The organism is Mucilaginibacter lacusdianchii (genome assembly GCF_009770985.1).
GTDB classification, from domain to species: domain Bacteria; phylum Bacteroidota; class Bacteroidia; order Sphingobacteriales; family Sphingobacteriaceae; genus Mucilaginibacter; species Mucilaginibacter lacusdianchii.
In genome coordinates this window covers 1,325,747-1,383,417 of record NZ_WSRW01000001.1, presented here as the reverse complement: position 1 = coordinate 1,383,417, position 57,671 = coordinate 1,325,747, and the positions used below count along the sequence as shown (strand labels likewise).

At 41.6% G+C, this 57,671-nt stretch carries 52 protein-coding genes, 2 tRNA genes and 1 riboswitch (2 of these 55 running past the window's edge); of the genes, 33 read left to right on the top strand and 21 right to left on the bottom strand.

Translation table 11 applies throughout. The annotated features are described in order from the left end of the window. Together GPM24_RS06240 and GPM24_RS06235 are read right to left on the bottom strand one after the other, a co-directional pair. Positions 1–570: the beginning of a carboxypeptidase-like regulatory domain-containing protein gene (locus GPM24_RS06240; RefSeq protein WP_158825854.1), read on the bottom strand. The gene continues 867 nt to the left of window position 1, outside the view; 570 of the gene's 1,437 nt are visible here — the first part of the coding sequence; its start codon is at positions 568–570; its stop codon lies off the left edge, out of view. 50 nt (positions 571–620) lie between these two features. Then, on the bottom strand, positions 621–1,373 hold the full coding sequence (locus GPM24_RS06235) for a porin family protein (protein WP_233268755.1): 753 nt from the start codon (positions 1,371–1,373) through the stop codon (positions 621–623). A 400-nt stretch (positions 1,374–1,773) separates the two neighbouring features. On the opposite strand from GPM24_RS06235, the gene GPM24_RS06230 reads away from it, so the two are divergent. Next, positions 1,774–4,668, top strand: coding sequence for an AsmA family protein (locus GPM24_RS06230; RefSeq protein ID WP_158825852.1), 2,895 nt, complete (start codon positions 1,774–1,776; stop codon positions 4,666–4,668). A 210-nt stretch (positions 4,669–4,878) separates the two neighbouring features. Here the strand turns inward: GPM24_RS06230 and GPM24_RS06225 are convergent, their stop codons facing one another. The 5 genes from GPM24_RS06225 to GPM24_RS06205 all read right to left on the bottom strand — a co-directional run bounded on the left by GPM24_RS06225 (position 4,879) and on the right by GPM24_RS06205 (position 10,531). Next, positions 4,879–6,042, bottom strand: a complete 1,164-nt coding sequence (locus GPM24_RS06225) for an AAA family ATPase (RefSeq protein WP_233268744.1) — start codon at positions 6,040–6,042, stop codon at positions 4,879–4,881. Then, complete coding sequence (locus GPM24_RS06220; protein WP_158825851.1) at positions 5,972–6,679, bottom strand: RNA ligase family protein; 708 nt, start codon at positions 6,677–6,679, stop codon at positions 5,972–5,974. The genes GPM24_RS06225 and GPM24_RS06220 overlap by 71 nt, the downstream gene beginning before the upstream one ends. 310 nt (positions 6,680–6,989) lie before the next feature. Next, complete coding sequence (gene prfH / locus GPM24_RS06215) at positions 6,990–7,604, bottom strand: peptide chain release factor H (RefSeq protein WP_158825850.1); 615 nt, start codon at positions 7,602–7,604, stop codon at positions 6,990–6,992. 5 nt (positions 7,605–7,609) lie between these two features. Further along, complete coding sequence (locus GPM24_RS06210) at positions 7,610–9,076, bottom strand: RtcB family protein (RefSeq protein ID WP_233268743.1); 1,467 nt, start codon at positions 9,074–9,076, stop codon at positions 7,610–7,612. 633 nt (positions 9,077–9,709) lie between these two features. After that, positions 9,710–10,531, bottom strand: coding sequence for a hypothetical protein (locus tag GPM24_RS06205; RefSeq protein WP_158825849.1), 822 nt, complete (start codon positions 10,529–10,531; stop codon positions 9,710–9,712). A gap of 160 nt (positions 10,532–10,691) precedes the next feature. On the opposite strand from GPM24_RS06205, the gene GPM24_RS06200 reads away from it, so the two are divergent. Then, entirely contained in the window at positions 10,692–11,132 is a 441-nt protein-coding gene (locus tag GPM24_RS06200) for a VOC family protein (protein ID WP_158825848.1), read from the top strand. 227 nt (positions 11,133–11,359) lie between these two features. Here GPM24_RS06200 and GPM24_RS06195 read toward each other — a convergent pair whose 3' ends face one another. Continuing rightward, positions 11,360–14,482, bottom strand: coding sequence for a PAS domain S-box protein (locus GPM24_RS06195; protein ID WP_158825847.1), 3,123 nt, complete (start codon positions 14,480–14,482; stop codon positions 11,360–11,362). A 453-nt stretch (positions 14,483–14,935) separates the two neighbouring features. On the opposite strand from GPM24_RS06195, the gene GPM24_RS06190 reads away from it, so the two are divergent. The 3 genes from GPM24_RS06190 to GPM24_RS06180 all read left to right on the top strand — a co-directional run bounded on the left by GPM24_RS06190 (position 14,936) and on the right by GPM24_RS06180 (position 16,768). After that, positions 14,936–15,667 carry a helix-turn-helix transcriptional regulator gene (locus GPM24_RS06190; protein WP_158825846.1) on the top strand — a complete coding sequence of 244 codons (732 nt, stop codon included), beginning with the start codon at positions 14,936–14,938 and terminating at the stop codon, positions 15,665–15,667. Between the two features lie 60 nt (positions 15,668–15,727). Continuing rightward, on the top strand, positions 15,728–16,147 hold the full coding sequence (locus tag GPM24_RS06185; protein WP_158825845.1) for a VOC family protein: 420 nt from the start codon (positions 15,728–15,730) through the stop codon (positions 16,145–16,147). Positions 16,148–16,615: 468 nt separating this feature from the next. Continuing rightward, a complete protein-coding gene (locus tag GPM24_RS06180) occupies positions 16,616–16,768 on the top strand; it encodes a hypothetical protein (protein WP_158825844.1) in 153 nt (50 codons plus the stop codon). A 153-nt stretch (positions 16,769–16,921) separates the two neighbouring features. Here GPM24_RS06180 and GPM24_RS06175 read toward each other — a convergent pair whose 3' ends face one another. Together GPM24_RS06175 and GPM24_RS06170 are read right to left on the bottom strand one after the other, a co-directional pair. Further along, the gene (locus GPM24_RS06175) at positions 16,922–17,815 is read right to left on the bottom strand and encodes a helix-turn-helix domain-containing protein (RefSeq protein WP_158825843.1); all 894 of its coding nucleotides are present in this window, start codon (positions 17,813–17,815) and stop codon (positions 16,922–16,924) included. Between the two features lie 83 nt (positions 17,816–17,898). Then, positions 17,899–18,666 carry an SDR family NAD(P)-dependent oxidoreductase gene (locus GPM24_RS06170; RefSeq protein WP_158825842.1) on the bottom strand — a complete coding sequence of 256 codons (768 nt, stop codon included), beginning with the start codon at positions 18,664–18,666 and terminating at the stop codon, positions 17,899–17,901. A gap of 283 nt (positions 18,667–18,949) precedes the next feature. Further along, a riboswitch (SAM riboswitch) is annotated at positions 18,950–19,065 on the top strand. A 103-nt stretch (positions 19,066–19,168) separates the two neighbouring features. On the opposite strand from GPM24_RS06170, the gene GPM24_RS06165 reads away from it, so the two are divergent. From GPM24_RS06165 to GPM24_RS06145, 5 genes are all read left to right on the top strand, one after another. Next, a complete protein-coding gene (locus tag GPM24_RS06165; protein WP_158825841.1) occupies positions 19,169–20,305 on the top strand; it encodes a cysteine desulfurase family protein in 1,137 nt (378 codons plus the stop codon). Between the two features lie 6 nt (positions 20,306–20,311). Beyond that, entirely contained in the window at positions 20,312–20,911 is a 600-nt protein-coding gene (locus GPM24_RS06160; protein WP_158825840.1) for a peroxiredoxin family protein, read from the top strand. A gap of 11 nt (positions 20,912–20,922) precedes the next feature. Then, positions 20,923–20,994 (top strand) — tRNA-Cys (locus GPM24_RS06155). Between the two features lie 347 nt (positions 20,995–21,341). Beyond that, on the top strand, positions 21,342–24,527 hold the full coding sequence (locus tag GPM24_RS06150) for a SusC/RagA family TonB-linked outer membrane protein (RefSeq protein WP_158825839.1): 3,186 nt from the start codon (positions 21,342–21,344) through the stop codon (positions 24,525–24,527). A 4-nt stretch (positions 24,528–24,531) separates the two neighbouring features. Continuing rightward, a complete protein-coding gene (locus GPM24_RS06145; RefSeq protein WP_158825838.1) occupies positions 24,532–25,971 on the top strand; it encodes a SusD/RagB family nutrient-binding outer membrane lipoprotein in 1,440 nt (479 codons plus the stop codon). A gap of 174 nt (positions 25,972–26,145) precedes the next feature. On the opposite strand, the gene GPM24_RS22120 is transcribed toward GPM24_RS06145, so the two are convergent. The 3 genes from GPM24_RS22120 to GPM24_RS06135 all read right to left on the bottom strand — a co-directional run bounded on the left by GPM24_RS22120 (position 26,146) and on the right by GPM24_RS06135 (position 27,963). Next, the gene (locus GPM24_RS22120) at positions 26,146–26,286 is read right to left on the bottom strand and encodes an SNF2-related protein (protein ID WP_199269690.1); all 141 of its coding nucleotides are present in this window, start codon (positions 26,284–26,286) and stop codon (positions 26,146–26,148) included. Between the two features lie 96 nt (positions 26,287–26,382). After that, positions 26,383–26,664 (bottom strand): DEAD/DEAH box helicase family protein, encoded by a 282-nt coding sequence (locus GPM24_RS22115; RefSeq protein ID WP_199269689.1) that lies wholly within the window; start codon positions 26,662–26,664, stop codon positions 26,383–26,385. 210 nt (positions 26,665–26,874) lie between these two features. Beyond that, entirely contained in the window at positions 26,875–27,963 is a 1,089-nt protein-coding gene (locus tag GPM24_RS06135; protein ID WP_158825837.1) for a TlpA disulfide reductase family protein, read from the bottom strand. A gap of 185 nt (positions 27,964–28,148) precedes the next feature. On the opposite strand from GPM24_RS06135, the gene GPM24_RS06130 reads away from it, so the two are divergent. Further along, positions 28,149–29,216 carry a sensor histidine kinase gene (locus GPM24_RS06130; RefSeq protein ID WP_158825836.1) on the top strand — a complete coding sequence of 356 codons (1,068 nt, stop codon included), beginning with the start codon at positions 28,149–28,151 and terminating at the stop codon, positions 29,214–29,216. Then, positions 29,213–29,893, top strand: a complete 681-nt coding sequence (locus GPM24_RS06125) for a LytR/AlgR family response regulator transcription factor (protein ID WP_158825835.1) — start codon at positions 29,213–29,215, stop codon at positions 29,891–29,893. Before GPM24_RS06130 ends, GPM24_RS06125 begins: the two co-directional genes overlap by 4 nt. A gap of 214 nt (positions 29,894–30,107) precedes the next feature. Here the strand turns inward: GPM24_RS06125 and GPM24_RS06120 are convergent, their stop codons facing one another. Continuing rightward, a complete protein-coding gene (locus GPM24_RS06120; protein ID WP_158825834.1) occupies positions 30,108–31,253 on the bottom strand; it encodes a protein kinase family protein in 1,146 nt (381 codons plus the stop codon). Between the two features lie 20 nt (positions 31,254–31,273). Continuing rightward, positions 31,274–32,167 carry a TssN family type VI secretion system protein gene (locus GPM24_RS06115; RefSeq protein ID WP_158825833.1) on the bottom strand — a complete coding sequence of 298 codons (894 nt, stop codon included), beginning with the start codon at positions 32,165–32,167 and terminating at the stop codon, positions 31,274–31,276. 115 nt (positions 32,168–32,282) lie between these two features. Here GPM24_RS06115 and GPM24_RS06110 point away from each other — a divergent pair, with 115 nt between their 5' ends. After that, positions 32,283–33,245 (top strand): type VI secretion system baseplate subunit TssG, encoded by a 963-nt coding sequence (locus tag GPM24_RS06110; RefSeq protein WP_158825832.1) that lies wholly within the window; start codon positions 32,283–32,285, stop codon positions 33,243–33,245. Here the strand turns inward: GPM24_RS06110 and GPM24_RS06105 are convergent. Continuing rightward, a complete protein-coding gene (locus tag GPM24_RS06105; protein ID WP_158825831.1) occupies positions 33,221–35,068 on the bottom strand; it encodes a type VI secretion system baseplate subunit TssF in 1,848 nt (615 codons plus the stop codon). The genes GPM24_RS06110 and GPM24_RS06105 overlap by 25 nt on opposite strands. 2 nt (positions 35,069–35,070) lie before the next feature. Continuing rightward, entirely contained in the window at positions 35,071–35,505 is a 435-nt protein-coding gene (locus GPM24_RS06100; RefSeq protein WP_158825830.1) for a GPW/gp25 family protein, read from the bottom strand. Between the two features lie 204 nt (positions 35,506–35,709). Between GPM24_RS06100 and GPM24_RS06095 the strand changes: the two genes are divergently transcribed. The 17 genes from GPM24_RS06095 (at position 35,710) to GPM24_RS06015 (ending at position 53,135) form a co-directional block, all read left to right on the top strand. Continuing rightward, positions 35,710–36,225, top strand: a complete 516-nt coding sequence (locus GPM24_RS06095) for a type VI secretion system TssO (RefSeq protein WP_158825829.1) — start codon at positions 35,710–35,712, stop codon at positions 36,223–36,225. Positions 36,226–36,228: 3 nt separating this feature from the next. Further along, complete coding sequence (tssO, locus tag GPM24_RS06090; RefSeq protein ID WP_158825828.1) at positions 36,229–36,714, top strand: type VI secretion system TssO; 486 nt, start codon at positions 36,229–36,231, stop codon at positions 36,712–36,714. A 30-nt stretch (positions 36,715–36,744) separates the two neighbouring features. Further along, positions 36,745–37,710, top strand: coding sequence for a PKD domain-containing protein (locus GPM24_RS06085; protein ID WP_158825827.1), 966 nt, complete (start codon positions 36,745–36,747; stop codon positions 37,708–37,710). Positions 37,711–37,732: 22 nt separating this feature from the next. Further along, positions 37,733–40,102: a type VI secretion system protein TssR domain-containing protein gene (gene tssR / locus GPM24_RS06080; protein WP_158825826.1), complete on the top strand. Its 2,370-nt coding sequence runs from the start codon at positions 37,733–37,735 to the stop codon at positions 40,100–40,102. A 15-nt stretch (positions 40,103–40,117) separates the two neighbouring features. Beyond that, positions 40,118–42,601: an ATP-dependent Clp protease ATP-binding subunit gene (locus GPM24_RS06075; RefSeq protein ID WP_158825825.1), complete on the top strand. Its 2,484-nt coding sequence runs from the start codon at positions 40,118–40,120 to the stop codon at positions 42,599–42,601. Between the two features lie 95 nt (positions 42,602–42,696). Further along, positions 42,697–43,137, top strand: coding sequence for a type VI secretion system contractile sheath small subunit (locus tag GPM24_RS06070; RefSeq protein WP_158825824.1), 441 nt, complete (start codon positions 42,697–42,699; stop codon positions 43,135–43,137). Positions 43,138–43,174: 37 nt separating this feature from the next. Further along, positions 43,175–44,563: a DUF5458 family protein gene (locus tag GPM24_RS06065; protein ID WP_158825823.1), complete on the top strand. Its 1,389-nt coding sequence runs from the start codon at positions 43,175–43,177 to the stop codon at positions 44,561–44,563. Between the two features lie 135 nt (positions 44,564–44,698). Continuing rightward, positions 44,699–45,268, top strand: a complete 570-nt coding sequence (locus tag GPM24_RS06060; protein ID WP_158825822.1) for an NAD(P)H-dependent oxidoreductase — start codon at positions 44,699–44,701, stop codon at positions 45,266–45,268. Positions 45,269–45,389: 121 nt separating this feature from the next. Next, entirely contained in the window at positions 45,390–45,788 is a 399-nt protein-coding gene (tssD, locus tag GPM24_RS06055) for a type VI secretion system tube protein TssD (RefSeq protein WP_158825821.1), read from the top strand. A gap of 99 nt (positions 45,789–45,887) precedes the next feature. Further along, positions 45,888–46,280, top strand: a complete 393-nt coding sequence (gene tssD, locus GPM24_RS06050) for a type VI secretion system tube protein TssD (RefSeq protein WP_158825820.1) — start codon at positions 45,888–45,890, stop codon at positions 46,278–46,280. Between the two features lie 123 nt (positions 46,281–46,403). Next, complete coding sequence (locus GPM24_RS06045; RefSeq protein WP_158825819.1) at positions 46,404–47,303, top strand: hypothetical protein; 900 nt, start codon at positions 46,404–46,406, stop codon at positions 47,301–47,303. Between the two features lie 5 nt (positions 47,304–47,308). Further along, positions 47,309–47,914, top strand: coding sequence for a hypothetical protein (locus GPM24_RS06040; RefSeq protein WP_158825818.1), 606 nt, complete (start codon positions 47,309–47,311; stop codon positions 47,912–47,914). A gap of 14 nt (positions 47,915–47,928) precedes the next feature. Then, complete coding sequence (locus tag GPM24_RS06035; protein WP_158825817.1) at positions 47,929–49,731, top strand: type VI secretion system Vgr family protein; 1,803 nt, start codon at positions 47,929–47,931, stop codon at positions 49,729–49,731. A gap of 24 nt (positions 49,732–49,755) precedes the next feature. After that, positions 49,756–50,655 (top strand): hypothetical protein, encoded by a 900-nt coding sequence (locus GPM24_RS06030; protein WP_158825816.1) that lies wholly within the window; start codon positions 49,756–49,758, stop codon positions 50,653–50,655. Position 50,656: 1 nt separating this feature from the next. Further along, positions 50,657–52,003, top strand: coding sequence for a PAAR-like protein (locus GPM24_RS06025; protein WP_158825815.1), 1,347 nt, complete (start codon positions 50,657–50,659; stop codon positions 52,001–52,003). 1 nt (position 52,004) lies between these two features. Beyond that, positions 52,005–52,610: a hypothetical protein gene (locus GPM24_RS06020; RefSeq protein ID WP_158825814.1), complete on the top strand. Its 606-nt coding sequence runs from the start codon at positions 52,005–52,007 to the stop codon at positions 52,608–52,610. A 12-nt stretch (positions 52,611–52,622) separates the two neighbouring features. Continuing rightward, complete coding sequence (locus GPM24_RS06015) at positions 52,623–53,135, top strand: hypothetical protein (protein ID WP_158825813.1); 513 nt, start codon at positions 52,623–52,625, stop codon at positions 53,133–53,135. Between the two features lie 365 nt (positions 53,136–53,500). On the opposite strand, the gene GPM24_RS06010 is transcribed toward GPM24_RS06015, so the two are convergent. Further along, positions 53,501–53,573: transfer RNA gene (locus GPM24_RS06010), tRNA-Met, on the bottom strand. A gap of 78 nt (positions 53,574–53,651) precedes the next feature. Between GPM24_RS06010 and era the strand changes: the two genes are divergently transcribed. Together era and der are read left to right on the top strand one after the other, a co-directional pair. Next, the gene (gene era, locus GPM24_RS06005; protein ID WP_158825812.1) at positions 53,652–54,530 is read left to right on the top strand and encodes a GTPase Era; all 879 of its coding nucleotides are present in this window, start codon (positions 53,652–53,654) and stop codon (positions 54,528–54,530) included. Positions 54,531–54,612: 82 nt separating this feature from the next. Continuing rightward, a complete protein-coding gene (gene der / locus GPM24_RS06000) occupies positions 54,613–55,914 on the top strand; it encodes a ribosome biogenesis GTPase Der (protein ID WP_158825811.1) in 1,302 nt (433 codons plus the stop codon). Positions 55,915–56,009: 95 nt separating this feature from the next. On the opposite strand, the gene GPM24_RS05995 is transcribed toward der, so the two are convergent. The 3 genes from GPM24_RS05995 to GPM24_RS22280 are packed head-to-tail and all read right to left on the bottom strand — an operon-like array spanning position 56,010 to position 56,815. Continuing rightward, the gene (locus GPM24_RS05995) at positions 56,010–56,372 is read right to left on the bottom strand and encodes a hypothetical protein (RefSeq protein WP_158825810.1); all 363 of its coding nucleotides are present in this window, start codon (positions 56,370–56,372) and stop codon (positions 56,010–56,012) included. 16 nt (positions 56,373–56,388) lie between these two features. After that, the gene (locus GPM24_RS05990) at positions 56,389–56,625 is read right to left on the bottom strand and encodes a hypothetical protein (RefSeq protein WP_158825809.1); all 237 of its coding nucleotides are present in this window, start codon (positions 56,623–56,625) and stop codon (positions 56,389–56,391) included. A gap of 58 nt (positions 56,626–56,683) precedes the next feature. Then, the gene (locus tag GPM24_RS22280) at positions 56,684–56,815 is read right to left on the bottom strand and encodes a hypothetical protein (RefSeq protein ID WP_255459107.1); all 132 of its coding nucleotides are present in this window, start codon (positions 56,813–56,815) and stop codon (positions 56,684–56,686) included. A 546-nt stretch (positions 56,816–57,361) separates the two neighbouring features. On the opposite strand from GPM24_RS22280, the gene GPM24_RS05985 reads away from it, so the two are divergent. After that, a protein-coding gene (locus tag GPM24_RS05985; RefSeq protein WP_158825808.1) for a S9 family peptidase crosses the window boundary here: on the top strand, positions 57,362–57,671 show its beginning. 1,838 nt of this gene lie beyond the right edge of the window; 310 of the gene's 2,148 nt are visible here — the first part of the coding sequence; its start codon is at positions 57,362–57,364; its stop codon lies off the right edge, out of view.

Genomic DNA, 57,671 nt, shown 5'->3' with positions numbered 1-57,671 from the left:
TTTTTCAGGAGTAGCATTGGTTAAATCTGTCTCAATGTATAAAGTGCCGGTAATTTCATTTGACAGGTCAGATGTATTCCAAAGTTTGGCAGTTCCGGCAGTAATGTTTTGCTGTAGTATTTGAGTTGCCGCATAGCCTGTTTTTGAAACCATAAAAGCTGATGTAGGATATAAGTTTAAGGCAGAAAAGCTTGCTACTCCCTGAGCATTTGTTTTAGCAGAAACTATTTTGCCTAATGAAGATACAGTAACGTCAGCATCAGCTACCGGCGCGTTTGTATAAGCATCAACAACAGTTACACTATAATCTTTTTGATTGGCCAAAATAGCGTTTCGCCTTTGTAAACTGTCTGTCAATTTAAGCTGGTTAAGTGTAGCTGTGTTAATTAATTCTTGTAGTGCAGTAGTGCCTTTTTGCTTAAGTGCTTCCAGATCAAGCTCGTGCTGATACTGCATATTAAGTAATTCTTTTTGTGCCTCTATTGCATCACGTTCATTAAATTCATCTTTAGAACATCCTGCAAGAAGCATGGCAAGCGCCATACCGATAAAGGTAAACTTAAGTTTCATAATAAGTTTTTTGTTTGTGGGTTTTAAGGTATAACAGAGGGTATATATGCTTATTTAATAGACATAACAACACCAACTCTTGAAATAAAAGAGTTAGTTCTGATATTGTTGCCAAATCCTGTTTTTTCCATGTAAGAGTAGTTTTCTCTAACAGGGCTCAGGCCATTTAAATACCTGAAGTCTATTAGCAGTTTTAATTTTGAAGATAGTGGCAGCTTTACATTTGCACCTGCTATAAGGTTAAATCTGTTGCTTGTAAAAAGACTGGTAGCACCTTGGTTACCAGTAACTGTAGCAATAATATCTTCTTCCGGAAGCAAATTGCCAGTCTTTTGGTAATGCTCCGTTACATTTAGAGTATAAGCATAACTACCGCCTGCGTAAATAGAAGGTTGCCAGCCTTGCTTTAACTTTATTCTGTAATTAAGTAAAAGCGGTACTTCAATACTATTTAACTGATAAGAGCTATTTTTAACATTCTTTGTGGTAAAACTTTCAGGTAAACCAAGTCTGGTATCATCTTTAAAAGTAATCATTTGGCCGCCTTGCTGCATATAATTTACCTCTAATTGTAAGGCAAAGTTTTTGTAAACATAGTAGTTTGCTAATATGCCGCCATTAAACCCGGTATTGTAGCCTGTATGCGGCTGACCTTTGGTAAATCGATTCAAATTTAAACCTCCGGCTACTCCCAGTTCAAACTTGTTATCTGACAAATTAGATGCGGTAGCGGGTTTATTTATTTTTGTGCTTTTCTTTTGTGCTATTGAAACGTCTGTTAAGGAAACCAACGCGGAAACCATTAAAAAGAAAATAACATGACGTTTAATATTGTGAGCCGAACACAAAGGGGCTCTGCGAGAGGTAAGCATTATCGTAATAAGGTTGGCTTTTTAATTTTTTGCAAATATATAAAACCAATCATATTTATCGTTACATAAGGAATTATAAAATAATATAGCACTAATACAATATTCTATCGATTAAAAAACAAATGCCTTTATCGGTATTTATAAAAAAAATATTTTGAGTAATTAGAAACTAAAAGCTCATTCGTTCATAAGTTACATATCTAATCTCTTGGTGCTTGGCAAAAGAAGTTTTCCCTTCATTATCATAAATGGCTTGGTTTTAGATAGCTAAAGTCTATCCATAACTTATAGGTGACGCCTACTGTTAAGATTAAATGTAAGATATCGATTTATGGAGAAGCTTAAAAAACCAATTTTGAAGACCTTGAAATGGCTGGGAATTTTCGTAGCATCAATTCTGTTCCTGATGTTTATTATTCCAATCTTATTTCCTGGAACTATATCTGAGCAGGTTAAAATATTTGCAAATAAGCGCCTGGCCGGAAAACTGGATTATAAAAAAGTGCACCTTACCTTTTTCCGGCACTTTCCTTCGCTTACCGTTTCTGTAGATGATTTGTTGCTTAAAGGGTCTAAGCCTTTTCAGCAGGATACGTTACTGGCCGCGAAAGAAGTGGCGGCGGGTATCAACCTTAAAAATTTGATTTTTGACGGCGAGGTTAAGATCGATGAAATTTATGTCAACGATGCTTATGCCAATGTTTATGTGAATAGTAAAGGGCAGGCCAACTATAACGTGTATGTATCTGAGCCGTCTAAAACGCCACAGGATACCACCGGAAAAGGTACATCCATAAAACTCGATCTCATCAAATTTAAAAACTGGCATATTAAATATACCGATCGTACGGCTCAAGTATTAGTGGATGCAAAAGGACTGAATTATACAGGGCAAGGTGGATTGAGTAAAGATATCTTTGATTTGAAAACTGATCTTAAAATAAATCAGTTAGATTTTAGCCTGAACAGAATATACTATGCCAAGCAAAAGGCCCTGCATGCCGACCTGATTACGAGAATTAATACCAATGCATTAACTTTTGTACTCAGAAAAAACGAATTGAAGATCAATGATCTCCCTTTAAAATTTACCGGTTTTGTAGCCATCCTCAAGGATGGATATGATTTGGATATCAAAGCTGCCTCAGAAAAAACTACCATTCGTGATATGATTTCTGTGCTGCCGCCACAATACCTGGATTGGGCAAAAGACACCAAAATAGAAGGTAAAAGCAATTTGTTTTTTGGCCTGAAAGGCAGGTTTAGCGAACCCAAGAACTTGAAGCCACATTTTACAGCACGTTTGCTGGTTAATGATGGTGTTATTTCCAATGCAAAGGCGCCTGTGCCGATGAACAATCTTAATGTTGACTTGAATATTGATTTGCCCTCTTTAGACGTGGAGCAGTTAGGATTGGATCTGAAAAAACTAAGCTTTGATCTTGGTCAGAAAAACAACTTCAGGGCGGTGGTTAAAACTAAGGGGCTAAGCAATATGAACGTAAATGCCAATATAAAAGGTGCGGTCAATTTACAAACGCTAGACGCGGCCTTAGGTTTAAAAGACTTTGATATCAGGGGTATGATGAATGCCGACGTAAAGGCAAACGGTATCTTTAACATGGACAAAAAGCTATTTCCGAAAACCGACGGATACCTTGATTTGAAAGACGGCTGGCTAAAAACGACCTCTTACCCAAATCCTATCACCAACATCAATTTAACAGCTAATATTAAAAACACCGATGGTACCTTTAGTAGTCTTGAAGTAAAACTTGATCCTTTTAAGTTTGATTTTGAAGGAAATCCTGTATTTGTTAACGCTGATCTGCAAAACTTTGAAGATCTGTTATATAAAGTACGTGCAAAAGGGGTTTTAAATGTTGGTAGGATCTATAAAGTTTTTGCAACAAAAGGGGTAGACGTTAGTGGATTGATAACGGCAGATTTATCCTTGAACGGCAGGCAAAGTTATGCTACCACGGGCCAGTACAGCAAGTTAGATAACAAGGGAACTTTAATCCTGAAAAATATAAAAGCCAGTACCGAATACCTGCCTAGGTCATTTTATATAAAAGAGGGCAACTTCCAGTTTGAGAATGAAAAAATGTGGTTCAGAAAGTTTTATGCCACTTACGGAAAATCTGATTTTTCGTTGAATGGCTATCTGCTGAATACCATCAATTATTTTATTGAACGCAGAGGAACACTTCATGGCAATTTCGCTTTGAATTCCAATTATATTTTGGTTGATGAGTTTATGGCGCTACAAAGCGGCGACAATGGCGATAAATCAGTAGAAGTTGAAGATGCAAAAGCCGAACATCCAAAAAGCAGCGGCGTTGTAATTGTTCCTAGAAACTTAGATGTGTCTTTAGCCGCTAACGCCAAAAAAGTAAGATTTAACGGCATGAACCTTAATCAGCTTAAAGGAACTGCTGCTGTAAAAGCCGGGCAAGTTTATTTAAAAAACACATCCTTTGACATGATAGGCAGCCGGATGAATATCGATGCCCGTTATCAGAATGAATCTCCGTTAACTGCCAATTTTGATGTTGCCTTTAAGGTGCTAGATTTTAATGTGCAAAGGGCTTATAAGGAAATTGACATGGTACGCAAAATGGCTACATCTGCAAAAGATGTGAGTGGTATTGTATCGCTCAATTATAAGTTGAAAGGTGATTTTGATGCAAACATGAATCCTATTTATCCTTCATTAGAAGGTGGCGGCGTGGTAAACCTTCGGGATGTAGCCGTAAAAAACATAAAAATGCTTTCGGTAATTGGTGACAATGTGGGGGCCGATGCCTTTAATAACCCTGATATGAAGGGCGTAAATATAGAAACGCATATCAAAGATAACCTGATTCACATCAATGAATTTAAATTCAAAGTATCCGTTCTACGACCTGCCATTAGCGGAACGGCAAGTTTTAACGGACTGTTGGATATCCTGGTAAAAGTAGGGTTGCCGCCTGCGGGCTGGATTAGTGTTCCGGTTGCCGTAACCGGAACGAGTGAGAATCCTAAAATTAAGTTTTTTACCAGAAAAGGGCAGGGCATTATTAATGCTTTGTACAACAGAAAATCGAATAAAGTGATCCGGACAGAAAAGCGTGCTGCAAAAAAATCAGATCACGAGCAGCGTGAAGAAAAGAAAGCGCAGGAAAAGAAAGCTAAAAATGCAGAGAAACGAGTAGAAAAAGACCTCAAAAAAGTTAAATAATATAAGTCTTTTAGCGCCGCAGGATCAGGAGACCGACGTAGATTTTCCAAAACCGATGTTGCGAAAATGCTATGAATTTTGAAATAGGCGCTCATTTAACGAGCGCCTATTTCAATTTAATTGGATGTAGCTAACTTACCCACTTATACAAAACAAGCCTGAAGATGAACTTATACTTGATTTAATTAGTTATTTCAAATACTAATCGCTCTAAGAAATTTCTAAGTGTACTTTATGTGCTTCCCATTGCGCAGGTATCTCCAACTTATCAATCATTTTTTCTACGGCAATCTCTGGAACAACACTCTCTCGGCTGATGTTCTGAGCATGCAGTTGCGCATACGGCACCTCTACATAAATAATCTTCACCTTCATTTTATAAGTCAAGAACAAATCAATCAACTGCATGCGCATTTGCCGGGTAACATTGGTGGCATTCCAAACAAAGGATTGCTTTTTACGCAGATAAACTTTAGCCAACTCTTTAGCTGCCTGAATAACACGTCCATTGCCCAATTTGTCTGCTGGAGATATTCCTTTTTGCACCCTGATGTCATCTAATGACACCACTGGTAAATCACGGTAATGCTGCCAAACATAATTATCTTTTCCGGCACCTGGCAAACCGCTCATCAGTATTACTTCGCCTGTAGGCTCTTCAAACGGCACATAGTCAGCATAGGCTTCTTCATGCTGTATGTAGTACATTTTGGCGGCGTCGGTCGCAAAGTTTCGGACAATGCCCCAGCATTGCTGTTCCTGGCATAAGGCCTCAAAACATTCAATTTTGTACAAAATTTCCTCTTGGTCGGCACACACGCGGCCCAGCACATCAGCTCTGGCCAGCAGTGCCAGCCAGGCAGTATTTACCTCCATACTTGCCATGATAGCGGCCTTTGCCGGATCGGGCTTTTCAAATAGCCACAATGGTAAGCCATGATAACGCACCAAACCAACAATTTGCTCGCGTATAAAAAATGGCGCAGGAATATCACGATACAACAACTGCCGGGCTTTTAACGCCCCTTTTTTAGCATGCCCGTTTGAGGTAACGCGTCCGTCTGCTTCAATTACGGTTGTGCTGTGCTTTTCTACATCATGCAGTAAGGCAGCGGCCCACACTATTTCTTGTTCCTGGGGAAGCAACCTTTGATAAGCAGGCTGTTTAACTAAAGCATCTAATACCATTTGGGTGTGTATGGCCACATTACCTTCGGCATGGTACATCGGGTCTTGCGGTACGGTACTCATCCGCTTTACCCAGTCAAATTGCTTTTCTAAATAAGTCCAGTCTTTATGCTCACTAATTTGCCACATACGCGCCTCCTTCATCTTTAAGCTTATTCCTGCGCCAGTTTCGTGTCCAGTGCTCATCCGTTTTTACATGTCCTTTGCGTACGTATTTAAACACGTTTTGAGAAAAAGTATCTGTTGTATAACTCTCTGCATTCCGGCTAACAATGCCTTCCATTGTTACCGGCTCACCGCTAAAAGCATCGTAAGGATCCAGCAAACCTCGGCCTGATACTATTTTTTGTGCATCCTGTTCAAATGTTAAGCGATCAGCAGGAGGCGCTACCATACCTAAAACCGGCACAGTAGGCAAATCAAGCAAGTTCGCATAAAATTGCGTTTCTTCCCAGCTTAACCAGCGGTCATGCTCACGAACGGCAAATACATAAAAGTGATTTTCCAGTTTGCGGTATTCGATAGAATGCACCGCATACAGGTTCTCCAAAAATATTTCCAGCGAACCTAAATCATGCTTAACCAGTTGCCAAAAGCGGCGCAAACTTTCCGTCCATGGCGAGGTAGTAGGCGCCGCATGCGAACGGGCAAATACGCCGTACTGGTTCAGACAGTTATTTTCGCCGTCTAACTTCTCGGTGTGTATAAGGGTAGGGATTTTTTGCAGATGCTCCCAATAGTCGTGCTGTATCCTATCGTCGCTGGTAGTACCCGGCGAAAACGGATAATGATACGTACGACCATATTTTTGTGAAATAGCCATGTTGTCGTCATTAAATAAATAGAAATAAGAATTGCTTTTCCTCTCCATTTGGGGCGGAGAAGATCACTAACATTTAGTATGTGACAGCAATTACATGACGCAAGACTTTAAAGAGTTTTAATAATGCAAATGTACAAATTTTGGGGGCAATTATATTTGAAAGCCTGTTGGCTGGTAACAGGCTTATCTTACCACTTGCATACAGATACGGCACTAGTATTAACTACCGTATCTGTAAAGTGGTTATCTATTTTAATTAACCGAACACATTGATGTAAACCTAAATTTGATTAGAAGAATGCCTGCTGGTTTATAGTTGCTCTTTGATCACTTTCACAGCGTTACCCCGCTCTAATACGTGATGATTGAGCCATTGTTGCTGTTGTTGCTCCGTTAAATGTGCCATTTGCAAGGCCTGCACTTTAGCCTGCAAACGCTCAATGCATAATTTTTTGTTTTCGAGCTGCGAGCGGCTGTCCATAGCCAATACCTGTAAGCCCGATGGTAGGTGTATGCCACGTACGGCGGTTTCTACCTTGTTTACATTTTGCCCGCCCGGCCCGGAAGCGCGGCAGGTTTCCAGCCGGATATCGGCTGCATTCCAAACAGGCAGTTCCTTAATATTGAGCACAGCAACACCTACAAACCAATTTTTGCGTTTATGAGCTTTACGGTAGGGACTTGGCGACACCCACTGTACTGTGCCCTGCCACTCTTCAATGAAGGCATTCAAATTCCCACCCTCAGCAGTGAAGGTGGCAGATCGTAAAGTATCTTTTGTATCGGCCTCAACAATGTCTAGCGTTTCTGTTTTAATATTTTGCTGCAGTGCCTGTTTAAGCATTAGCTGTTGTACTTGGGCTACAACCCGGCAGCATTCTGCCGGGCCTTTACCTGAGGTTATTTGTATAACTACTTTTTTCATTACGGTTATTCTTTGCTCATTCTTACTATTTTGGGCATAAACCTACCCTGTACGTCTACTAAAGCGTGTTGAGCGCCCATTACTTTATCAATGTTTTTATAAGCCTGCGGATTCTCTTCCACACTACCGCCTATCAGCGTTACATCAGCGCTGGATAGCAGCTTTTTCATGCCCGATACAGTCATGCTGTCTTTTGCCTTTTGGCGGCTCATAGTCCTACCGGCACCATGTGATGCAGAATAAAGGGCATCAATAGCGCCCTTACCGGCAACGAGATAGGCTGGCGTGGTCATGCTGCCGGGAATAATACCTAGCTCGCCTGCATGCGCAGGTGTAGCACCTTTGCGGTGTACAATCACTTCGTTACCGTTGGCTAGTTGATCTTTCCAGGCAAAATTGTGGTGATTTTCAATCACGCAAACTGCATTTAGTCCTAAGGCTTTAAGTAGATTGGCATGGATGTGCTCATGGCAGGCGCGGGCGTAATCGCCGGCCAATGTCATGGCCAGCCAGTATTCCTGGCCGGCTTCGGTATTCATATCCAGCCAAGCCAGCGGTTGGGCATGGCGGGGTAGTTTGCAGGTGTTCATGGCCAGCTGGGTGTAGTGCTTGGCAATAGCTGCGCCTAAACCCCGGCTACCTGAATGCGACAGCAGGGCCACATACTTTTTGGCCGGCAAACCCAGTACATTATTTTCGGCAAGCTCAATAGTACCAAACTCTACAAAGTGGTTGCCGTTACCGGATGTGCCTAATTGCCTTACAGCTTTGCCGTGCAGCGGTCGCAAAAAAGACAACTCTCGAAATACCGGGCTATCCAGTACCTCATGCTCCTGCCTTATGTCTAAACCGCCTTCCATACCAAAATGAGTATGATCTTTCAATGCTTGTTTTGCCTGATAAGCATACCGGTTAAAAAAGCTATCGCTTTCATCAATAATAGATAGCGCCATACGGCAGCCAATGTCCATACCAACAGCGTAGGGTATAACGGCATTATCGGTAGCCAGTACACCGCCAATAGGCAGGCCGAAGCCCATATGGGCATCGGGCATTAGTGCGCCTTGAACGCTTACAGGCAGTTGCATGGCCAGTTCCATTTGCGAATGGGCTGCCGCTTCTATATGTTGCCTGCCATAGGTTTTGTATGGCAATGGCTCATTGCGTAATTCATAAACGCTAAATGGTGTTTCGGCAGGTTTGCCAATTATTTTTTCGGCTATTTTGCCGGTTATGGCATCGTTCAGATACTGCTCCGGCTGCTGCAGAATGTCGGCCAGCAGGCTAAGCAGTTGATCATTTGTATGATGCTTAAAATTTTTGGCAGCTATACCTACCACCAAGCTGCGAAGCTGGTTATCGGTATAACCTATTTTAGTTAAATCTTTGGTTTTTAAATTGCCCATGTGCGGGTGTTTTGTTTTATGCCGAAGAATCAGCTGTAGCTTACAACCTTCGGCTATTGTTTTCATACATCCTTTAGTGCAACCTGCGCCGCATTTACGTTAAGAAATGGCATGGCTATTCAGGCACACTTGCAGGTTGTGCGTTTTTAAAATAATGGAATTAAAAATCGAGCTTTAATTCATCCCGGAGATGGGATATACCCTTTCATGGTGCTATCAGGCTACCAAACTACCAAGCAGGCAAAAGCAATAGATATCCGTTGCATAAAGCAACAGGCATTAACATGTTTCCAATAAATAAAAACAGAATGCTGCCTGCCAGTTAGGCAATGAGCGAAAGGGGCGATATGTGAATACGTTCAGTCATGATTCCTTGATATTTAATGGGTTAACAAATCAGGAATTGCTGCAAAGATATAAAAATCAATTTATTCAGTAAAAAAGAATTTTTATAGCTCAGATATTCAACAGCAAAGCCCAATAAGGCTGTCGGCTTTGTTAGAATGTATGGTTAACCACGGTTTTGTTAGTTTATTAAAAACATGATGGAAACTGGGCTTTACCTTAAGAAACTAAGGTGACATTTGATATGCCAAGGCGGCGCCGTACAAGTACAAACGGCTACCTTGATCACTTTGACTTTGTATAAGGCAAAACTTTTGTATTCTGCATTTAAAAGGCGTAAAAACTTTTATATCATTAGTTCTTCATCACTTTTTTCCACTCGGCTTGGGTCAGAATTTCTAAATACTCATCGCGAAAGTGCCATGCAGATACATACCCGGTTGAAACAATGAAACTGATTACCCAAGTGGTCCTAGGCTTCCATAATTTGAATGCACAAATATCTGTTGCAGTAATAAAAGGGCTAGTTTCACCTAAATGCAGATGCGAGGATGCCTTTATCGCCTCTTTACCACCGGCTCCTAATGGAATAAGATTATTATGAAGCTTTGTTTTTTTAATTATGTTATTGTCTTTATTAAAGATAATCAGGTAATCATTTCCTAATAAAACTTCATCCGGTGCTGTTTGCGCAGTGATGACATAGACTTTTTTTGCACCATTTCTTATAACAGGAACAAGGTTTAGACTGATATTTTGATAAAATTTAAAAAGCGTGTCGTTCAAAACAGTTTGTTCAGCTTTTGACCGGATTGTATAAAAGTCTTTTTCAATTTCGGTGAATTTTCTTGTAGTAGTGTCTATTTTGTATATAGATGAATCCAGTCCATGATTAAATTTAACTGTCGCTATTACTACAGGATATTCATCTTTAGAAAAAAAGACAGTGGCTATTCCTTTTTTTGTCTCATAAGAAAAATATCCACCAGAAAGAAGCTTTTTACCACCAAAACCGGACGCGAAAATTTGCGTACTGTGTCCTGACGCCCATTCAGAACGATAAAGCATTTCTCCTTCCGCCTTGATACTATCCGCAATCTGTTTTAATTCACTTTTTTGAGCTGTTGCATTTTGCACCAAAAAAAACAGGATAATTACTGTTAACAATTTTTTCATAAATGGCGAAAAGGTTATGAGTATTCTTGAGTATAGTATTTTATAGATTATAGATAACGTTTTACAAATAAAATAAATTAGTTTTAAACCTTTAGAGCAACATTTATATAAGCTAAATCTTTAATTACGGTCTTAGTAAAAAAGCAAATCCATGCAAATCATGAGAACAATTAATCCTTGGATAAACTTCAATGGCAACGCCGAAGAAGCATTTACTTTTTACAAATCTGTTTTTGGCGGAGAGTTCACAAAGATTGTTCGTTTCAAGGACTTAGCAAGTGATGAATTTTCGGTAGCAGATAATGAAGCCCACAAAATCATGTACATTGCTTTGCCTATTGGTAAAAACAATGTATTAATAGCCAACGACGTTCCGGAGTTTATGGGCCGCGTAAATGAAAATGAAAACAGGTCAAAAATATTAATCAGTGTAGAAAGCAGGGAAGAAGCAGACCGAATCTTCACCGGACTATCAGCAGGCGGGGATATTGAAGGCCCTATTGGCGACAGTCCGTGGGATACATATGCCGGAATGTTCAGAGACAAATATGGCATTGAATGGATTGTGGAATTTGATCCCAATCAAAACGAACAGGTTTAACTGAAAATTGATAACGCTTAATAAGCCCCGTAAAGAACAGCAGGGTTCATTCAAAATTGAACATTCTTAAATACAGTTAGTGTTTTCACCGAGTCATTAAAAAAGCCTCTGATGTTTGTCAGTGGCTTTCTGAGTAGCAGGAGCAGAACAGATGTCGAACCAATTAATGGAGGTTCTTGAAGCCAATAATATTGTGTGATACTGAACACCTCAGATTGTTGCAAGTTTCAATTACTGTGCAATTGCTCTAACTGTACACGCGGCAAGGTTATGCTAATAGTAGTACCTGATTGTGCGGCGGAGGAAGCCTGAAACTTACCGCCCAATAATGCCACCCTGTTCCGTATGGTCTGTAAGCCTATTCCTTTATCTTTAGACTTACGGTTTGTAAGCCCTTTACCATTGTCTTCAACTATTACCAACACAGCCTTTTTCGTTTTTTCAATTTTAATGTTGCTATGGGTAGCGTCTGCATGTTTAACTACGTTCATCATCAGCTCCTGAACCATCCGATAAATGGCTGTTTCCAGATAGCGGTCCATCTTACCGATGATTCCGGTAAAGGAACAACTGAATATAACCTGTCCGCTTAGCTTATGGCAAATGTCTTGTACTGCCTCTTTCAAGCCAAAATCCTCCAAAATGGCCGGTGTTAGTTCATGCGATATCCGGCGGCTTTCTTTGATGCAATCTGTAATCAGTTCTTCTGCCTGGCGCAGTACTTGTTCGTTATGGGCTGGGGAGGCAGTTGGTTTTAAATCCATTTGATGGAGGGATAGCTTCACACCATAAAGCATTTGGCCCAGCCCGTTATGCAAGCTTTCGGCTATACGTTTGCGTTCTTCTTCCTGCGTGTTCAGCGTATTTCTAAAAATTTCCTGCTGTTGCTCGGCCTCTATGTTACGCAGCTTTTTCTCTGCCTCAACAGCTGCCGTAATATCCATATCTATGCCTAATAGCTTAAACGCCACCTGTCTTTTGTCATAAAAAACGGTTCCCTTAATGCTAAGTGTTTTGATTCGCCCATTGACGTTGAAGTTGACAGATTCTTCAAAGGCTGCCTGCCCGGTTTTGATATGATGAATAATCCGTAAAACCCTGGGCTTGCTTTCGGGTGTTACGAAGCTTAAATAAGTATCGGGCTTTACCTCGGTGCCAACGGGTAGTTCAAATAAATGATACATACCGTCAGACCAAGTGAATCTGGCCGCCAAAATATCGTACTCCCAGCTACCGGTTTGCGCAACCTTTTCTGCCTGCTCCAGCAACGCCAGATTTTTCAGGCGCTCTTCTTCTGCATGTTTCCGCTCGGTGATATCCAGGTTAGTGGCTACCAGGCCATCATCCATTTTCACAAACATGCATGAAAACCATTTATTGAACCCCTCGTGCGGATAAAAGTATTCTGTACCTTCAGGCTGGCCGCTTTCCATTACCCGCAGCATCATATCAAACAAGCCTGATGCCTTGATGCCCGGATACTCCTGGGTATATAATTTTCCAATTAAATTGGTTCGGTGGGTTTCCCTTTCCAATTCCTTGTTCACCAGCATCAAACGAAAGTCCAGAATAGTGCCATTGTCGTCTCGCTCAGCATTTAAGATAGACATGCCGATAAGGCTGGTATCAAATACCGACTGCAATCGTTCTTTTTGCAGTTTCAGGTCTTGTTCTGCCAGTTTACGTGCGGTTGTATTACCGGTGGAAGTAGCAACGCCATCGTTTAATTTTACTACCGACTGGTAAAACCAGCCGTTAAACTGTTCATGCACATAATGCCTTTCATGTTGCTGAGCAATACCCGTTTGGGTTACCTCTTTAAAACTGTTGAATATGCCTTCTTCAACAACCCCGGGATTATGTACCAGCAAGCGCTTTCCGGTTACATTTCCGTAGTACTTCTGAGCAACATGGTTATTTAAAAGCCACTCAAAATCCACTATCTCACCTTGCTGGTTACGGATGGCTTTAAACACCTGGATCATCTCCAGCGAGCTGTCAATTACCGCCTGCAGTAGTTCCCGGCTTTGCTGTACTTCCAGTTGTGCCAGTTTGCGCTGGGTGATATCTTCTGTATTCATCAGAAAGCCATTGTCCATTTTAACTAATATTTGATGGAACCAGCCGTCGAACTGTTCATGATTATAGTACTGCTCATGGTCTATAGTGATGCCTGTTTCAGTTACCTGAACAAATTTGTCGAACAAGCCCGTTGGTACTACACCCGGACTTTCTTCAAGCAAGCTTTTGCCGATCACATCAGGATTATAGTCGTTCCAGGCTTTATTGGTCAGCGTCCAGCGAAAATCAATAATCTTTCCTGATGCGTTTCTGACAGCCTTAAATCCCTGAAAGGTATAGGTAGAACTGTTTATGGTTGTTTGCAGAAACTCTTTAGCCTGTACCAAATCATGCATCCGTTCATTCACCTGCTGCTCCAGCAACACATTCGATGCTTTAAGCAATTCTTCAGAAAGCTTGCGATCGTGAATATCAGTGGCCGCCCCAAACCATTGCACTATGTTGCTTTGCTCATCCGGCAAAGGCTCGGCCTGAATAAGAAACCAGCGGTATTGGCCCGATGCATTGCGTATGCGATGTTCCTGCCGTAACGGGCAGCACCTATCAACGGCGTCTTGAAAACTTTTTAAAGATTGCTCACGGTCATCGGGATGTATAACGCTAAGCCAGCCATAATCTGATGCCTCTTCATGCGTTTGCCCGGTGTAGTTTAGCCAGCGGTCATTATACCAATAGGTTTCACCTTTTTGATCATTGCTCCAAAGCAAATCCGGCACCAGGTTGGCAATGGCTTTAAAGCGCCTTTCAGAACGGCGTAAACCTTTTTCCGGCAATACACTATGTGTTATTTCTATAGCAGTGCCGTAAAAACCGACGACGTTACCTGCCTCATCCCGAAGTGGTGTCCAGGAATAAGTCATCCACCTATCTCCTAAAGTTGTTTCCTTGCCCGGTGGTATAAAAAGCTGATTTTCTATAAAAACTGATTCGCCAGACATAATCATCTCTAACCAACTTTTGTTTGGCGCGTGCGGTGCAGGCCATAGCTCAAAGTATGGCTTTCCCAAAGCAGCAGGATGCTCGGCTCCGATCAGATCAATATAGGCATCGTTATATAACAGATTAAACTGTTTGCCATAACCAATACAAGCCGGTTGCTTCATAGCCAGCATGAGTTCAACCGATGTTTTCAAGCTTTGCGGCCAGTTGCTGAGCGGCCCAAGAGCGGTTTGCTCCCAAGGATGATGGCGAAAAAGTTGCACCATCTTACCAGAGCCGTAAGGCCAAACATTAGTGATGCTGTTATGGATAGGATGCAAATTGCGCATAAAAGGAACATTAAAAGGAAACGGCGAGATCAGTAAAAGAGAATATAGTATTCAAGAGCGGAGTAGATTTTTAAACAACATAGGAATACCAACTATGTTTGCGTACACAATACTGCCTTTGATTGGCTCATTTGGATTTTAGCTATCAAGCAAGTCTGTTTTCCGGACAATTTGTAAAATACTTTTAAATAGTTAAGCTCAAAGGAAGTTTAGTGAACGTTTTATGAAACATTGCTGGCTGCACTAAAACTTCTTATAAAGTGTTTAACCTTATGTAAAGTCTATCTTAACAGGCAGTTAAAGCAACATGAAGGAGTGAGTCCAATTCAGTTCTGAAAGTTGACAGCTTTTAAAGCAGCCTAAAGATTGATATATCTTCGTTGACTCTTTGGAAAGTAGATTGAGTCATAAACCGGAATACGGTAAATTTACAAACTTTGTGATGGCCATGCGATGAATGATAGCGATATAAAACGAATTTCAAGACTTACAGCAATAGTTACCCAACTACAAACCAAGCGACTCATAACAGCTACGCAACTTGCTGATCGTTTTCAGGTAAGTGTCAGAACTATTTACCGAGATATTAAAGCACTTGAGCAAGCTGGTGTTCCGATTTTAACACAGGACGGAAAAGGGTATACGCTGATGGAAGGTTACCGGGTGCCTCCTGTGATGTTTACAGAAAGTGAAGCCAGCGCTTTGGTAATTGCAGAGCAAATGGTGACAAAAAGCGGAGATAACTCTTTGGTTAAAGAATATCTCGCAGCAATTGGCAAAATAAAAGCCGTACTTAATTTTCAGGATAAAGAGAAAATGGAGTTACTATCTAACAGGATAGCGATCAGCCCAATGGTGCACGCTAGCGGATTCAGCGACTCACTGACGCTAATTCAAAATGCACTTACTTCTTTTAAAGTGCTTAAAATAACTTACTGTTCCCCTGATCAAACCGCGACATCTGAGCGGCTTATAGAGCCTTTTGCCTTGTATTACAGCTTACAGGAAAAGTGGCTACTGATTGCTTATTGCAGATTAAGAAAAGATTTCAGGATGTTCAGGCTAGACAGAATACTCAAAATTAGATCTCTTGATTTAACCTTTGAACCGCACAAACTAACCTTGGAACAATATTTAAAAGAAAAACAAGAAAAATTTATTACCCCTGACATACCCTTGTCATAACGCTGCGCCATTTTTGTATTTGTAAAAAGAAACATTCTTGAAAATATTAAGCGCAGAATTATGAATCTCACTTCCATTAGAATCATTACCAATGATGTAAAAAAGCTAGTAAACTTTTATGAGCAGCTAACCGGAATAACAGCCATACAATACACAGAAGACTTTGCTGAACTAAATGCCCCGTCGGCAACATTGGCGATTGGAAGCACCAGAACATTACAATTATTTGGTGGCGATGAAGTGGCTAAAGCCGCTCAAAATAAGACGGCCATTATCGAGTTTATTGTAAAGGATGTAGATGCGGATTATGATAGATTAGTTCAGCTGTTTAATGATCGTATTGTTATTGTGCAGCAGCCAACTGTAATGCCTTGGGGCAATAAATCTCTTCTGCTAAGAGATCCGGATGGTAATCTGATAAATTTGTTTACACCTGTTACTGTAGAAGCCATCCGAAAATTTGAGGGAACAAACCGTTAAAAGAAAATCCGTATCTGTATAAGCCTGCATGGCCACAACAGGATTTGTAATTCTATTTATTAGATGACCTTCCACTGATTGGTTGGATCGGTAGTTATTAAAGTTTAATAATCTATTAATACAGCGAAGAAACTAAGCCTAAACAACTGTCATCTTTTAAAACTTGTAAGGTTTAGCGGGAGAAGATGAGCAAATTAAGAATCCATAAAAAAGCCCCTGATTTTCATAAGAGGCTTCTTGGGTAGCGGGAGCAGAACTCATAAATTCCGCTTCCTATTAGAAAGAAATATGTATGCAACTAAGGATGTTAACACTAATAAAATGCCTGTTGTAAGATATGCTTTGCTATTAGTAATTGCATGCATTCGCCTATCTCCGGTATATGCTATAATAGCCAGCATGCCCACGATGAATCCTATTGAGCAACTTATTTTAGCAATTCTCATAGAGATAAACTAAGCTTTATACTTGCCAAACAAAAAAGCCTCTCAGATTTCTCTAAGAGGCTTTTTACTTACTTGGGTAGAAGGAACCGGACAAAAGTCGAACTTTTTAGCTGATTTTCAAGAAGTTCAATCAAGAATCGAAAAGATTGAAAATAATGCTTTACCTAAAATTTAATACAACAGGAGATTGCTAAGTAAAAATGAACATCATTATAACTTTAGTCGAGCCTTTTATTCTATATTTCTTGGACAGCAGCTGTAACGTTTTTCCGTTTTGCTTGATAGTAATTCTGCTGTAACGGACAGCTTTAAATCATCATATTAGGATTTAATTTAGCGCCCGATATGCTTTAGGTGATTGACCCGTTTTGTTTTTAAACAGTTTGGTAAAATGAGAGGGATGTTCAAATCCTAGGTTAAAAGCGATTTCGCTGATGGAATGGTCGGTGCTCCACAACAAACTTTTCGCTTTGTCGATCAACTTTAAATGAATGTGCGTTTGGGTGGATTGCCCGGTATATTTCACAAGCAAATCAGACAAATAATTTGCGGATAGATTTAGCCGCTCGGCAAAGTATCCCACATCCGGCAACCCAGTTTCCAGTAATGATTCCATTTTAAAATAATCTGACAATAGCCGGTCAAACCTTTCCACCAGATCATTGGCCGGTTTTACACGGGTCAGAAACTGACGATCGTAAAACCGTGAGGCATACGACAACATTAACTCCAGGTTAGCCAGGATCAAATGGTGCGAGTGAGCATCTAAAGTATTGCCGATTTCTTTATTGATGTTTTGCAGACAGTTTTCAATCACTGTTTTCTCCGCATCAGAGACATGAAGCCCTTCGTTAAAATCATAACCAAAAAACGAGTACTGGGTCAATGAATGTCCCTTTACGGTTACATGAAAAAAATCAGGGTGGATAAACAGCCCCCAACCTTTGACCTGATTTGCAGGGTCGGGCAAAAGAACTTGATTAGGTGCGGTAAATAGCAGCGTCCCTTCTGCAAAATCAATGTCAGTACGGCCGTATCTAAAATTCCCATCCACTTTCTTCAAGGTGATCGCGTACAAGTAAAGACGATAGGCGACATTGGGCTTGCGATGCGTTCGGTCTACTTGTCCCATGTCCACAATGCTGATCAACGGATGCAGTGGTTTACTGTACCGAAAAAAATCATGTAGGTCGGCGATCGATCTGACATCTGAATATTCCATAACGACGTTACATACTTGAATATATAAAGCTATAAAAAAATTAAAGCACCGGCAATTATCCATGGCAACGGTGCCTTAACAAGTCAAATCATGATGCCGCCACCTACTTCAATACGTTGGGCATTGACGAACCGACTGTCATCCGATAGCATAGACGCCACAAAAAGTCCTATATCATCTGCCACGCCAAGCCTGCCCAGTGCTGCTGCAGCCGCTACTTGCTGACGTTGCTGCTCATCTCCTTTTCCGCCACCAAATTCCGTATCAATAGCGCCTGGTGCTACACTGTTCACCCGGATTTTGCGGCTGGCATATTCCTTGGCAAAATATCGTGTTAAGGTATCCAGCGCTGCTTTCAATGCGCCATAAACAGCTGTACCTGGGAAAGAAAAACGGGCGAGACCTGATGAGATATTGATAATCTGTCCTCCATCAACAATCAACGGCAATAACTTTTGTGTCAGGAAGAATGCCCCTTTTAAATTGATATTTACTAATTCATCAAAAATTTCTTCGGAGGTATCGCGGATCAGCGACCTTTGGGCGATGCCTGCGTTATTGACAAGGTAATCGAAGCTATCACGGTTCCATACTTTAAGTAATACCGCTGATACTTTGTTTGCAAACTCGTCAAAAGTACCAATCCGACCCGCATCCAAGTGTACCGCCACCGCTTTACCGCCTGCTTTGATTATTTCATCTACGACGGTCTGCCCGTTTTCCGGCTTATTGTTATAAGTCAGAATTACACCAACGCCCCGTTTTGCTGCGTTGATAGCAATGCTTTTCCCAATCCCGCGGCTGCCGCCGGTTACCAGAACAATTTTTGATGATCCTCCTTCTGTAGTCATTGTTATATTTTTAAGTAAGGCAAATTTCATGCATATTTTAAGGAAGCACTTGTACCTTTTACGGAAGTCTGTATACATTTCTCTGATGATATCAGCAATCGCTTGTACCTGTGACCTCATTATGGCAGCGATATCATTATTAGGGAGAAAAAATTCAAAATTTTTTGGTAGAAGAACAAGTGCACTTAAAAACACGACAAATATTATTGAATTAAAGTCTATTAAATCTATAGAATTTATATTTTAATCATATATTTGCTGCAGTAAACGATAGTTCTTTGTAAGCTTATCCAGAAAGACTGAGGGAAAGGCCCTGCGACGTCTTAGCAACCTATACGGCATTTATGGCAATATAAGGTGCTAATTCCTGCTTTTGCTTATGCAAAAGATAGATAAGATAACAAGTACTCCTGCTTGTTAAAATTGTTGAGCTGTGCTACAGCCCTTGTCTGGATTTGTGTTACAAAACTTTCTGATTTTTAACAAGCAGCATCCGAAAACTATGAGTATTTATTTAGACAACGCAGCTACCACACCACTCGACGCCGATGTGTTTAATGCCATGACTCCGTATTTGCTTAACCATTACGGTAACCCGTCGTCGCACCATGCGCAGGGGCGGCACGCCAGGCAGGCTATTGAGCAGTGCAGGGCAACTATTGCCGGATTGATCAACGCGTTGCCCGAAGAAATTGTCTTTACCTCGGGCGGTACCGAGGCTGACAATACCGCTATCCTTACCGCTGTACATGGTTACGGCATCCAGCACGTCATCACTACCCGTTTTGAGCATCACGCGGTGTTACATACCTTGACTGATCTGCAACGCAAAGGACTGATTAAAATCAGTTTCATCAAGCACGATGCTAAAGGCAATCTTAACCTCGGGCATCTGGAGCAATTGCTGCAAACTCATCCGCGTAGTTTGGTATCGGTGATGCATGCCAATAACGAGATAGGTAACTTAAACGATATAGCTCAAATAGGCGACATCTGCGAACGGTATGATGCCTTGTTCCATACCGATACGGTACAAACCATAGGGCATTACCGGCACGATCTGCAAAAATTGAAAGTGCATTTTTTAGCTGCCTCGGCACATAAATTTCATGGACCAAAAGGGGTTGGGTTTATTTTTTGCCGCAAGGGTATCCATCTGTCACAGCTTATTCATGGCGGCGGACAGGAAAGTCGCTTACGTGCCGGGACAGAAAATATTCATGGTATTGTAGGGCTTACCAAAGCTTTGGAATTGGCTTATGCACACATCGATGAGCATCAACAGCACATCCAAAATTTAAAAAACTATATGATTGCCCGTTTATCCGACGAAGTGCCTGGCGTAACCTTTAACGGTAACTCGGCCAATGCCGATCAAAGCCTGTACACTGTACTTAGCGTAGGCCTGCCGGAACTAAACTACGGGCGTAACCTACTGCGATGTTTGGATGATGCCGAAATTGCGGTATCGGGCGGAAGTGCCTGTTCTACCGGATCAGCGTCGCACGTACTGCAGGCCATTGCTGCCGCTGATAATAAAGATCATGTCCGTTTTTCGTTCAGCAAGTTCAATACCCGACACGAGGTTGACCATGTGCTGGAAGTACTGCACCAAATTTATCAAACCTTAGCCGCTTAAATTTTTATGAAAACTTTAACAAAACTAACATACACATTCCGCTTGGCAGCCCTACTGGTGCTTACGAATTTTGCAGCCCAAGCGCAGCAAACTACTAATACCGCTGCAACACCTAACCCGGCCGATGCCGACCGCGGTTATTTGGTAAAGGTAGGAGACCAAGCACCAGACGATTTTGAACTGGTTTTGCAAAACGGGCAAAAAACCTCACTAAAACAGTTGCGCGGCAAAGTAGTAGTGATGCAGTTTACGGCCAGTTGGTGCAGCGTATGCCGCAGAGAAATGCCGCATCTGGAATCGGATGTTTGGAAGGCATATCAAAATAAAAATGTAATACTGATTGGGGTAAACCGTGATGAGCCACTCGAGAAGGTGCAAAAATTTCATGAAGCTATGCAAATCACTTATCCGCTAGCCTTAGATCCCGGTGCCGAGATATTTGGTCGTTTTGCACTTAAAAAGAGTGGTGTAACCCGTAACGTAGTCATTGATCCATCTGGCAGAATTGTTTTTCTGACTCGTTTGTATGATGAAAAAGAATTTTCGGAGATGGTAAAAGTGATTGATGGGCTGGCTAACAAGTCATCACTGAAAGCATCGCTGTAAAACTAGCTAATGGCGGAGTGGCCGAGTGGTTAGGTAGGGGTCTGCAAAACCATGTACGACGGTTCGAATCCGTCCTCACGCCTCTGCATAGCATTGCTCTCAAAATTTTATAAACCTAACAAAAACAGTATATGAATTCTAATTTTTACATATTATCCCCAACTCAAGCTGTAGATCCGTTTAGGCGGAGTCATTTAGCGCCGGTTGGGTCTGCCTTAGTTATGTTCGCAGCCCACCGCAACTTTTGCCCATCATCACCTGTATTTGCCCATCCTTGTTGTTGCTGTTGTAGCCAGCACTAATATCTGCTGCGGCTGTGCCGCTTTTTAATCGATTTTAACTTCCATTGCTGAAATCCATAATTATCACTGTTGGTGTGCTTTAATACATCCGTATGAGGGCCGCCTTACAATAATTCGAACAATTAAAAATGTCAAAAAAGTATTTGTTGCTGCTTGCTGTTATACTGCAGGCACTACTATTTAAAACTGCCGCTGCCCAAGCCATTAAGGTAAACGGTATAGTAATTAACAAGGGCGATGGCCAGCCGTTGCCCGGTGTAAGTGTTGTCGTTACCGGCACCACTAATGGCGTACAAACCAACGGTAACGGTCAGTTTTCGTTAAACGTACAAAAAGGCGATGTACTGCGGGCCTCGTTTATAGGCTTTATTGCTCAGGAAATACCGGTTACCAGTAATCAGGGCGACCTGAAAATTATTTTAGAAGAACAACCCAACTCGCTGAACGAGGTGGTGGTTACGGCGCTCAACATTTCCAAAGATAAAAAGTCGTTAGGCTATGCGGTACAGGGTTTAAAGTCTAAAGATATTTCTGAGGCCAAAGAAACCAATTTTATAAACGCGCTTACCGGTAAAATAGCCGGGGTAAACGTAACTAACAGTCAGGGCGATATGGGCTCGTCGCGCATCGTTATCCGTGGCGAGACTTCTATCTCTGGTAACAATCAGCCGCTGTTTGTGGTGGATGGTACCATTGTAGATAATTCACAGTTTCAGGGCACCAACGGCTCGCGCGATTTTCCGAATGCGCTGGCCAGTTTAAACGCTGAGGATATCGAATCCATCAGTGTGTTAAAAGGCCCCAACGCAGCAGCGCTTTATGGTTACCGTGCAGCGGCAGGCGTCATCCTGATTAAAACCAAAACCGGTAAAGGTGCTAAAGGCTTAGGCGTAACTATCAACTCTAATACCACCTTTGCCAATATACAGGTGTTGCCTAAATACCAAAACGAGTTTGGACAGGGCTCGAACGGCCGTTTTAGTTATGTAGATGGCAAAGGCGCAGGCATCAATGATGGTGTTGACGAAAGCTGGGGCCCGCCACTGGATGGTCGGTTAATTCCTCAATTTTTTTCGAACGGACAAGCCGTGCCTTTTGTGGCGCATCCCAATAACGTGCGCGATTATTTCAGAACTGGTGTAACGCTTAACAACGGCATTGCCCTGGCCGGTAGCAGCGACAAATTTGATTACCGCGTATCGTACAATAACCTGCACCAAACCGGTGTGGTGCCTAATAGCTCACTGGGCCGCAACTCTTTTTTGTTTAACAGTTCGTTTAGGCCAACGTCTAAATTAACCATTACTACCATTGCCAATTATTTAAAAGATGATGCCGGTAATTTGCCTGGTGCTTACGGCCGCCGTGCCACCAGTACCATGCTGCAGTTCACCTGGTTCGGCCGCCAGGTAGATATTAACCAACTGAAGAATTACCGCGATGCCAATGGCAATACGTTTAACTGGAACAACAGCTATTACTCTAACCCATATTTTGTTGCCTACGAAAACACCGTCAGCCAGAACAAGAACCGGCTGATCGGCAGCATCGAGCTGAACTATAAAATTGCCGATGGTTTGTCAGCCAACTTCCGCACCGGTACTGATTATTACAATGATAAACGCCGGATAAAAGTAGCTTACGGCACCAACGGTACGCCTTTCGGCTCTTACGAAGAAGATGTTTACAACGTAACTGAAACCAATACCGAGGCCCGGTTGCAATATACCAAAAAGTTAAACAGCGATTTTTCGCTGGATGTGTTTGGCGGCGGCAACATCAACACTATTTTAAACGAACAAAACGACCAAGTAGCACCAAAATTGGCTGTAGCTGGTTTGTACACGTTAAGCAACTCGCGCGATCCGCTGGTATCATCCAACTACTACGGCAAGCTTAAAACCTATAGCTTGTTCGGTTCTGGCCAGATAGGATTTCGCAATTACGCGTTCCTAAACTTTACAGGCCGTAACGACTGGTCGTCGACCTTACCGGCCGAAAACCTGTCTTATTTTTATCCCTCGGTAAACGGCAGCTTGGTGTTGTCAGAAGCGCTGGGGTTAAAAAGTAACGTGTTAACTTATGCCAAGTTGAGGGGCGGCTGGTCTAAAGTTGGTAAGGCTACTACACCGTACCAGTTAATCAACACTTATAATTTTACAGCGCCATTCGGTAGCAATCCGCAACAAAGTGCTGCCAGTATCAATCTCAATTCGGTATTGAAGCCAGAAACGACAACTTCCAGCGAAGCCGGTTTTGAGCTAGGTTTCCTCAACAGCCGCGTACATCTGGATGTGAGCTATTACAATACCAACAGTATTAACCAGATATTAAATGTAGATGTAAGTTCTACCACCGGTTATACGCAAAAACTGATTAATGGCGGTAAAATTAACAACAAAGGTTTAGAAGTACAACTGGGAATAACACCTGTTAAAACCAAAGATTTTAGCTGGGACGTTACCACCAATTACTCACTCAACCGCAGCAATGTAGTATCGCTGGACGCTGAGGGGCGCTTGCAAAGTTACATCTTAGGTACCAACCGTACCGTACAGGTGCTGGCTGCGGTAGGGCAACCTTATGGTACACTGTTCGGTAATGCTTACCTACGCAATGCGCAAGGGCAAATAATCGTCAATGCCGACGGTACCCCGGCTATTAACCCTACCAAGCAATATTTAGGTAAGTACACGCCTAAATGGTTAGGCAGCATTAACAACAGCTTTTATTACAAAGGCATCAACCTGAGCTTTTTGGTGGATGCACGCATTGGCGGTTCTATCTACTCCAATACCAACCGTACAGGTACTTATACCGGCGTGCTGGCCAGCACCTTGCCAGGCAGGGGTACAGCTAATGGAGGTTTAAGCTACTACTATCCAGGTAACAACACCTTGGCCAATGCCGTGCAGGTTACCGGCAGTAGCGCACCTAACGGCGAGACTGTTTATACCGATGGGATGATTTTTAACGGCTTGAGAGCTGATGGTACGCCTAATACCAAAATCCTGTCTGCACAATCTTATTATAAAGGATTTACCAACGTAGACGAAGCCTTTGTGTACGATGCTTCTTATGTAAAATTGCGCGAAGTAAAAATCAGCTACACGCTGCCTTCACAATGGATTAGGGCGGTGGGTTTTCAAGGAGCTACTGTATCCCTGGTAGGTCGTAACCTGTGGATCATTCATAAAAATGTACCTAACATTGATCCCGAAATTGCCTTTAATACGAGTAATGGTCAAGGCCTGGAAGACTTAGGCTTACCTACCGTACGCAACATTGGCTTTAACATTAACCTCAGATTTTAACCAAATGAAAAAATGCTATATTAACCTGGTATTGGCTGCAGCTTTAACGTTTTCGATAATATCCTGCAAAAAAAACCTAACCGACATTAACAAAAATCCCAATGCTTCCGAAAACGCGCAGCCTGATTACCTGCTTACCGGGGCTACCAAAGCGGTAGTAGATACCTATTGGGGTACCAGCAACAATATGGATGCGTCGCTGCTTTTTGTTCAGCACTGGGCCAAAATACAATATACCGACCCCGACCGTTACATTTACGCTAATACCGCATTTAATGATCTGTGGAATATAGGTTATTCTAAAGGAGTGGTGAATTATAATCAGATCATTAAACTGGCGGACGCACAGGCTAATCCTAACTACAAAGGGGTGGCGTTGGTACTACGCTCTTGGGTGTTTACTTTGCTGACTGATAACTTTGGCGATATACCTTATCAGCAGGCTTCTAACATCGACCAGTACTTGACACCAGCTTACGATACGCAGCAAAACGTTTATAATGCTATATTGGAGGATTTAAAAACTGCACAGGCATTACTCAGCACAACTGGTAAAGCCATTGGCGGCGACATCATTTACAATAACAATATTGGTTTGTGGAAGAAGTTTGCCAACTCATTGCGCCTGCGCGTAGCCTTGCGCATTGCCGACCGCGACGCAGCCAAGGCAAGGCAGGTACTGGCCGATATACAAGCCGAGGGCAGCGGTTACATCAGTTCCAACAGCGAAATTGCACAGTTGATTTACCAGAACTCGCCTAACCAAAACCCAATCAGCAATTTGTTTGATACCCGCGATGATTATCGCATCAGCAAAACTATCGTTGACCGCTTGTTTGTCCTCAACGATCCGCGTTTGCCTATCTATGCCGCGCCTACGCAAGATGCTACACCGCAAACCTATGTGGGTATCCCTAATGGTTTGTTAGTGGGCGATGCCAGTAACCTTGGCTTCACCAAAACCTCTAAACCTGGTACCTACTTCAGGACGCCAAATGCTCCGGCGGTAATTATGAGCTATGCCGAAGTATTGTTTGACCGTACTGAGGCTGCTGCCAGGGGGTTTACTAACGAATCAGCTGTCGATTTATACAACCAGGCTGTACAAGCCTCATTGACGCAGTATGGTATACCAAGAGCTACGGCAGTTACTTACACCAACTCAGCCGCTGTGAGATACGACGCTTCTAATTACAAAAAATCTATTGGTGAGCAAAAGTGGATCGCCTTATTTGGTCAGGGGCTGGAAGCTTTTGCCGAATGGCGCAGATTAGACTACCCGCAACTGCAGCCCGCCGCGGCCGGCTCGCTGAACGGCAAAATGCCACTCCGCTTTATTTATCCTGGTACTGAGCAATCGCTCAACGGCGCTAATTATACCACCGCGGTAAGCCGTCAGGGAGCAGATTTATTGACCACCAAATTGTGGTTTGATGTAAATTAAGAATTACTATATCATTGAGTGAAGCGCAACGTTAATTCTTGCTTTGTGCACTCGTTGATTTTTACTAATCAATTTTTTAGTGCCCCATGATGATGTCATGGGGCACTAAAGTATCTTATGTTCTTATTTTTTAGCATTTTGATTTGATGGGCAAGCATTTCCAATGATCAATACTTACAAAAAGATACTTTCACTAATGTGAGCTTCGTCAATAATTACTAAATCCCAATTGGTATTCTTAATATAGCTGTCTTTATTCCGGGCAAAATGGTAAGAGCAAATTACTATGCCGGATTCCTGATTAAAAGGATTCATCTGACCTGATTTGATTAAATTATTGAAAAACTTTGCTTCGAGAATCGTAGATGGTAGAAAGAATTTATCCGCTAACTCTTGGTTGCATTGTTTCCTTTAATTTGATGGAGCGATGAGTAATAATTTTCTTTTTCGTTCTGCCCATTTCTGTGAAAGGATAGTTCCTGCCTCAATTGTTTTACCTAAACCAACCTCATCAGCTAAAATCGCACCTTGTGACAACGGAGATTTGAAAGCAAACAGAGCGGCATTAACTTGGTGAGGATTTAAATCCACTTGGGCGTCCTGTAGAGAAGCTGTAAATTTACCAATATCCTTTGCGGATAATTGAACAATTTGGTATGCCTTTAAAATGAAAAACGCCTCAGATGAAGTCATCTAAGGCGTTTTTACTGTCTTTGATATTGACTTTGCGGAATTTGAACGGGACTCGAACCGGTTCCGTAACATTCTTTATATCAACATTTTATTAAATTGCGAATTTCTGATTCGCGAATCATTCGCGTTTAATTTGCAGTCTTTTAATTCCTAATGACTTAACTAAGATAGCATTTATTATTTAAGTTGTTAATACATCAGATAAGAGGTTTAGGGAAGCAGTTCCTTCAGTTTCTTATCTAGGGCCTCTCCACGCAAATTGCGGGCAATAATGGTGCCTTTGGCATCTATTAGAAAATTATCCGGAATGCCGCTGATACCGTAGATATGCGCCGCCTTGTTCTGATCGCCCCGCAGATCACTGACGTTCTCCCAGGTAAGTTGGTCATCGGTTACTGCTTTAAGCCACCGCTCCTTGTTGTCGTCCAGTGACACGCCCAGCACGGTAAAGCCTTTGTCTTTAAATCGCGAATAGGTTTTAACCAGATTGGGGTTTTCCTCCCTGCAGGGTCCGCACCACGATGCCCAGAAATCGAGCAGAACATAGCGGGCTTTAATGCCGGACAACTTCACCGGTTTGCCTTGCGTATTGGTCTGTTCAAAGTCAGCATAAGGACCGCCTATCTTTATGCTTTGGTTTAAGGCAATAAACTCACTGATCTCTCTGCCATAACTGGACTTTTTCAGATCAGCACTCAGGCCGCTGTACAAAACAGTGGCGGTATCTTTCCCCCAGGTGTGCGCATAAACACTGAGGAGGTAAGCGGCAACCAGCGAATGTGGATGATTGCGCACATAATCACGATCTATCTGCAACGCTTTCTTCCTTAGTCCGGCCAACTGTACAGACAGGTTTTTGCGGGTCATTTGGTCTTGAGTAGCCTCACGTATTTTCTCCAAGCTGTCTGTTTGAACAGCCAACGGCTGTTTAAGTTGTTCGAACCGTTTGTCTTCTTCTCCAGTTACCGAGCCTGTAATGGTTCCTTTTTTAAACTCGCCCGCTTTAACCTGAATTTGAACAGGTGCGTTTTCCAGCCAGAAGGCCACATAATTGGTATAACGGGCGGTATGTAAGTAAACCTGGATTGCTTTTTCCTGGATATGCCCGCTCATCTGGAAGCGGCCGCCATTAACCTGGCATGAGTCGATGTCTTTATCGGGTTTGGCTAAACGCAGGTAAAGCCAGGTGCCATCATTCAGGCCAGTTACCGTTCCGGTGATCGTATAACCGGGAGCGGGCCTTTTAAAGGCGGTTAAACTCAAGGTAACCAAGAAGATGAAGCTATAAAAATATTTCATGGTGTGAGGTTTTGTTTAAGCCAAAGGTAGTAGCAGCCTGCCTTTCTGCGATAGGTTATTAGACCAAGGCGCAGGAAAATTCGACTAAGCCCTCATTGAGGTTTTTGTCTAAAAAAGCCGGGGCTTTGTCGAAATGTAAACATCGTCATTTAGCTGGTCTGTTCGATAATACTTAATTTGCCGGCATGCAAACCCGCCGCCCAAAGTGGAACTGGAAATACCTGCGTATCGAGCTATTTGTACTCTTTTTCATTTCGTTTATGATTTCCATCATCAGCGACCTGGAGTACAGCACTTATGAGCAGCATGACGCCTCCCGCTTTGCGGAAGACCTGGATTACCGGTTGGTGTGCGGTGCATTCAGCTTTTTGGTTTACGGCAGCTTATACTGGTTTTTTCTCAAACGCTATGTGCTGAAAAGTAATATCTGGGGCGTATTGCTTTGCCTCACTGGGTTTGTCTTCGTCAACCAATTGGCTAACCATTATATATTGAACTGGATTATCGTACATGCCGATTTTATTTCGGCTGACATTCGCACGCGTACTTCGGGGTATCGCCTGACTTTCGCGGTGAACTATCTGTTTGTTTCGGTATTCTTTCCGCTTTTAGGCTTAGCTTTCCTGATCCGTACCCTGCAGCAAAACGAGGCCATGAAGGTTTTGAAAGAGGAACAACTGTTTTCGGAACTGAATTATCTGAAAGCACAGCTTCATCCGCACTTCTTTTTTAATACCATAAATAATATTTATTCGCTGGCCTTGCAACAATCGCCCCTAACAGCACCCATGGTGGCCCGCTTAGGTGAACTGATGCGGTACATTCTGTACGAAGCCAACCAACGCCAAGTGCCTTTGCAGCGGGAAATACAGTTCCTGAACGGCTACGTGGAAGTGGAAAAGATGCGGTATGCCGACGAAAAGCAGATCAGCTTTGAAGTGCAAGGCGTTGACTCCATCCATCAGATTGAACCATTATTGCTGCTGCCATTCATAGAGAACGCCTTCAAGCATGGCCTTGCGGAAGAAACCGGAGGCGGGTTTGTCCATATTGTTGTTTGCAGGACCGAGAAAGAGCTTATCTTAGAGGTAGTGAACAGCATACCTAAGGATAACCGCCGTAGTAATGAACCAGGAATTGGCATAGACAATGTGCGCAAAAGGTTGGACCTACTTTATCCCGAACGGTATAGCCTTGACGTACAAGAAGACGAAAAGCAGTATCATGTTATTTTAACACTGCTGCAGGTATGATCCGGTGTCTGATTGTGGATGATGAACCGCTTGCCCGGCAGGTGCTGGCGGGGTATGTTACCAGGATGGCTGAACTGCAATTGGAGGCAACTTGCAGCAATGCACTGGAAGCATTTGAAGCGCTAGGCAGCAGGCAAATTGATTTGGTGTTCTTGGATATCAAAATGCCCAAACTGAGCGGACTGGACCTGTGGCGCTCACTTAATAATCCTCCCGCCGTTATCTTTACCACGGCTTTCAGCGAATATGCGGTTGACGGGTTCGAGCTGGAAGCCTTGGATTACCTGGTCAAACCCATTACTTTTGAACGCTTCGAGAAAAGCATTAAACGGCTGCTTAAAACTTATCAGGCTGAAGTCGTTGAGGAAAAAGGTTATACTTATTTCAAAGTATCCGGTCAGTTAGTCAAAGTGATGCACAATGAGCTGCTGTATGCCCAATCTATCAAAGACTATATCCGTTTACAAACTTCCAGGGGCAGTTACCTGACGCATATGACCATGAAGTACCTTAGTGAACTACTGCCCGCATCCACCTTCTTGAGAGTTCACCGGTCTTATTTGATTAATCGTTCGTATGCAGAACGCATTGACCGCAATGCGGTCGTGATCAAAGACGAGCAAATACCAGTTGGAGAAAACTACAAACATTTGTTGGACGAAGCGGGACGGTGGTGAATTGAAGAAAATTGAATGTTATCTTTGGTTTAAAAGGAGGATTCGAGTCCTGCTCGGGCTACCAAGTAAAACTAGTGGGGGAATTTTTAGGTAGCTCCAAAAAGACTCAAATCGAACCATATTTTAGCCGATTTATTTAAAATATTTAAACTAAATCAAGTGGGCTATAAATAATTGAATATTTTATTATAGCAACTTTTCTCGTTCAGCAATGTTAATCCAATAATGTCCAGGTGCGTTTAGCTTGTACAGTTTGTACAATTTGCTGCTCGGCAACCACAATGTTTTCTTTTCGTTGACCAATATATTCTAAGGTGCTTAACTTATTCCACAGCGCAACAATTACGCGCAAAAATTCATCAACCGCCGCCATAGATGTTTGTATGTCATGATGATTATAAACAATCTCAATTAAGCGGGCCAGCAATTCTTCAAAATTTCCGGGCGTTACATCTTTCCATTCATAGAAATATTTTAGCAGCTCTTCCCGTTCACTACCAGCAATGCTTTTTACGGTACTGAAAAAAACATGAGCCATTTCAGAAAAGCATCCCACCAATACCACCGGCGACTGGTTGTATACCATATTTCGATAAGGGAAATAAATGCGGGCAATGTAGTCGAGCATTTTTTCGCATAGCGTTTTTACATTTTTGCCAATGGTAGATATGGAATCTTTTGAAGTGATCTTGTCCAGTATGCGAAAAGACAGCAACTGTAATTCGTTTAACTGGTTGCTGAAACTTTCATAATACCTTACCAAATCGGGGTGACTTAAAATAGTTGCACAAGGCGGAATATAGTCAGATTGAATCTGAACACCGGTACTGCTGCGAGTTAACTTGCCTATTTCCAGGTAATGATTAGTTCTGCTACTAATTTGTGATGCTGGTAATATGGTTACTGTATAACTACTATCTACGTCCGGATAACGCAGTGGCGCTTCCTCTGCATCAGGCTGACCGGCAGTTAACCGCTCATGCGGGTTTACGGTTAAAATAATAAAATAACTTTCAACAGCATCAGTTAATGTATCCTGGCTAAAATAGTGTGTAAAAACCAACTCCTGGCCTAAGGCCTGTGGCGAGATGCTGATGCGGTACCCTTCTGCCGTTACAGCATTGCATTGGCGAATTTTTACCTGTATATGGCTAGAGGCCCGTTCACTTATTTGAATATCTACAGCTGAACGCTCGCCATTAAAGGGCGGCAGTAAGCCAAAGTTGTTGTTGTTTATATGCAGGGCATTACTGTCTTTAACCAGATCATGAATAAAGTTGTCGGTTTGTACAAAGTGGCTGCTGGAAATTTTCATTCCATCTACCCAGTTTACGGCTCTATGTTTTAAAGGAACAATCATAACTCAGATTTGATTAATACTTACAAATAAATAGCCTCGTCGCCAGTTTTTTGAGGTACGTTTACTGCTTCTGATACTCTTTTTGCAAATATCGGCAGCTTTTCGGTAATTTTATTTTGCTCTATATCCTGATCGGGATCAATAAAGTTGCGGTGACTAAAAAATGATGTTTTGGTATAAAATATCCATCTAAAGCTCTCGCCGGTCTCTTGCTGGTATTGTATCTGCGAATCCGGGAACTTCAGGTTGTAATCTTCAATAAACTTTTGAAACCATAACCCGAAATTCATATTGCGTGGTGCTTTTGCTTTCACTTTCAGTGGCTCTCGGTCGTCTGTATGCTTATACATATTAACCTCCAGCACTAGCAACTTGTTAAAATCCAGGTGCTCCATACTAATATCCTGAGGGTATAGGGGATATTGCCATACTTTATAAATTTCGAGCGGAATGTTCATGTAGGCTATATAGGTCCACCAAAAAACAAGAGGAATTAGAAATACAAACACAGCTGTTGACGCCCATATGCCATAGTGCAGGTTGTTCAACCAGTCGAAACCAAGCTTGAACAAAAACGCCCCCAACATGCAAGCCAGCAAACTGCAGATAAAAACAAATCCTTTACGCTCTATTAAATCATTTTCATAATGGGTTGCAGCCAACCAAACAAACACAATACCTGCAGCCAGGCAATATATCTGACAGGTGATATATCCCCAGGGCATAAACTGCAAATCCAAAAAGCCCAGTAAACCCGGCAAGCCCAATACCAAAGCCGTAACCAGTATACTAACAATTAACTTTTTATTATTGAGTACCTGATTTTTTTTGTTAATGATGGTCATGATTGCGGTAGCAACCATAAAAATTACCGGGAAGAGCAAATACCGTATAAAAAACGATTTAACGTCCATAAAAGTAAAAGGTCTATTTTAGATAACAAAAGCCCAACCTTTTATGTTGAACTTTGCTTAATCAATTACCAATAAATATGGTTATTGTTTTATAAAGCGTTAAAGTTAACTCTGCATGACATCTTACAAAACTAATGAGCTTGACACAGATTTTAAAGCGGCAACCTTAGCAGCCAGCATTATTCATGAAAAACATTCCGGAGCTGATGAGGTGGTTATTGTACCTGTTGGCCCGCAGCAACGGGCTTATGCCAAAGAGATTGCAGCTGTAAGCACCTACCGCTCGGCATACCGTAACCGCCTCATGACCACCATTCATGTAAACCGCGAAGGCTTGTATGATATGCTGCCCGAAGGGCTTTTTCACCAGCCACCAGCCTCGAGTGTTATGATTACGGAAGAGGAGATGGTTAAAGACATCCGCACCCGCCGTGATGAAGAAAAACAGGCCCGTAACTTTTTTGCACCGTTTGAAACGGAGTTATACCATTTACGTACGGTTCTTGAGCTTTATGAAAACCAGCTTGATAAAAAAGGAGAATACAACGAACTGGTAAACATTTTTTTGAACGAGTGGAAAGAGTTTAAGTGCTTTACCAACCAGCAAATGGTTATACTGATACACGTGCTGCCGGTAATACATGAACAGCGCAACAACCTGCCTTTTATCAGTAACGTTTTAGAAATTGTATTTAATGTTCCTTTTAACCTTGAGTACCGTTTAAGTGCCCCGTGCCACAACGCCACTCAGTCATCTCCCTTGGCAACCAAGTTAGGATCAGCAACGTTGGGGGTAAACTTTATAGCAGGCACCGGTTATGAACCAGAAGAAGAACTGGCCATTACCATTGGCCCTATCAGCGCCGAAATGATGCTTTCATTTTTACCCGGCACGCGTACCGCCCAAGCGCTTGATGTGCTGCTAAATTATTTCATACCGTTACAAACCACCACTGTTGTAAAATTTGAGGTAGAGCCGATGTATCAAAAGCTAGTATTAGGCAGTGAACAGGAAAATGCCTGTTTAGGCTTTACTACCTTTTTAGGCGCCGATCAATTATCAATAAATACCCTGTAATTTGAATTAATTACACTACGGCTTTCTAATTTTGATAACAGCAGGGTAATGAGTGTATCCCAATCCTGACCGGATAGCTTTAAACTATCGTCTGGCTTCAAATAAATATCTATCGTTTTCCGGAACCCCTCTTTAGGGTTGCTGGATACGGCCACACCCTTTCCAATTTTTACATCCGTAATTTTGTTACCCAGTTCATAATGGCAAAAGCTAATTAAATCCGCCTGGGTTACAATACGGTCTTTGGTGGTAAGCCCATATTTGTAAGCTTGTATGCGTTCGGTAGCACCCAAGCTGTTGCGGCCGCCAACAGTGCTGGTCATCAACCTCAGCGTATCAGCCTTAATTTTAAACATTTCAAACTGTTGCAGGCGCACGCCACGGCGTATGTTGTTAGCGGCATCGGCCAGCGTGGTCCAGTAATGCAAGTACAACATAGAGGATTTTTCGGACGGCGTTATGATTAAATAATTAAAAAGTTCCGAATTATGATGTACACGCTGAGATTTCCGTTCAATCAGTGATAGGTTTTGTTCAAGTGTTTTAAGTATACTGGCCAAATAGTCTGTGCCATAACTTGCAAACGCAGCTTTTTCATCACGCAGCAACTCAAACAAATACTGGATAATTTGCTGGGCATTACGTGAATCAAACCTTTCGGCCCCGCCGTTGCGGATGGAGTAGCTTCCATCATAACTTTTATCGGCCTGGGCGTAGGGTATTTCGGTATAATAAGTATTCCTATCGTCGTACAGTTCTTTTACCGACAAAAAATGATCGTTGTTGCCCGGCTTGATAGGAATTACATTGCTTAGCTCGCGCAAGCGGTATTTTTGTTCATGCAGCCGCCTGTTTACTACCGGAAAACAGTTAACCGATACCTGCAACTCATCAATAACATGAGTAGATATAGCTGCCGGAAAAACAAGCTTTACCCAAAGGCAGGGTTTAAGCCGGCTGGTATCACTAGCATTAAAAAGTGGTGCCAATTCATCAGGAATGGTTTGTTTTCTGTTGGCTATATCCCGAAGGCGATTGTCTGTTAAAGTAATGAAACGATTGCTATAGAATTCTTTTATATCACGGGTAATGAGGTTAATAATATTTTGTTCATAAAATATAGGCTTTGTATTTTGAGCTATATCTTCTGTATACAGTAACCCTGGCTGGCTTTGTATTTCCTCATTATTCAAGTAGCATTTTACTACCGATAACAGTTTGTAAAAATCTTCATTAGCACCATAATCCGGCCATTCAATAAACAAAGATATATTGTTCAGGTCGGCCATTTGCGGGGCGCAGTCAATACCCAGCCATAAACTGCGCTCGCTATTGTCGGCCTGTAGGGCTGCATGCAACAAGCTATTCTTGTGCATATGCTCATCATATTCATACAGATGATGACTGCTATAAGTATATTTTATGGCAGCGTCATGCAGTACCACGTTGCCAACCGGCGAAAAAAAGATATCTGCCTGCTCGCCTTGCCCACCTTCTTTTGCAGCCACCTGGCGATAAAAAAAGTGGTTATCGATGGTTAGCTCTTCGTGCAGTTCAATGGGCTGTGCTTTGAGTATAGCATGCGCAGGTAAGGCTGAGGTAAGATAATCTGACGCCAGGATACGCGATATTTTATTGAGAACGCGATTCTCCAGGTTTTTAACATCGTTAGAAATGTTAAAAAGCTCGTTACTCAAAGCCTCTACCAGCAATTTCACCAGCGGGTCCATGTCATTTACATTACTGGTTCCCCAGTAATCCATGGCATTTCTGAGCATGCGGGTGCGAATATCTTCTTTAGTATTAAATAACATATTACTCATGGTTAGGCTGAAAGTGGACTTAAAAACAATGCAATAGAAAACCGGTAATTTTCGCCCGTTTGGTTAATTTTGGCTTTAACAACAATTTCTACCTGCTTTTTTATTTCAGTAATATTTCGTAGCGGGTAAAATTTATTCACCTCTGTAATGCGAACGTCTATATTTACATCATATATACGCTGCTCATATTTGGTGATTGACCGCAGCAAAGATTGGCGTAGTTTCTCTTCCCACGTGCTTTCGCTCACAATCAGTTCAAAATCCAGGTCCCATATTTCGCAACCAAAATCAGGCTGATACCTGTGCTCGCCATAACGGGTAAAAATAATCAACTCAATATACTGGGAAATAGATGTGCCAATATCCTGCTGTTCTAAATCGTGGCCTTTAAAAATGCTACCCAGGCGCAAAGGTTTTTTATATAAAGGTGCAGGCATTACTAACAAGCTATAAACTACAGGTTTAAATTTCTATAACTACTAAACAAAAATTTATGAAAATGGTTGTAGAAACGTGATGATGGAAAATAGGTTATTGTACTTACATAGTATTGATAATTTAAATCTGGCATACCTATCCTTTTCCGGAAAATGCCTTATTGAGTGCAGTTGGCAAATTACATAGCATAATATTAGTTATAGATGAAGCCGATAAACAGTCGCGACTTACAGCGAGCTTATTTAAATTTTATATTTTATTTTGTTGGTTTACTGATATTTAGTGTGGTGGTGGTATACTTTTTTTTCCTTACCTCCAACCGCGAAGTAGCCATGCTCAACAACAGGGTTAAGGAGTCGGAAAAACTTATTTCCGTTCGAAACGATATCAATAACAACTTTGATATTATACTGCTGCGTTTATCTCAATTATCGCAGTACACTAAAATTAACTCTACTGAACTGAATAACCAAAGCGTGTTGTTGAATGATATACAGGAAAGCAACCTGAAAATACAGGCATTACTGCAGCAGAATACGCTTCCGCTAAAAAGCTTTGACCTTTATAAAAAGCTGAGCGACAACATCAGCACGGTAGCAAGCATTAAAGATTCATTGTTTACCACCCGTTACCAGATTGAAAGCCTGCGACGGCAGCTTCAAAACTGCAACCGCACCAATAATACTGCTGTAAACACGCTTAGAAACCTTAGACGATAATGTATGATGAAGTTTAGCATCAAAGAGCGCCGAGAAAAGTTTTTGTTTTTTTTAGGCCTGTTTTTGTTTACCGCGGCTGTATTATGCACAGCAATTTTTTACAACTATGGCAATAACAGCGACATATCTAAAAGCGATTTTTCTAAACGCCTGCAAGAAGAAGAACGCTTTGAAGCCACTGTTGCCCAAGCCTTGCCGGCTATTGATACTACTTATGCCCGCATTGTAAAATTTAACCCTAATGTACAGGCTGTTTTTCTGGAAAATGACATTCGCAATTCCATAACAGCCATTCGGTCATACTACAACAGCAGGCCGTATGATAGCAGGTACAAGTGTTTTATTTATGCATCAAAAATTCAGGAAAGCCTTTTTTACGACAAGCGCGAGTTAAGAGGCAATTACAATGATGTATCACACATTAATAAACTTTTAGACGATTGTAAACTATCTACACGCCAGCTGCAGCAAAGCTTTGGCGCCCGTTAAACCAACATCCATCACAAATCACTTAAACCTATGCAAGAGGATTATAATAAAGGCAGATCAGTTGAAACGAACCGGCAGAATTACGTTTTCCTGTACATCATCGTTGCCATTTTGTTATTAGCCGGACTTATTTTTTTGTTTAAAAGTTCTCTTTTTGAGGAAAAATCCGTTAACGCAAAAATTCTGAAAGATCAGATTTACCTGAACGAAGACCTGGTCTATTCAGATAACACCACAGGCGCCAACAAATGGTTATGGGAATTTGGTAACGGAGATCGCTCCTCTACCCAAAACGGTGTGTACCGCTTTAAAAAACCCGGAGCTTACATTGTACGCGTAACCGTAGATGGCAAATTGCAGCAGCAGTTTCCAATTGATGTTAAAGACACCGTTGCGGCTCCTATTAAAGATACCTTGATAACCATCAACGGACCTACACAAGGTATTGTTAACGAAGAAGTAAGGCTGGAAGCCCAAGGTAATGCCCGTATTTATGAATGGTCTTTTGGCGAAACCGGCCGGGTTGACGTAAAAGGGCCTACGGCACTGTATACCTATCATAGCCCCGGCATATATACTGTACGGCTAAATACTGATAATAGTAGCCGACCGGTAATACACCGCATCCGTGTTACCAACCCCGACTCGGCGATTGTGAATGCCATGGTAGCGCCGGGCGAAGGCGAGCGTAAAGCTATTGATGATATCCGGGCGCATTTACAGGCCATTGCCAACGGCGCCGATTTTAACAACCATTACTACTACTTAGTTAACAAATATTTTTGCGGCGATGAGCGTGTTGCCGTTAGCTTAGATGCCAATGGCGACAGCAAGCAAACCGACTTGTATTCTTACTGTATGCGCCTAACCTTTGGCGGCGGTATCAGTATCGATGAAGCCCAAATCACCTTAAGGCCAAAATCTAACTGTTCAAGCTTACTAACCGTTAAGCAGCACTCTGCTACATCTGCGCAAGGCATTAAACGTTCCAGATAATCAGTTCTACCTAAATATTACCATGAAAAGCTCAATCACTTTTTTCACCATATTACTTACCCTGGCGGCTCATGCCCAGTCGCCTGTTTCTATCAGCAAAAAAGTAAAAACTTTGCCTGCTGCGTTCGAGAAGCCTAATGCCCAAACCAATATTTATGATGACGGCAAAACCACCTCACTGCCTTGGATTGTGTTTTCGGACCGTGATGAAAACTTCACGTATACGGCACCTGGCGGATCACTGGTGATGAAGAAAATTAAGTTTATGGAGCCGTTTTATGTAAGTAAAGAAAGCAATGGCTACTTAAAGCTTATTAAATACCAGCCAGGCATGGTGCAGGGCCGTAAGTTAACCAATAAAAAAGCTGCCCAAAGCTACGGCTGGATAAGCAAAAACAAAGTACTGCTTTGGCAATCGGCTTATGTGAGTAAACTAAGCGGGTATCCACAAAAAGCAGTTACCATCGTATCAGACAAAGGTGCGTTGCTGCATCCTGAAGTATATTACGATAAAACAGATTCACTTTACGTATTCAACTCTCCCGATTTATCGCAGAAAAAAAGCAAGGTTGCCTTAAACCAGTTGCTTTATGTATACAAAAAATCGGCCGACGGTAAAACCGCACTGGTAGGCTCTGATAACCAGTTAATGCCCGACAGTGCAGCCAACAGCGTATATGGCTGGATTCCGGCTGACGCCGTGCATAGCTGGGGCGACCGGTTATACATCAGCACTGCCAAATTGGGCTATAATGCAGACGATTCTGCAGCGGCAGTAATTAACTCATCTTTAAAATCGAGCAGCCCGGTAGCGGGTCAGTTCGCCTTTGATCCGCTGATTGATGCCGATCAGCAGCTTTTACGTAGCTTGCCTGTGGTTAGCTACCCCTCCACCGCTCAAAACGGCACCATGCAGGTAGGCTTGGCTGCTGATGTTTATGATAAATCGAACAACACTATATTAAATATAAAAGGCGGTCATATCACTTATAAAGATTACTTGGCCTTGCGCAAAAATATGCGCAACATCAATGTGGTGTTTGTAGTAGATGGTGGCAGTGCTATGCGTAATTACTTTTCGGGCCTCACCAGCACCATTCAATCTTTCGAAAAAGTGTTTAATGCGCAAAATAAAGGCAGTTTAATTAATTATGGTGCAGTGGTTTACCGCAATGCAAGCAATTGTACAACCGGCGGCATTGAGCAACAGGCTTTCAGTACAGATTATCGTCAGGTTGTGCGCTTTTTGGATAAACAGGCAACCGTAACTGCGGGTTGTACAGCGGCTACCAATAGTCAGCCGGTGTTTGAAGGCATAGGCGCATCATTAAATATGTTTGCCAACCGCCGTAACCAAAGCAACCTTATTGTACTGATAGGCAGTACCGGTAATGGCTATTACAACAATGATAACATTAATGAACTAGCCTCGCGTATCGCGTCTGCTGATGCCCGTATGCTGGCTATACAGGTTTACAGTGATTATAAGCCGATATATAACGACTTTGTAATTCAGGCACGCAAGTTAGTATCGGAATCGGCAGTTTTGGCAGCCGAACGTAAAAAGAACCGCATGGTTGTAGGCGAGGGCTTAAGCAGCAGCCAGCAGTTTAATACTTCTGTTTCCGATTCGGTTTCATTTTATTTGGATTACCCTCGTAATAGCTTGGTACAAGGCGCAGTAGTGTTTCCGCCTAAAGGTGTTGTTAAATCCAATCAGGCCATGGAAACTTCTTTGGCAAGGCTGATGTCAGAAACACAATATGATATCAAATCGCAAACCCATTCATTAGACAGTGCCTTCCGCCTTACCGGACGCGAACACCGCTATGTGTCGCCATTGGTGCTTACACAGTTAACCGCACCTGTTCCGGATAATGTAGGTGACGACATGCCGCATAATGCCTTTAAGTATTACCTTACTGCTGATGTTCCTGCCAGCATGGTAACAGAGCACCCGCAGCAGTTACAATACACGCTGATATTGAGCGATGCCGAGTACAAACAACTGCAAGATGTACTATCAATGATGATTGGCGAAAACCTGCAGCAGGATGCCGGCAACTATCGTAAAAAGCTATTTAAAAATTACCTGAATATTTTGCGTAAAAACATGGCGCTGGATATGAGCCGAAGCGAAATTAAAAACATGAAGCTTGCAGACTATATTCAGAAAACAACTGGGCTTATACCACCTGCTAATACGGCATTAGGCAACTACCGGGTAATTGACCTGAAACGCACAGGCAATATGCCCCAACAGCCTTTTGAAGCTTATATCAACTATCTGATTCAAAGCCGGAATACCATAAAGCAGGAAACACTGCTTCGCCAGCACTTTATTTCAAATGGCAAAACGTATTATTATGTAACCCAAGCCAACTGGCAGTAATTATACCCGATTCCTATGAACATTATTAATTTAAGCGAGTCGGTAAAAACAGCCGTCAGAGTAGCCCAATCGCTGGCTAAAGAATATCATCACAAAGAATTTGGCCCAGCGCATCTGCTTAAAGGCCTTATGCATCAGGAAGTTGGTTTACGCAATTTCTTAACCGCCATTGATAAAGATTCGGCCTACGTAAGCGACTGGGCCGATGTACGCATGGAAGAATATAGTACGGCTATAAATGTACCCGATGAAATGCTGGGCAACGATGCCGTGAAAAAGGTATTTGACGAAGCCGACAATGTGCGAATCAAATTGGGGCTGGATAGCATAACCCCGGTTTGTGTATTAATTGCACTGGTTAAACCCAATGTTGGTTTTGATGCAGGGCAGCTTAAATCGCTTCCCATTAAAGAAAAGGAGCTGCTGGATGTGTATCTGCAGGATGAAAGCATTCAACAGGCAGTAGCCTCAGACAGTACCGAGAGGCAAAGCGGTGCAGGAGAAAATACCAAAACAGGCGGTGCACTTGTAAAATATTGTATTGACCGTACAGACATGGCCCGCCAGGGCAAAATAGATCCCATTATTGGTCGCGATAAAGAAACGCGCATGATTATGGAGATATTAAGCCGGCGCACCAAACCCAACGTTATTATTACTGGCGAGGCAGGTGTGGGCAAAACAGCTTTGGTAGATGGCTTTGCGTTGGACATTATCAATAACCAGGTACCGCAATCGCTACTTAATGTTAATTTATTCGAGCTGGATTTAGGTTCATTAATTGCCGGTGCATCATACAAAGGCGAAATTGAAGACCGGCTTAAAAACATTCTGAAAGAAATAAAGCAGTACGATAAGGCTATATTATTTATAGACGAGATCCATACCCTGCTGGATAACAAAGGCCCTATTGGCGGCGGTGTAGGCAACTTATTAAAACCCGAACTTGCCCGTGGCGAAATTACGGTGATAGGTGCCACAACCATTGATGAGTATCGTAAAATTATAGAGCCCGAACAAGCCTTTAGCCGCCGCTTTGAGGTATTGCAGGTGAACGAGCCAGATATGGACACCGCTATCAAAATGCTCGAAAAGCTGGTGCCTTATTACGAAGAGCATCATAGCCTTAAAATAAGCAACGAAGCCGTGCAAGATTGCGTACGCCTGGCCAAGCGGTATTTAAAAGACCGCCGATTACCCGATGCTGCATTTGACTTGATGGACCGCACTATGGCCGCCATCAGAATGATGAACGATACATCAGATATGACGCTTGCCGAACTGAATGAGCGTTTTAACGAATTAAAAAGTGCAACAAATGAAGATAACACAGTAGCCGATTACAAATGGCTGTATACCCTGATGCAAAATAAAACCAGCGCTGTACTTTTAGGTAAGCTGGAAGACGAAACCCAGGTTAGCAGCTTTGAAACGCCAGATGAGTTTATCAATTATTTTGAACGCAACCTGCCGCAACTGGTAACCCTGGCTACCGAAAAATCAAGCGAAGTAGATAAACAGGATATTGCCGCTATTATATCCTATAAAACCGGTATTCCACTGGGCAAAATACAGGCGCAGGAAAAAGAAAGGCTTTTAAACATGGAAAGCTTTTTGAAAAAACGCGTTGTGGGGCAAGATCAGGCACTTAAAGCCGTGGCCGATGCCATACTGGAATCGCGTAGTGGTTTGAATAAAAAAGGACAGCCCATAGGGTCGTTCTTTTTGCTGGGGCCAACTGGTACTGGTAAAACGGAATTAGCCAAATCCATTGCCGATTTTTTGTTTAACGACGAAAAGGCCATGATACGCTTTGACATGTCGGAGTTTAAAGAAGAACATTCGGCTGCGCTGCTTTACGGGGCTCCTCCGGGCTATGTGGGTTATGAAGAAGGTGGTTTGCTGGTTAATAAGATCAGGCAACAACCTTATGCCGTTTTACTGTTCGACGAAATTGAAAAAGCACATCCATCGGTGTTTGATATATTTTTACAGATACTGGATGAAGGCCACATGCACGACCGTTTGGGTAAAGAAGGCGATTTTTCTAATTCGCTCATCCTGTTTACTTCTAATATTGGCAGCGAGTGGATAGCCGATCAACTGAGCAAAGGTCACCTGCCTACGTCTAACGAGTTGATGGAAGTAATGGCCCGTCATTTCCGGCCGGAGTTTTTGGCGCGCCTATCCGAAATTGTACCCTTTGCGCCGATATCTGAACGAAACGTGGTCAGAATTTTCGACATTCAACTCAAAAGCCTTATTGAGTCGCTTGATAAAATGGGTATAGGCTTTTCTATCAGTGATGATGCTAAAAGTATGCTGGCATTGGGCGGCTTTACGCCTAAATATGGTGCCAGGCAGTTATCGGGTGTCATCCGCAATCAATTGCGCAGACCGATATCCAGGTACATCATTTCGGGCGAGTTAAAGAAAGGGCAAACCGTTAGCATCGTCAAAAAAATTGATGCTGATGAATTGGATTGGGTAATCAACTAATAATTAGTACGTTTAAATAGCGTACCAAAACATTTTTATAGTATAAAGGGTTAACTAGTAAATAATTTAAGAAGCTACAACCTCATCTCTGCAATATGTTTAATTACGAAATTGGAGGAAACGAACGGAAAGTCGATACCTCAGAAGCCTTTGGCGAAATCTCTCCGAATAAAACATTATTTATTCAAAAATTAACAGATAACGAGCCGCTGCGTCCCGAAAAAGTTGAAGGGCTAAGAACTGTTGAAGACGTGTTTGAACACTTTAAACCGAATGTTGATATAACATTGGATAAGCAAGATGGCTCAACCGTTACCGAGAATCTGAAATTTCAGAACCTGGGTGACTTTGGTGTTAAAAAACTGGTACAGCAAAGCAACTACTTGCGCAAATTGAATATAGAGCGCGAGATGTACTTAAGCATTATTAAACAGCTAAAAACCAACAAAACGTTGAAAACTACGCTGGATAATGAAGAAACCAGGTCTGCTTTTATCAGTGCACTTAAAAACTTTGTTAAAGAGCTGGAACAGTAATTAACTATTAACCTAAACATTTTTTAAGATTAGCAACATGGCAACACCAAACGAGCAAGCCCTTAACGATACTTCATCAGCCCAGAATTATAAACCGGCCGAAAAGCCAGCTTTAAAAGAATTATCTTTAAGCCAAAGCCTGGAAAAACTTTCGCGCGTTGGCGGTTTTGATTTATTGGAAACCACAGTTGATGGTTTACAAAATTTAAACCCCGAGCGTAAGGCCCGTAAACAGATATTTTTAACCGACGACGAAAAGAAGCAAGAACGCGAAGAACTGAAGCAAAAGCTTAACCAGTGGATTGAAGCCCTGGAAAATGGCGGTTCGGTTAGCGACATGGTAGAAAACAGCACCGAAAAACTGCAACAGGTTGAAGAAAACCTGAATACCAATATTAATACCGTGCTGCAGAGCACCCGCGAACTGGAGCAAGCCTACCGTTCACTGCACCTGTTCTATAAAAATACCGAAACCGACAAGGTAAAAAACGTAGTAATTATGAACGCCAGCTTAGACCAGTTGAAAGAACTGGATAACCCGCGTTTTATTGAATACGTTGGCAACGAGTTGAAACAAAATTACGACAGGCTTGATCTGCGTCAAAACTATTCTATCATGGTTATCCCAGGGTATTTGGGATCAAACAAAGTAGTAGAGCGGTGGTCAAAAATGGCGCATGAAAATAAAGTAATGCTGGTAACCGACTTTGCCGATTTGGATCAACCCGATGATGTGGTAGATTTGTTTACCTCGGCTAATTTAACAGGCGGAGAGGCCTTTAAAGCCAATACCATTATGACCTGTAACTGGATGGTAGGCCGCGGCAAAGTAGCCGAAGTAGGTGAAGAAGATGATTTGTTTGTACCCGGCTCGGCTGCCTTGGCAGGTAAAATGTACTACACATTGATGTCGCAGGTTACGGCAGGTAAAAAACATGGCGCTGTAAACGAGGTAGACGGCGTACGGTTTGACCTGAAGAAAAGTGAAATTTCTCATTTAGAAAAATTAGGCCTAGTACCTATGGTAAATGAGTACGGCAAGGTAATGGCCTTTTCGGCCAAAACATTGTTCAATGGTGATAATATCGGCTTACAAACTTATTCTGTAGTGCGTGTTTTTGATTACATCACCAAAGTATTATTTGACTTTTTGAACCGCCGCGCTTTTGAAAACTGGAACTCTAAAACAGAACAGGACCTGCGCTCGCAGATTGTTAAGTTTTTGGACGGCATACAAGGTCCGGATCGCTTAATTGAACGATTTAAAATTATGCGTTTCGAGCGTGATGAAGTGCAAAAAGACCGCATTCACCTAGATATCCATATTACGCCTTATTTTCCGGCCAAAAGCTTTGTGGTAAAACTGGATGGCCACAAAGGTGATGACGAAAGCGCTGTTTGGAATACCGAGTACAAGCAGCAGTAAGCTGATAACGCTTTAAAAACATTTATGGCCTCATTCCTGTACATACAGAATGGGGCCATATTTATTTTATGTTAAACAAACGTTATTAAGCTTTGCACTTTTTTAGCTGCACTGCCTATTTTTACCCGGTAAATTATGAAGCAGGTAGTTATCATTAATGCAGATATTAATAAAAGTGCCATTACGCAAGCGTTAATTAACGCTTACCGACATGGTGCAGAGCAAGCTGATGCCGCTATTAAAGAGATAATTATTGCCGACCTGATATTTAATCCCAACAAGCCCCTCCCCAATAAATTTGCCGACGCCGAGCATGATTTAACAGAAGCTATAAGCAAAATTAAATGGAGCCACCACCTGGTGATTTTTTGCCCGGTATATAAAGACTCGATAAATTTTAAAATAAAAGGTTTCTTTGATCGCATTTTTTTACCCGACCAGGTTTTTGTAGTTAATCAACCGCATTTCAGTAATGATTTTAGCGGTCGTTCAGCCCGCATTGTATCTATTTTGGATGAAGCCAGCTGGCAGGATTGGCAAGCTAACCAGCGCATTACTTACCTGGCCATTAAAAGAAGCTCACTCGAAAAATGCCGTATCAAACCGGTACATACCAACACCATTGGTTATCTCTATTCCCTTGAAAATGCCTACGCTCAAAAATGGCTGAAAAAGCTAAATGATTTTGGCCGAAAGAATATTTGAGTAAGTATGAGTTAATTTTACATTTCGCTAAACAATATTTTAGCTTTTTTGTAGTTAAATATGGATATCCTCTATTGGTTGAGGGTATTGAAATTTATATTAACCTTAAAAATTTATCGTTATGGCTTTCAAAGCAAGATTAAATTTTTCGGGCAAAGAGTACGATGTTATTAACTGCTCGTATGCCCTTAACCGCGACGTTGACTCAAAAGGTCGCCCAGCTTCAGGTGTTTATGGTGGCACCATTGACGTAGAAGTAGAATCTACTGAAGACACATCCATTGTTGAAGCAATGGTAAACAATCAGTACAAGCCCGTTGCCGGCACTTTACTCATCAAAAAATCAGAAGAAGATGCTAAAATGAAAGAGCTTACTTTTGAAGATGGGTACATTGTAAAATATGCCGAAGGCTTAAACATTGTGGGCGATACCCCAATGACCTACAAATTCACTATATCGGCCCGCAAGCTTAAATTAGGCAACGCCGAGCACGTGAACGACTGGCCGGGCCGCAGCTAAGCACAGCATCTTACAATTTTTATTAACAGACAGAAGCTAACAAAAAGCGTTAAGCTGTGTTACGGTATCTGTATTGTTTTATCTTATTACTTTACAATTATGGCTTTTAAAGCAAGAATCAATATTGGCTCAAAAGAATTTGACGTACTGCAATGCAGCTACGCCCTGAGCCGCGACGTAGACGCTAAAGGACGCCCTTCATCAGGTGTTTATGGCGGTACCATTCAGGTTGAGGTTGAATCTACCGAAGATACTTCGGTAATTGAATCAATGGTAAATAACCAATATAAACCACTAAGCGGTACTATTACCTTCAAAAAATCAGAAGAAGATGCCAAAATGAAAGAGCTTTCTTTTGAAGACGGTTATATTATCCAATACAACGAAGGTTTATCTATTATTGGTAATGCACCAATGTCTTTAAGCTTTGTTATTTCGGCTCGCAAGCTAAAAGTTGGCAATGCCGAGCACGAAAACGACTGGCCGAGATAGCTAATTTTTGCAACTCATATTTTATAAGTTGTATTACACACAATAATAACTCATAAAGATACGGAGGAGGTATACATAAGTATCTTCTCCGTTTTTTTTCCGCTGCTATTCTTCTCATTTTCTATGAAAAAAAAGAAGCGAATTATTAGCCCTGCTGCACCTACTATTCGTAAAAAAAAATCGAGTATACCTACCGCTATGGAGTATATTTCGTTATTTAATACCTGCGAAATAAAAAAGGAAAAGCTTTTAGCAGTTGATAAAGTAATTGATGAAAAAATAGTAGTTAACCTCCATCGGTATGAAGGTGTGTCTAATTTGGTTAAAGGCAACGGCAGTGCAGCAATAGCTGTCAATCAGCCGCTATTTCAATCATCCTACACTCCGTTCTTTACTCGTTTCGGTTCTTCGGCAGTTGATACCACAAATACACCATTACTGCAAAGGCCGCTACCGCAAGTACCGTTTGATTTTGGTATGAGCCGCCCTAAGGTAAGTAACCTTCTGCAACCAAACTTTGTGGATAATAGTAGTGCCTTTGGGTTAAACCGCGACATGTTTTCTTTGTCGTCGGTTTTTAGCAGCGCCGGCATCCCTTGGTATTTTATAGCGTGCGTGCATTATTTGGAGTGCAGCTTTAGTTTTAAAAAGCATTTGCACAACGGCGATCCGTTAACTGGTTATACTGTGCATGTTCCTGCACACCGCCCTAAAGTTGGTCATGCGCCCCCTTTTACTTTTGAAGAAAGCGCGGTTGATGCACTTAAACTCATGAAGTATGACCAGATAACTAACTGGAGCCTGCCTTTTATTTTACAAAAACTAGAAGGCTATAACGGTTTTGGCTATAATAAAAAGGGCGTTCATACCCCTTATTTATGGAGTTTTTCAAACCATTATACCAAAGGTAAATATGTTAAAGACGGTGTTTTTGATGCCGATGCCGTATCGCAGCAGTTAGGAGCAGCCGTAATTTTAAAGCGAATGGAACAACGGGCCTTAATCAGTATTCCACGAAATTAAAACCAATGAACGTAAAATTCATTTATATACTGTTTTCGGTATTGCTGTTACAGCCAGTTTACGGCTGTAGCTCAAAACCAAGTGCATCAGGTAAGCAATTAAGTGAATCCAAAGCTGCTCAAACACAAATCGGGGCGCAGCCAAACAGCACTTCGTCGGATGAGCAGTTGTTCAGGAGCTTTTTGAAATCTTTCAAGCAAGCAGTAAAGCAAAACAACAAAGCCCAATTGTTGCTAATGTTTCACTATCCGGTGCAAACCAGCCCGCAATGGAGTAATGAGGATTTACAAAACTCAACTATTGACTATAAGCAGGGCTTGATTAGCCAGCAAGAGTTGCCGCAATATTTTGATGACATTTTTTCAAAAGATGCACAAAAGTTGATACCGTTGAGTAAAGAAGATGATTTATCGGAAATTGACCAAACTAGTACCGAAAATTACTATAAGCTACTGGCGCAGGTAACTGATAAAGCCAGCACACTTTATGAATTGCAAAAGCAGTATGAGCAGGATAACGGTAAGGAAACATCTTTTGGGTTTGTATTTGGCAAGGTAAAAGGTGTATATAAAATATTAAGCTATTACAGTCCCTGGCCTTTGAAGGGATAGACAGAACCTTTGTTATGGAAAACAAGATAAGAGTAGACATTAATATAGAAGGTACGCCGATTCTGCATTTTTCGAGCTTTACCCTCAACCAGCGTTTTAATGAGCACCATACGTTTGAGCTGCGCTTAAACCACGATCAGATTGAAGGCACCAATAATATTACGCTCGAAAAATCAAAAAGCTTTATCGGCAAAAATATTACGGTGCAGTTCGGCGCACTGCTGGGTCAGGAAAACCAGTTTACGGGCAAAATAACCCGTGTTGAAATATCACAAAGCCACGGGTTTCAGGGCGATATTTTAATTAGCGGCTTTAGTCCATCCATACTGATTGACCGGGGCCCCGACTTGGGCTCGTACTTAAATAAGGACTTAAAAACCATCCTGCAACAGGCTACTGCAGATGCGCCGCAAAATGACCTTAGTTTTCAGGTAAAGCCGGTTTACACTTCTCCTATCGACTATATTATTCAGTACCGCGAAAGCGATTTTGAATTCATCAACCGCCTATCGGCCGAGTATCACGAGTGGTTTTATTATGATGGCACCAAATTAAACTTTGGTAAGCCCGATAAACTGGAAGAAGTAAACCTGGTATACGGTCGGGACTTGCATAGCCTGCAATATGGTATGCAGATAGCACCCCTTAAATATCAGAAATTTGCTTACCATTCGCCGCAAGACCAGGTATTTAGTGCGCAGCCTGCCGGCAGTTCTGCCTCATCGCCAGATTTGGCCCATGTAGTGTCGGCATCAAATCAGGTTTTCAGCAAGCGCTATAATGAACCTCTTAACGTTCGTATCAATTCACAAAAAGACATTGACACGTTTGTAAATAACGAGCATAAGGCCCTGGTGTCTGAGTTACTTAATATCATGGGCAACGGCGATAACCCCCAGGTAGGTTTAGGCAAAGTGGTAAACATCAGTACCAGCATGCGGGCCGAAACAGGTTTTCAGGTGCAGGATTTTGGCAAGTTTTTAGTTACAGCTGTTTACCATCAGTTAGATGGCGTTGGCCATTACCAAAACACTTTTGAAGGCGTATCGGCCGACAGTGAAAAAATCAATGTAAAAGAAGCACAAAAGCCCTTTGCAGATATGCAACTGGCCACCGTAGTGGACAATGACGACCCTAAAAAGCAAGGCCGTGTTAAAGTTCAGTTTAAATGGCAGTGTACCAGTAACGACCCAACCGAGTGGCTGCGTGTAGTAAGCCCCGATGCAGGCAGCAGTGACAAGGTAGGCACTAACCGGGGCTTTGTATTTGTACCTGAAAAGAATGACCAAGTGTTAGTAGCATTTGAAGAGGGAAACATTGCACGCCCCATTGTTATGGGCAGCATGTTTAGTGGCAAAACAGGTATTGGCGGCGGCGGCGGAAACAATGGCAAAAGCTTAATTTCTAAAAGTGGACATACTTTGCGCTTAGATGATGGCGCAGGTATCACCTTTGTTGATAAGAGTAAGCTGAACCATATCGAAATTGACGGTGAAAATAAAATAACAGTTACCGCCGATGCCGTTATTAAATTAGTAACGGGTGAAAGTTCCATAACGCTAAATAGCGATGGAACGATAGATATTATTGGTAAAGTAATTAATATACAAGGTACTGATGCCATCAATGCCAATGCCGGTGAAAAAGCTGGCAATGCAGTGAGTATTGGTAAAAAAGGACAAACTGTAGTTAAAATTGAGGCTAGTACAAAAGAGGTAAGCACTTCTGCTGCGTTAACTACCAACTCAGATACTACCATCACTGCTACCTCTAAAGGTGCTCATACACTTACGGGTAGTTATGTTGATATCAACTGATAAGATCTGTCAAAATTTAGAACAATGAGCAATTTTACGTTTTTTGACCGCCCTGTAGCAGCAACCTCTACAACTGATAACAAAGAGAAGCAAGTAGAGCTGAAACTTACCAAGGGGAACAACAAGCGGTTTGAAATAGACTACCACATTAAATTTTCGGCGGTGGGCCAATTGATGACTGATGTAAGAACGACGACCATATGGTTACTTAAAGTTATAGATCAGTTTGAAGATGGCTACCTGATAGATGTTGAAGTTGAAGACCACAAGGTTTTTAACGCTAATCCGGCCTTTAACGACACTATTGATTTTTTTAGAGCATTTAATTACCCAACTGAAAAATTAGTATTAAAGCTCAGTAAAAACGGATGTGTTGAACGTGTATTGAATCAGGAAGAGGTGTTTGAACGATGGGTGGAAATCAAAGAAAAGGTCTTGGCACCTTTAGGTGATACAGATGGAAAGGAACTACTGAAAAAAGGAGATGAACAATTTAAAAATACATCTCCGTCATTAAGAGAGTCATTTTTATTCAATTTGTTTTTTGCACCTTTTTACGGGCACAAAACCGAATTGGTAAACAATAAAACCATTGCAACCGTACCGGGCACCTCTCAACTTTTTCAAGCTGTTCCTGTTATGTATGATATAGCGGAGCAAATAAAGGAAATAACGGAGCAACACATTGTGTTAACCCATCAAGCCAACGTAAATAATACTCGCACCTTGGCAGATTTTAAAAAGTTATATGAGCAGGCTTACCAAGAATTATGCGGTCCAGCCTTTGCTTATAAAAACGAATATCAGGCAACTTATGATATTGATATCAAACTGGGGTTAATTAACAGTTGTAAAGCAACGCTAATTGAAACAACCGGAAGTAGCCTATCTTACGAAACTGAGTATTCCATTACAAGAATTTGATATGGCAAAACTGTATGTACCAGACAAAGCTTACTTAGTTTGTTCTGAAGGGATGAAAACCCAGCAAATAAAGGTTTCCAGCCAAAGCACCATTAAAATTGCAAATGGAAGGTTAGCTGCTACTATTAAAGATAGAACAGGAGCTAATTTTGTTTGTGCAAAAATGGTACTGGCTGGTGCAATAATTGGTGTTGCAATAGCAGCAGTAGTGGCTGCAGCAATAGTACTGTCTGGCGGAACTTTAGCTATTGGACTAGGAGCTATGTTGGCAGCCGGTGCTTTGGGAGGAGCAGCTGCTGGTTTACGAACTGCCCTTATACCATGCGCATGTGCATTATTAACAATGGGGAAAGATTGGGCACCGGTGCATCCAAAAGTAACGTTCGAAGACAAAAAGGCGCTCATCGAAACTTCGGTAGTACCATGCCGGTTTGGCGGAATTGTTAAAATTTTATACTCAAAAGAGGCAGCAGAAGCATTAGCAGCGGCAAACAGAAGCAAAGCTATTGCGGGGGTTGCGGCAGTAACAACTGTTGCTTTTTTGGGGGGTACTATGGTTGCCGCTTTAGGAAGCGCTGCTTTAGCGTTACAAAGCACATACCTTACTTTTGGACTTGGAGCATCCATTGTTCACTTTGGCGGTATGGCTACTGCCGGAGGTATGTCATTCGGCGCAAATTATGTCTATGATGAAGTGAAAAATTATACGCATGCATCAGAATATATAGATGGCAGTGTATATACGGAAAGCGACGAACGTCACAATCAACTAGATGATGTGGTGGAGATAGCTACCGATAAAAGAACCGGAGCTGTAGGAGATGCGCTTGGAAGTTCCGAGGATATTGGTAAACATCAAACTGCGCCATTGATAACAAATACCACTACCACACAAAGTGTAACCACCAATAATGTTTTTGTAGCGGGCAGCAATGGAACCGTTGTGCCACCCGGAACGGTAGTGGCTACACAAAGCACTGTAACGGCATCAAATGCCATACCTTTAGCTTCTCCGTCACGCAGCGGTACAACAGTAATTTTAAGTAATAGCGAATCAACCATTATCAGAAGCACTGCCAATACAGTTGAAGCAACCAGAATAAGTTCAGTAACAACATCCTCTACCCAATTTAACAATTTGGGGATACTAAGCAGTACATCAAAGGCTTATTTTGGAAAATATGGTTTAAATTTTTTAAAAGGGATGGGAACAAACATGTTTTTTGACGCTGTTAGAGCGGGTGGAAACTGGTTGGTTTCAAACGAATTAAAAGCATATAGTGACGCTTTGAAAACTTCAGAACTAGCAGCAAGAAAATCTATCACGGTTATAGAAGATGAAGTATAGCTTGATCATATCTGTACTTATACCAATAGCTTTATTTACAGGGATTATTTATAACGTTGTTAAATTAGATGCCAACCTTGTAAGGATACAGGCTACCATCACCGATTTTAAAAAAAAGTGGGCCGGCGCTCGCTCTGACCGGATCAATGATTTTAAAACGGAGGAATATCCAGCAGTTTTCAGCAGGTCTTATTCTGGCATAAGCAGATTATTGGGCAAAAACATCAGGAGTAACTTGTTTGAAATTCCTGTAAACGCAACATCTGCCGACATCGCTGTTTCAAACTATCCATTGAAACCTAAACAGGATAGGCAGGTTGTTTTTTATGTACAAAGCGCTGAAGTGAAACAGATAAGTGAGAAGCAAAACCAACCTACCTATTTCTATTTGAAGATGAAGGGCGACAAGACATCATCTTTAGGATATTATGCCGATTTATATGCATATGTGTCAAAATCTAAGATAGGTATTGGTGTTATAATAGTATCATTAATTGCCTCTGTGATAATGTTTGGATACGCAATGAAAGATGTAGAAAATCGATCTTGGCAATTAAATTATTTAAAAGTACTTGGAGCTATATATCTATTTATCATATTATTTTAAGCATAGAAAATTATGTCTTCAAACCTGCTTGGATCAATTCGTTTGCGTTTGCCAATTCCTGCAGCCAAAACACTTGGCGTTGGCTTTCTTATACTGATATTATTCATAATATCAGTAGTGCTTTGCTTTGTTTTTCAAGATGGTATTGATGCAACAATCGGTATTAACCCCGCGCACATGTCTATTGTTATGTTAATGGTAGTATTGCTTATTCCGTGGGTTATTATAACTTTTTGGTTAATAAAAAAGTATACAAAAGTTGGTTATCTTGAGCTTTATCAGCATCATTTGCAAATCTTATCGCCCGAAAAAGAGGTACTTAAGCATTACGATGCCAGTTCAATATCCTTTGTTAAAATTCAAGCACCTTCATTTCATATTACTTTCAAAGACGGGTACCGATTTAATGTATTAAACGTTGCAATGGGTGACGGGTACGTTAAAGAGTTGGTTAACTTTTACCCTACTTTTTTAGAGTTTCTGAACATCAATAACATAAAGGTAGCGCAAGGAAATATAATGTAAGCTATACCTTATTGTCCGTTAACTAAACTTTCCGCTGTAGCCATAAATCATTTTTATTAGCGGCCGGAGTTTATCACATTAATTAAATACATAATGGAAGGCGGTTTAAATTTGGCGCTTTCTAATCTAATCTCTCTTGTAAAATACCCTTTATAACAGTGCATGTTCTAATTGTATCCGATATTTTGCTTTTTAAGTATTCCTTTGCATTAACAAGTGTTAAACACCCTAGAAGGGATAGAAAATTCACTAAAAATTAAGACGGATGTGCGAATAAGATTTTAAAATTGCACCAACAAGCACCGTTGCAAAATAAAAAAAACCCTTTTAATACGCTGTAAATCAGCTTTTAAAAGGGTTTCAGGTAGCGGGAGCAGGACTCGAACCTACGACCTTCGGGTTATGAGCCCGACGAGCTACCAACTGCTCCATCCCGCACTATGTTTGTTTTTGTTTGGTGTGCAAAGATATAATTCGTTTCTTTGTACTCCAAATTTATTTTAAATATTTTTTTATATGAGTCACCGGGCCGGATTTGTGAGCATTATTGGTAAACCTAACGCAGGTAAATCAACCCTGATGAATGCTTTGGTGGGCGAAAAGATGTCCATCATTACCCCGAAGGCGCAAACCACCCGCCATCGCATACTCGGAATTGTTAACACCGACGATTACCAAATTGTTTTCTCGGATACACCCGGGGTTATTAAACCGCACTATGCCCTGCAGGAAAGCATGATGCACCAAGTAGAAGGTTCTATTGTAGATGCTGATCTGATTTTGCTGGTTACAGATATCAACGAATCGTACGATGAAGGTGATGTATTGGAAAAGCTGGAAGGCTCTTTAGCGCCATTGGTTGTACTTATTAATAAGATTGATAAGTCGGACGAAGATACGGTTAAACAAAAGGTAGAATTTTGGCAGCAAAAGCTTAACCCCAAAGCGGTATTTGCCATATCGGCCCTGCACGATCATAATATAAAAGCTATTATGGACTTTGTGCTCGAAAACCTGCCTGAGCATCCAGCCTATTACGAAAAGGATTTTTTGACGGACCGTAATGATCGCTTCTTTGCATCCGAAATGATACGCGAACAGGTGTTTAAACAATATAAAAAAGAAATTCCGTACAGTACTGAGGTAATTATCACGGAATTTATTGAGGGCGAAGATTTATACCGTATCAGTGCCGAAATTATTGTAGAGCGCGATTCGCAGAAAAATATTATTATCGGCAAAAACGGCGAAATGTTAAAAATTGTAGGCACCTATGCCCGCCGCAGCATGGAAGAATTTTTTCAGCGCAAAATATTTTTACAAATGTTTGTTAAAGTAATTAGCGACTGGCGCAGCAAGAAGAACTATTTAAAGAAATTCGGATACGAAGATTAATCTGTTGTCTATTGCGAGTTATCTGTTGTCTGTATTTTGCATGACATTCACAACTCACAACTGACAACTCACAACTAAAAATATGAGTAATATAGTAGCCATTGTTGGCCGCCCCAACGTAGGTAAATCAACATTATATAATCGCTTAACCGAAACCCGCAAAGCCATAGTAGACGACTTTAGCGGCGTTACGCGCGACCGCCATTACGGCGTTGCAGAATGGGTAGGTCGCACTTTTACCGTTATTGATACTGGCGGCTATGTAGCCAATTCAGACGATGTGTTTGAAACCGCTATCCGCGAACAGGTAGTGATTGCCATTGAAGAAGCTACCGTAATTTTGTTTATGGTAGATGTAACCACCGGCATCACCGATCTTGACGATGAGATTGCTACCCTGCTACGCAAAGGCAAAAAGCCGGTTTATGTAGTGGTAAATAAGGTTGATAACAATGCCCTGCAATCTGACGCCACCTTGTTTTACAGTTTAGGCCTGGGCGAAATTTATAACATTTCGTCTATGACCGGATCTGGTACCGGCGAACTGCTGGACGATGTTATCAAAAGTTTTGACGACGAGCCGGTTGAAGAAAATACATTACCTAAGTACGCTATTGTAGGTCGCCCGAATGTAGGTAAGTCATCCATTATTAATGCCCTGATAGGTGAAGAGCGTAACATTGTTACACCTATCGCCGGTACCACACGCGATTCTATCCATATTCATTACAACAAATATGGACATGAGTTTATGCTGATTGATACAGCTGGGTTGCGTAAAAAAACCAAAGTAAAAGAGAATATCGAATTTTACTCGGTAATGCGTACCATTAAAGCACTGGAAGAAGCCGATGTGGTAATATTAATGGTGGATGCCGTAGAAGGTTTAGAATCGCAGGATATCAATATCTTCCACTTGGCCGAAAAAAACAAAAAAGGCATTATGCTGGTGGTCAATAAATGGGATTTGATTGAGAAGAATAACAAAACGGCCAAAGTATTTGAAGAGCAAATCCATGAAAAGATTGCGCCATTCACCGATGTGCCGATTGTATTTACATCGGTATTAGAGAAACAGCGCTTACTGAAGGTAATTGAAACTGCCGATCAGGTGTATGAAAATCGCAGCAAAAAAATTCCAACCTCACGGTTAAATGATATCATGTTGCCTATCATTGAAAACTATCCGCCACCATCTATCAAAGGCAAGCACGTAAAAATTAAATATGCTACGCAAATCAATGGTACATCGCCCATGTTTGCATTCTTCTGTAATCTGCCGCAATATATCAAAGAGCCCTATAAGCGCTTCGTTGAAAACAAGCTGCGCGAAAACTTTAATTTTTCGGGCGTACCGATTCAGATATTCTTCAGACAGAAATAAGCACTGCCAAAAGGAAGAACAAAAAATAAAAGCCGCTTTGTGATTACAAAGCGGCTTTTTGCATATTAATTTGGGTAAGCAAATAATAACAGATACTATTTGTATTGGTATTTAAGCTGGCTAACAGGAGCGTTAGTTTGGCCCGCAGCAACCGTTTTCCTTTCACCTTTGGTAGGATATCCATCATTGTTATAAGTGTAGGCATAAGTAGTAGTGCTAATTATATTATTAGCTGAATCGTACATTGTTTCTTTAATAGGATTATGTTTAGATGGCATTTGAAACGCCACGTAATACAATTCAGTAAGCGCACTAAACGGACTTCGATTAGTGTCATATTCGTACACAACAATATTTGACAATAAGTACCCATCGGCAAGCGGGTTTTTCATGTAATTGAATTGCTTTTTTACATCACCGTTAGGGTAATACTCATAAGTTGCTTTACTCAGTGCCATATTAGTTCCGGCTTCATCAGTGGGGGAGGTATGATACTGCTTCTGATACCTGGAAATCACTGTAATTGTATTTGATATAACTGCCCATAGTTTCTACACCGCCTTCTTTTGTATAAATTTCAGTCTTGTCCAGCAGGTTACCTGCATAATTAAACTTTATGGCATTTTCACCCGACGAGGCTTGTGAAGGTTTCTTGTTGGCATTGTAGGAAATAATAAACTCTTGGTTTTGGCCATCTTCAGAAGCCGCCATTTTGGTAATTTGGCAATCAGAATTGTATTCAAAAGTAGTGTAACTGGTGGCAGAGTCTTCAAACCTGATGATTTTGCGCCTGCTGATCGGGCAAATTGCTGTTGCTGTCTTTTTTACATGATGTAAAGGTTAACACTGCTGCTGCTAAAGTAAAAGATAGCATTTTGTGGATAAGGGTAAAAGGTTTCATTTGTTAATTGTGATTTGATTATATGATTTATTCTTACTCAAATTTTAAGCAATAAGCATCCATTCAGACGCTGCACCTGTTAAAAAACTTCGTGGCTCATTACGCCGCGCCAAAAAGATGGGGAGATTTGCTTATGCCTGATTTACCTACTTGGTAACTACATAATAATACCGGATTGGTGCTGCGTTGGCGCGCCGGCAATATCCGGCGCACTAACTGGTGATATAAGGATTAGGTAAAATTTAATATTCATTACGCTTGTGATAACTGCTTGTTGGCAACTGTGCTTTTTGATTTTTACTACAGATGGCCTAACTGGTGATTTCGTTACAGTTAATTCAAATTAAATATCCATTTTATATAAACCGTTTTCAAAAGCTTATCTATAACCAAAAGCACCTTATAGAGTACATTATTCCTGAAAGGTTTAATAATAGCCTTATTTATCTGTAAAAAGTTTAACACGCTTCCATTAAGCAACCTACTGCCATATTACCGCTTAAGTATTTTGTATTATATTGAGCTGCAAACGCCAACATAGTACATATGAAAAAAGCACTACTTCTACTTTTAAGCTTTATTGCAGGTAGTATACCGCCATCGGCCATTGCCCAGAAAGGCAATGGACAAATACAGGTAACCGACATGATTCAAATCAAACAAATCAGCGGTTTGACACTGTCGCACGATGGCAAAAAGATGGCGTTCACCGTTACTTCGATAGTACCCGATAATAAGAATAACAAAGAGTATACTTATGAAAGCCATGTTTGGCTAGCATCTACAGATAACAGTTTTGCACCGAAACTGCTTACAGACAGTGTCGCCAGCCAGCCGGCATGGTCGGCAGATGACC

What these genes read in the sequence shown, in the direction of transcription:
- GPM24_RS06235 (WP_233268755.1), bottom strand. Translation starts at nt 1,373, where the DNA reads ATGGTTTCCGCGTTGGTTTCCTTAACAGACGTTTCAATAGCACAAAAG.
- GPM24_RS06230 (WP_158825852.1), top strand. Translation starts at nt 1,774, where the DNA reads ATGGAGAAGCTTAAAAAACCAATTTTGAAGACCTTGAAATGGCTGGGA.
- GPM24_RS06225 (WP_233268744.1), bottom strand. Translation starts at nt 6,042, where the DNA reads ATGAGCACTGGACACGAAACTGGCGCAGGAATAAGCTTAAAGATGAAG.
- GPM24_RS06220 (WP_158825851.1), bottom strand. Translation starts at nt 6,679, where the DNA reads ATGGCTATTTCACAAAAATATGGTCGTACGTATCATTATCCGTTTTCG.
- prfH (WP_158825850.1), bottom strand. Translation starts at nt 7,604, where the DNA reads ATGAAAAAAGTAGTTATACAAATAACCTCAGGTAAAGGCCCGGCAGAA.
- GPM24_RS06210 (WP_233268743.1), bottom strand. Translation starts at nt 9,076, where the DNA reads ATGAAAACAATAGCCGAAGGTTGTAAGCTACAGCTGATTCTTCGGCAT.
- GPM24_RS06205 (WP_158825849.1), bottom strand. Translation starts at nt 10,531, where the DNA reads ATGAAAAAATTGTTAACAGTAATTATCCTGTTTTTTTTGGTGCAAAAT.
- GPM24_RS06200 (WP_158825848.1), top strand. Translation starts at nt 10,692, where the DNA reads ATGAGAACAATTAATCCTTGGATAAACTTCAATGGCAACGCCGAAGAA.
- GPM24_RS06195 (WP_158825847.1), bottom strand. Translation starts at nt 14,482, where the DNA reads ATGCGCAATTTGCATCCTATCCATAACAGCATCACTAATGTTTGGCCT.
- GPM24_RS06190 (WP_158825846.1), top strand. Translation starts at nt 14,936, where the DNA reads ATGAATGATAGCGATATAAAACGAATTTCAAGACTTACAGCAATAGTT.
- GPM24_RS06185 (WP_158825845.1), top strand. Translation starts at nt 15,728, where the DNA reads ATGAATCTCACTTCCATTAGAATCATTACCAATGATGTAAAAAAGCTA.
- GPM24_RS06175 (WP_158825843.1), bottom strand. Translation starts at nt 17,815, where the DNA reads ATGGAATATTCAGATGTCAGATCGATCGCCGACCTACATGATTTTTTT.
- GPM24_RS06170 (WP_158825842.1), bottom strand. Translation starts at nt 18,666, where the DNA reads ATGACTACAGAAGGAGGATCATCAAAAATTGTTCTGGTAACCGGCGGC.
- GPM24_RS06165 (WP_158825841.1), top strand. Translation starts at nt 19,169, where the DNA reads ATGAGTATTTATTTAGACAACGCAGCTACCACACCACTCGACGCCGAT.
- GPM24_RS06160 (WP_158825840.1), top strand. Translation starts at nt 20,312, where the DNA reads ATGAAAACTTTAACAAAACTAACATACACATTCCGCTTGGCAGCCCTA.
- GPM24_RS06150 (WP_158825839.1), top strand. Translation starts at nt 21,342, where the DNA reads ATGTCAAAAAAGTATTTGTTGCTGCTTGCTGTTATACTGCAGGCACTA.
- GPM24_RS06145 (WP_158825838.1), top strand. Translation starts at nt 24,532, where the DNA reads ATGAAAAAATGCTATATTAACCTGGTATTGGCTGCAGCTTTAACGTTT.
- GPM24_RS22120 (WP_199269690.1), bottom strand. Translation starts at nt 26,286, where the DNA reads ATGAATCCTTTTAATCAGGAATCCGGCATAGTAATTTGCTCTTACCAT.
- GPM24_RS22115 (WP_199269689.1), bottom strand. Translation starts at nt 26,664, where the DNA reads ATGACTTCATCTGAGGCGTTTTTCATTTTAAAGGCATACCAAATTGTT.
- GPM24_RS06135 (WP_158825837.1), bottom strand. Translation starts at nt 27,963, where the DNA reads ATGAAATATTTTTATAGCTTCATCTTCTTGGTTACCTTGAGTTTAACC.
- GPM24_RS06130 (WP_158825836.1), top strand. Translation starts at nt 28,149, where the DNA reads ATGCAAACCCGCCGCCCAAAGTGGAACTGGAAATACCTGCGTATCGAG.
- GPM24_RS06125 (WP_158825835.1), top strand. Translation starts at nt 29,213, where the DNA reads ATGATCCGGTGTCTGATTGTGGATGATGAACCGCTTGCCCGGCAGGTG.
- GPM24_RS06120 (WP_158825834.1), bottom strand. Translation starts at nt 31,253, where the DNA reads ATGATTGTTCCTTTAAAACATAGAGCCGTAAACTGGGTAGATGGAATG.
- GPM24_RS06115 (WP_158825833.1), bottom strand. Translation starts at nt 32,167, where the DNA reads ATGGACGTTAAATCGTTTTTTATACGGTATTTGCTCTTCCCGGTAATT.
- GPM24_RS06110 (WP_158825832.1), top strand. Translation starts at nt 32,283, where the DNA reads ATGACATCTTACAAAACTAATGAGCTTGACACAGATTTTAAAGCGGCA.
- GPM24_RS06105 (WP_158825831.1), bottom strand. Translation starts at nt 35,068, where the DNA reads ATGAGTAATATGTTATTTAATACTAAAGAAGATATTCGCACCCGCATG.
- GPM24_RS06100 (WP_158825830.1), bottom strand. Translation starts at nt 35,505, where the DNA reads ATGCCTGCACCTTTATATAAAAAACCTTTGCGCCTGGGTAGCATTTTT.
- GPM24_RS06095 (WP_158825829.1), top strand. Translation starts at nt 35,710, where the DNA reads ATGAAGCCGATAAACAGTCGCGACTTACAGCGAGCTTATTTAAATTTT.
- tssO (WP_158825828.1), top strand. Translation starts at nt 36,229, where the DNA reads ATGATGAAGTTTAGCATCAAAGAGCGCCGAGAAAAGTTTTTGTTTTTT.
- GPM24_RS06085 (WP_158825827.1), top strand. Translation starts at nt 36,745, where the DNA reads ATGCAAGAGGATTATAATAAAGGCAGATCAGTTGAAACGAACCGGCAG.
- tssR (WP_158825826.1), top strand. Translation starts at nt 37,733, where the DNA reads ATGAAAAGCTCAATCACTTTTTTCACCATATTACTTACCCTGGCGGCT.
- GPM24_RS06075 (WP_158825825.1), top strand. Translation starts at nt 40,118, where the DNA reads ATGAACATTATTAATTTAAGCGAGTCGGTAAAAACAGCCGTCAGAGTA.
- GPM24_RS06070 (WP_158825824.1), top strand. Translation starts at nt 42,697, where the DNA reads ATGTTTAATTACGAAATTGGAGGAAACGAACGGAAAGTCGATACCTCA.
- GPM24_RS06065 (WP_158825823.1), top strand. Translation starts at nt 43,175, where the DNA reads ATGGCAACACCAAACGAGCAAGCCCTTAACGATACTTCATCAGCCCAG.
- GPM24_RS06060 (WP_158825822.1), top strand. Translation starts at nt 44,699, where the DNA reads ATGAAGCAGGTAGTTATCATTAATGCAGATATTAATAAAAGTGCCATT.
- tssD (WP_158825821.1), top strand. Translation starts at nt 45,390, where the DNA reads ATGGCTTTCAAAGCAAGATTAAATTTTTCGGGCAAAGAGTACGATGTT.
- tssD (WP_158825820.1), top strand. Translation starts at nt 45,888, where the DNA reads ATGGCTTTTAAAGCAAGAATCAATATTGGCTCAAAAGAATTTGACGTA.
- GPM24_RS06045 (WP_158825819.1), top strand. Translation starts at nt 46,404, where the DNA reads ATGAAAAAAAAGAAGCGAATTATTAGCCCTGCTGCACCTACTATTCGT.
- GPM24_RS06040 (WP_158825818.1), top strand. Translation starts at nt 47,309, where the DNA reads ATGAACGTAAAATTCATTTATATACTGTTTTCGGTATTGCTGTTACAG.
- GPM24_RS06035 (WP_158825817.1), top strand. Translation starts at nt 47,929, where the DNA reads ATGGAAAACAAGATAAGAGTAGACATTAATATAGAAGGTACGCCGATT.
- GPM24_RS06030 (WP_158825816.1), top strand. Translation starts at nt 49,756, where the DNA reads ATGAGCAATTTTACGTTTTTTGACCGCCCTGTAGCAGCAACCTCTACA.
- GPM24_RS06025 (WP_158825815.1), top strand. Translation starts at nt 50,657, where the DNA reads ATGGCAAAACTGTATGTACCAGACAAAGCTTACTTAGTTTGTTCTGAA.
- GPM24_RS06015 (WP_158825813.1), top strand. Translation starts at nt 52,623, where the DNA reads ATGTCTTCAAACCTGCTTGGATCAATTCGTTTGCGTTTGCCAATTCCT.
- era (WP_158825812.1), top strand. Translation starts at nt 53,652, where the DNA reads ATGAGTCACCGGGCCGGATTTGTGAGCATTATTGGTAAACCTAACGCA.
- der (WP_158825811.1), top strand. Translation starts at nt 54,613, where the DNA reads ATGAGTAATATAGTAGCCATTGTTGGCCGCCCCAACGTAGGTAAATCA.
- GPM24_RS05995 (WP_158825810.1), bottom strand. Translation starts at nt 56,372, where the DNA reads ATGGCACTGAGTAAAGCAACTTATGAGTATTACCCTAACGGTGATGTA.
- GPM24_RS05990 (WP_158825809.1), bottom strand. Translation starts at nt 56,625, where the DNA reads ATGGCGGCTTCTGAAGATGGCCAAAACCAAGAGTTTATTATTTCCTAC.
- GPM24_RS22280 (WP_255459107.1), bottom strand. Translation starts at nt 56,815, where the DNA reads ATGAAACCTTTTACCCTTATCCACAAAATGCTATCTTTTACTTTAGCA.